This is a genomic window from Shimia thalassica, assembly GCF_001458215.1.
Classification (GTDB): Bacteria; Pseudomonadota; Alphaproteobacteria; order Rhodobacterales; family Rhodobacteraceae; genus Shimia; species Shimia thalassica.
This window is the reverse complement of the sequence record NZ_CYTW01000004.1, coordinates 288,357-344,137: the sequence shown is the minus strand read 5'-3', so window position 1 is coordinate 344,137 and position 55,781 is coordinate 288,357. Positions and strand designations below refer to the sequence as shown.

Sequence of the window (55,781 nt, the reverse complement as noted above, 5' to 3'; positions counted from 1 at the left end):
AAGTTGACCCCTCTAAACGTCCAACTCACCAGCCTTCTGGGTGGACAAAGCATTGAGACCGCAAACCCTAACTGTTAAGCAATAGCGGATTAGGAATTTCAGGAGATACAAATGTCCGAAAACGGCAGTGATACCGCCCAGGCCGCACCACAGGTTCGTATGAACGTTTTGGCTCAATTTATTCGCGACATGTCGTTCGAGAATATTCTGGCTCAAAAGCGTGCAACTGGCGAAGTACAGCCCGACGTTCAGGTTCAAGTGAACCTTGATGCTCAAAAACGCGAGCAAGAGCACCAGTATGAAGTCGTGACGAAACTCAAGATTACCTCGCAGGCAAAAGAATCCGGTGACAAAATGTTCATCCTCGAGATGGACTATGCTGGCATTTTCCACATCGAAGGTGTTCCAGATGACCAGCTGCATCCGTTCTTGCTGATCGAATGCCCACGTCTTCTTTTCCCGTTCATCCGTCGCATCGTATCTGACGTGACACGTGATGGTGGCTTCCCACCACTGAACCTGGAAAACATCGATTTCATGCAGCTGTACCGTCAGGAAATCATGCGCCGTCAGGCCGAAGCCCAAGCCGAGGCCCCAAAAGCCGACGCCTAAGCGATATCTTTATTCTGAAAAAGGCGCTCTCATTAAGGGCGCCTTTTTTGTTGGGTTAACCCAATTTTTTCCAAAGCGCGTCTTCGCCCATATCGTCGACAAATGCCGAATGCGCCTGTTTTTCTTCCGCTGTAAGCCGTGAGGGCAGGGGGGATGGTCTCGGTTGTGGGCGCCAGCTGTCTTCTGCGACGCTGCCTTTTCCGCCCTTATCGACCGCCGACAGGGCGAAATCAGGTTGCCGCCCTCCGATCAGCTCCAGATACACATCGGCCAGGATTTCAGAGTCGAGCAGCGCCCCGTGCAGGGTCCGGTTGGCATTATCAATGTTGAACCGGCGGCACAGCGCATCAAGGGACGCGGGCGATCCCGGGAACTTTTTCCGGGCGATGGCCAGCGTATCGATGGCCTGTTCCCACGGAATTTGGGGCAAACCCATCCACTTCAATTCGGCGTTTAGAAATTTGATATCGAATGACGCATTGTGGATCACCAGCTTTGCATCACCTGCAAAGTCCAAGAACGATTGACCGATCTCTTTGAACACCGGTTTATCACGCAACGAAACGGCGCCCGCGGCGGGTTCTTGAGGAGGCTCAAGCAAATCTGGGCCGATCCCATGCACCTGAAAGGCTTCGATCGGCATCGAGCGTTCAGGGTTGATGTACTGATGATAGGTTCGACCCGTCGGCATGTGATTGAACAACTCAACACATCCAATCTCAACGATGCGGTCACCGGTAAAGGGGTCCAGACCCGTTGTCTCGGTATCCATTACGATTTCACGCATTTTGAATTTGCTTTCTCAGGGTCACCACAACCGCTTCGACCTGTTCACGCGCATGGTCAAGCGTATCAGTTATTATCACAAAATCCGATTGCGCGCATTTTTCTTCATTTGGCATCTGTTTGGCGCGGATCTGCTCAAACTGGGCTTCGGTCATTGTACCGCGGGCCAGAACGCGGTTTTTTTGAATTTCCGCAGGAACAGAGACACAAACAACCGCATCCATTGTCTTGTTTCCACCCGTTTCAAACAACAGGGGAATGTCGAAAACCAAAATATCAGCCTCCGATTTACTGACAAATTCGGCGCGGTCTTCTGCGACCAGCGGATGGACAATCTTCTCGAGGGTTTTCAACACCGACGGGTCTTGTCCGATCAATTCCTTTAAACGATCGCGCGACACGGCACCGTTCTCCACCGCAGTCGGTAAAGCCGACTGGATCGGCGCGACGGCCCGCCCACTAACATCATACATCCGATGCACGGCCGCATCCGCATCCCACACATCACAACCAGCAGCCCGAAACAGGTCGGCGGTTGTTGATTTTCCCATGCCGATGGACCCGGTCAGCCCCAGACGGAAACTCATGCCAAAGCCGCCTGTCGTGCCTCGTCGTCAACAATCGGGCGACGACCAAACCACCTCTCGAAACCGGGAACCGCCTGATGAAGCAGCATCCCAAGGCCATCAACCGTAACGCATCCCGCCTCTTCTGCGGCTTCAAGAAGTTGCGTTTTCAAGGGGTTATAAACCAAGTCCGTTACAACCGCAGATTTTTGCAACCCGTCCAGAGGCACCCGCAGGTCCGGTTTTCCGGCCATACCAAGGGATGTTGTGTTCACAACTGTCGCGCCTTCCTCGAGAATATTGCCAGCCTTGATCCACTCGACAACGCGCAACTTGGTTCCGAAATCATCGCGCAATGTGTCTGCCCGCGCACGCGTCCGGTTGGTGAGCAAGATTTCCGGCACACCTGCATCAAGCAATGACGCAATAACCGCGCGCGCGGCCCCGCCAGCACCCAAAACCACAGCCGGCCCTGCATCGGGTTGCCAATCCGGCGCACCCTGACGCAGGTTTTCAATAAACCCGTAACCATCGGTGTTGTCCGCATGGATACGCCCGTCTTCTCGGAAGATCAGCGTGTTGGCCGCCCCGATCAGCGTTGCTCGATCCGTCACCATATCAGCCAGTTCCATCACATGCTCTTTGTGCGGAATGGTTACGTTTGCCCCCACAAAACCCATCTTGGGCAGGGTTTTAAGCACCTTTTTCAGATTCTTGGGTGTAACTTCCAAAGGCACATAATGCCCGGCAAGACCATATTTCCTGAGCCAGTGCCCATGAAGTTGAGGTGACCGCGAATGGGCGATTGGTGATCCGATGACACCGGCCAAAGGAATTGAAGGAATTGTCATGAACTCAGATCTCCACGCGCCATCAGATAATTCAAGATTTCGAGTAATGGTAATCCAAGCACATTGAAATAGTCACCGTCGACGCGGTGAAAAAGACGAATACCCTCTTCTTCCAACTTGTAACCACCAACGGACCAGCGAATGCTGTCCCAGTTTCGCTGTAAATAGTCATCAAGATAATCGTCCGAAAAGTCCCGCATCATAAGACGAACCGTTCCAACGTGGCGCCAAATTGGCTTTCCTTCGAAAAAGATCACAGCGGCTGACAGCAGCATGTGACGTTCATTGCGAAGCGCGAGAAGCTGTTCACGGGCTTCTTCGATGGTCTTTGGCTTGGAAAAAATGCGCCCTTTGAAATCCAAAACCTGATCACACCCGATCACCATTTTGTCTGGATGTTTGGCAGCGACCTTGCCCGCTTTGGTTTCGGCCAGGAAATCCGCAATATCCCGGGGTGGGGCCTCCTCTGCTTCCAGAGAGAGTTTAATCATTTCTTCATCAACTTTGGCCGTAATAACATCAAAGTCCACGCCAGCGTCGCGCAACAGTTTTGCGCGGATGTCAGAACCGGAAGCTAGAATAATCTGAGGGGGCATGTGGATAAATCCGTGGAGTTTCGGTGCAACAAGCTTGGGGATTATCTTTGGAAAATTCGAACCGACTTTGCAAGCTGTGGAAACACACCCCGTTTCACGGTGTTCCACGTGTTTTCTCCACGGTGGATGGGGATAACTTTAAACCTGTGTGTAATTATGTCGTACAATTTTGCTCACAAAGTTTTCCACAAGCTGACCTTAGGTAGGTTTCATAGCTAAATATTTGAACACGTTTAATTTTTCAAAATGTGTCCCTCTTCATCTTTCCAAAAAAATTCAAATAATCCAAATGTGGAAAACCCTTTTGAAAAGTAAATAATCCCAAGAAAAAGACGACACATCAAAAACATCATCCTTTTTCTTTCTTCTTATTATTATTAGTAAAGAGCTCACCTCGGTTCGGAAAATTCACATGACTGACTTCCTCTCGGATATTTACGAATACGTTCTCGCATTTCACATCATGGCTGTGATTTCGTGGATGGCAGGTATTTTCTATCTGCCTCGTCTCTTCGTGTATCATGCGGAGAGGGCCCAGAACGGGGATCAGCTTGATGAAACGCTCCGCATTATGGAATACAAGCTTCAGCGCTACATTATGGCCCCAGCAAGCATCGCAACGTGGCTCGCAGGGCTCGCACTGGTGTTCACCCCGGGTATTGTCGACTGGACGTCTGTATGGCCCTATACGAAAGCATTCGGCGTCATCGCAATGACGGCCTTTGATCATTGGCTAATGATCAAAAGAAAACAATTCGGTCGTGGTGAAAACACTCTGACAGGCCGGCAATATCGAATGATGAACGAAGTCCCGACAATCTTGATGGTCATCATCGTTGTCTCGGTCGTCGTGAAATTCTGAATTGGCTCAAATTTGCTAAGAAAAATTGACTCTGCGGCTCTCTGTCCTTATGTAACCCGCAACTGGCCCGTCCGGGTCGAGTGTCTTCCGACATAAAATTGATGATAGAGATGCAGCATACAGCCGTTTTTATGGCTTGCTGTTTGGGATGTTTCCAATGACCACAGAAAAACTTGCTCTTGCCGAACTCAAGGCAAAAAGCCCAAAAGACCTTTTGTCTATGGCCGAAGAGCTCGAAATCGAAAACGCCTCGACGATGCGAAAAGGCGAAATGATGTTCCAGATTCTGCGCGAACGCGCGGATGATGGATGGGAAATTTCCGGCGACGGTGTACTCGAAGTGCTTCAGGATGGATTCGGGTTTTTGCGATCCCCCGAGGCAAACTATCTTCCGGGTCCGGACGATATCTATGTCAGCCCGGAAATGATCCGGAAATACAGCCTGCGGACGGGTGATACCGTAAATGGTGTGATCAAGGCGCCAGAAGAGAATGAGCGCTATTTTGCTTTCACGGCTGTTCACCTGATCAACTTTGAAACACCCGAAAAAGCGAAACACAAAGTTGCGTTTGACAACCTGACGCCACTGTATCCTGACGAGCGCCTGAAGATGGAGATCGAAGATCCCACCATCAAGGACCGTTCTGCTCGTATCATTGATCTTGTCGCGCCAATCGGTAAAGGACAGCGGTCTTTGATCGTTGCGCCGCCGCGGACTGGTAAAACCGTACTGTTGCAAAACATCGCACACAGCATCGAAGCCAACCACCCAGAGTGTTATTTGATCGTCTTGCTGATTGATGAACGTCCTGAAGAAGTCACAGACATGCAAAGGTCTGTAAAAGGCGAAGTCATCTCGTCTACGTTTGATGAACCTGCGTCGCGTCACGTTGCTGTTTCGGAAATGGTGATCGAAAAAGCCAAGCGTCTGGTCGAGCATAAACGAGATGTTGTTATTCTTCTCGATTCGATCACAAGACTTGGTAGAGCGTTTAACACAGTCGTGCCTTCGTCAGGTAAAGTTCTGACAGGTGGTGTTGATGCAAATGCCCTGCAACGTCCCAAGCGTTTCTTTGGTGCGGCCCGGAACATCGAAGAGGGTGGCTCGCTGACAATCATCTCGACTGCATTGATCGATACAGGAAGCCGTATGGACGAAGTGATCTTCGAAGAGTTCAAAGGTACGGGTAACTCTGAGATCGTTCTGGATCGTAAAGTTGCTGACAAACGCGTCTTCCCAGCGATCGATATCCTTAAATCCGGTACGCGGAAAGAAGAGCTGCTTGTCGATAAGGTTGATCTTGCGAAGACCTTCGTTCTGCGCCGCATCCTTAATCCGATGGGTACCACAGACGGTATCGAATTCTTGATCTCCAAGTTGAAGCAAACCAAATCGAATACAGAATTTTTCGACTCGATGAACACCTAAGAGGTTTTCAATGGCATACGTGCCTGACACGATTTTTGCACTCGCAACGGCCCCCGGTAAAGCGGGGGTCGCTGTCGTTCGTGTGTCTGGATCTCTGGCTCAAAACGCTGGAAAAACGCTGTTTGGTGATCTTCCGGAACCGCGAATGGCCTCTTTACGGTTGTTGAAAGACCGCGAAGGGCGCCGTTTGGATCAAGCGCTGGTCCTTTTCTTCAAAGAGAAAAGCAGTTTTACAGGCGAAGACGTTCTTGAACTTCATTTGCATGGCTCGGTTGCCGTGGTGAACGCCGTATTGCGCGAGCTTTCCGATATGGATGGTTTACGTTTGGCAGAAGCAGGAGAGTTTACGCGTCGCGCTCTTGAAAACGGATGTCTGGATTTGTCTCAAGTCGAGGGCCTTGCTGACCTGATTGATGCCGAAACCGAGGCACAGCGTCGTCAGGCGCTTCGGGTTTTGTCGGGTGATCTGGGAAATCTTGCCGGCCAATGGCGAGAGAACCTTATTCGGGCCGCCGCTCTGATTGAGGTCACCATTGATTTCGCGGACGAAGAGGTTCCCGTCGACGTTTCACCCGAGGTTAACGATCTTTTGACCGGGGTTCAGGCCCAACTTTCAAAGGAAATTGAAGGCGTTGAAACTGCCGAACGCATCCGAACAGGGTTTGAGGTTGCCATTCTCGGGGCGCCAAATGTTGGGAAGTCCACCCTTTTGAATGCTCTTGCAGGGCGCGAGGCGGCAATTACGTCTGAATTCGCCGGCACAACGCGAGATGTCATCGAAGTTCGCATGGAATTGAATGGCCTTCCTGTCACTCTCTTGGATACTGCTGGTCTCAGAGAGACAGAAGATCACGTTGAAGGTATCGGTATCGAGCGCGCGAAAGAACGCGCAGCTAACGCCGATCTGCGCGTCTTTTTGATCGAATCCGGTGAAAAGCCGGACTTTGAACCGTTTTCTGGCGATATCGTACGCGCGGCAAAGGCCGATACCCTTGAAGATGTGCCAGACGCTGTGTCTGGAAAGACGGGGCAGGGTGTGAATGAACTTGTCCGCGACATCACTGAAGTACTTTCCTCCAAGGCGGCACGGTCTGGAATCGCTACCAGAGAACGCCATCGCAGGGCGATGTTAGGTGCCCAAGACAGTTTGACTTCGGCCAGGGCCGTTGTTGCGTTGGGGCCGGATAGCTATGAAATTGCTGCCGAAGAGATACGAACTGCGATTCGGGCTTTGGATTCAATCGTTGGTCGCGTAGATGTCGAGAACCTGTTGGACGAAATCTTTTCAAGCTTTTGTATCGGTAAGTAAGGAGTGTTTCACGTGAAACATTTTGATGTCATCGTTGTTGGAGGCGGACATGCCGGTGCAGACGCTGCAGCCGGATCAGCAAGAATGGGCGCCAAAACCGCGCTGATCACACTGAAAACCTCTGGAATCGGCGTAATGTCGTGCAATCCTGCAATTGGTGGGCTTGGAAAGGGGCACTTGGTTCGCGAAATTGACGCCTTGGACGGCCTCATGGGACGCGTGGCCGATCAAGCTGGTATTCAATTTCGGCTTCTTAATCGCAGAAAAGGGCCAGCAGTGCAGGGCCCGCGCGCCCAAGCGGATAGAAAGATCTATCGCGAGAGCATGTTGGCTGAAATCCTTGCTATTGAAAACCTCACTATTGTTGAGGGTGAAGCCACCGACTTCCTGATGGATGGCGATGCTGTTCGCGGGATTATCCTCGCCGATGGGTCCGAAGTGTCCGCGCATGCGGTTGTTTTAACGACCGGTACGTTTCTGCGAGGTGTCATTCACATCGGGGATGTGTCCCGTTCGGGTGGCCGTATGGGGGATAACGCGTCCGTCAAACTTGCCGAGAGGATTGACGGTTTCGACCTTCCCTTGGGGCGCTTGAAGACCGGAACGCCACCCCGTTTGAATGGAAAGACGATCAATTGGGATATCCTTGAGAGCCAACCCGGAGATGATGAGCCGGTTGTTTTCTCATTCCTGAATAAAGCTCCATTCGCCAAACAGGTGTCTTGTGGGATCACCCACACGAATGAGCAAACCCATGATATCATTCGGGAAAATCTTGATAGATCCGCTATGTACGGTGGTCACATTGAAGGCGTAGGTCCCAGGTATTGCCCTTCGATCGAAGACAAGATTGTTAGATTTGCCGACAAAACCTCCCATCAGGTTTTCCTTGAACCCGAGGGACTTGATGACGATACCGTGTATCCCAATGGAATATCCACCTCTTTACCCGTGGATGTGCAGGATAATTATGTCCATTCGATGCGCGGCTTGGAGAACTGCGAAATTCTTCAACCTGGATATGCGATTGAATATGACTATGTCGATCCGCGGTCTCTTGACGGTACATTGCAAGTAAAGAATGTGCCTGGCCTATACCTCGCGGGACAGATCAACGGGACGACCGGCTATGAAGAAGCGGCGGCTCAGGGTTTGGTGGCTGGTTTGAATGCAGCATTGTCAGCTCAAGGGAAAGATCCAAAAACGTTTAGCCGATCTGACAGCTATATTGGGGTAATGGTCGATGACCTTGTGACACGAGGGGTCACTGAACCTTATCGTATGTTTACATCTCGCGCTGAGTTTCGTCTCTCTTTGAGGGCGGACAACGCAGATCAACGCCTCACGCCAGTTGGTATTGATCTTGGTCTTGTGAGTGAGCAGAGGAAAGAAGTCTTTGAAAACAAAAAGGAACGTCTTGCTTCTGCAAAGTCTCTACTTGAAGAGACACCCTTTACGCCAAAGCAATTGAGCGAAGCAGGAATTTCCGTCAACCGGGATGGCAGCAAACGAACGGCCTATCAGGTTCTCGCGTTTCCTGAGGTATCTTATTCAGATATCACTCCGTTGGACGACAGGTTTTCGTCTGTTGATGAAGAGGTTCGTCAACAGTTGGAAAGAGATTCCCTTTACGCCAACTACATCCAACGTCAACAGCGCGACGTTGAGGCAATGAAGCGCGATGAGAATCAGTCTATTCCATCCGATTTTGATTTTGGCGGTGTTGACGGTCTTTCCAACGAACTCAAATCCAAACTTGAGCATGTTCGTCCGGGAAACCTGGGGCAGGCGGGACGCATTGACGGGATGACACCAGCAGCATTAACTTTGATCCTTGCTAAGTTAAAGCAGATCAGAAGGAGTAAATCTGCGTGATGAATGGCGCTAAAGAGGTTTTGGCACAACTGAATGTTTCACGTGAAACATCCGAAAAGCTTTTGTTGTTGTCGAGCCTGCTTGAAAAGTGGAATCCAAAAATCAATCTGGTTTCAAAGTCATCCCTCAAAGATCTTTGGATGAGGCACATTCTGGATTCCGCTCAAATCTATGAGTTGCCACCAGAAAATGCGCAAAATTGGGTAGATATCGGCAGTGGCGGTGGATTTCCCGGGCTTGTGATCGCCATACTGTCGGCCGAAAACGCAAATTCTAGGAAAATCACCCTGATCGAAAGCGATCAGAGAAAATGCGCGTTTCTTAGGACCGTCTTGCGCGAAACCGAGGTTCCGGCCACCGTTTTGTCCGAACGTATTGAGAAGGCAGACCCCCAAAGAGCAGATGTTTTGTCAGCAAGAGCACTTGCGGATCTATCGCTTCTTTTTGAATTCTCCGAACGGCATTTAGGCGAACGCGGCATTGCATTGTTCCCAAAAGGTGCCACTTGGCAAAAAGAAGTGAAGCTGGCGCAGGAATCGTGGTCTTTCAAATACGACGCAATTAAAAGTAAGACTGAACCCGAAGCCGTTATTCTTAAGGTTGGAGAAATTAGACGTGTCTGATCCCACCCGCCCACAAGGCCCAAAGATCATTGCGGTTGCAAACCAAAAGGGGGGCGTTGGCAAAACAACGACCACCATCAATCTTGCCGCCGCGCTTCAGGAAACTGGAAATCGTGTTCTGGTCGTCGATCTTGACCCCCAGGGGAACGCCTCGACCGGCCTCGGGATCGAAAGTCAGGATCGGGAATTTACGACATACGATCTCTTGGTGGAAGATGCTGAACTGGCGGACGTCATTCAGCCTACAGAACTGGACGGAATGTCGATCATTCCGGCGACCGTTGATCTGAGTTCTGCCGATATTGAGCTTATTTCCAACGAAAAACGAAGCTTTCTTCTGCACGATGCGCTGCGACAGCCCGCGATGGACACATATGACTGGGATTATGTCCTGATTGATTGTCCGCCATCGCTTAACCTTTTGACGGTAAACGCGATGATTGCCGCTCATTCTGTGCTGATTCCGCTGCAAAGTGAATTTTTTGCACTTGAGGGCCTGTCCCAGCTGATGTTGACGGTGCGGGAAGTTCGGCAAACCGCGAATACCAAGCTGCGTATCGAAGGCATTGTTCTGACGATGTTTGATGCCCGGAACAATCTTTCTCAACAAGTAGAGCAGGACGCGCGTGATAATCTTGGGGAACTGGTTTTCGAAACGAAAATTCCGCGCAACGTGCGTGTTTCCGAAGCCCCATCTTTTGCGCAACCGGTTCTACAGTATGATCCAAGTTCAAAAGGTGCTGAGGCGTATCGCGCCCTTGCAAAAGAGCTTTTGAACAAACAGCTGACACTTGCCGCATAAAGGGGAGGCGAAAATGGCTTCGAAAAAGACTAAAACACGCGGTTTGGGCCGTGGCCTTTCCGCGCTGATGGCAGATGTTACAGAAGACCAGACGCCACCTGATGCAGAGACCTCGCGCCGGGCGGATATGTTTGTTCCGATCGAAAAGGTTGTTCCGAACCCCGATCAGCCAAGACGGGATTTTACGGAAGACCAGCTTGAAGAACTCGCCGCATCAATTCGCGAAAAGGGTGTGATTCAGCCTCTTATCGTGCGCGAGCAAGAGGGCGGGACGTTTGAAATCGTTGCAGGTGAACGCCGTTGGCGTGCGTCACAGATGGCTCAGCTTCATCAACTTCCTGTTGTTGTGCGCGAATACGACGACACAGAAGTTCTCGAGATTGCCATTATTGAAAACATTCAGCGCGCTGACCTTAACCCGGTTGAGGAAGCGGCTGGGTATCGTGCGTTGATGGACCGATTTGGGCACACTCAGGAAAAACTTTCCGAGGCATTGGGTAAAAGCCGAAGCCACATCGCGAATTTGATGCGTCTTTTGCAGCTTCCTGACGATGTTCTTGTTCTTTTGAAAGCCGGCGATCTGTCCACAGGTCATGCGCGGGCGCTAATTACGTCCGAAGATCCCTCTCTTTTGGCCAAAAAGGTTGTCAAAGGCGGCCTTTCCGTGCGTCAAACCGAGGCTTTGGCCAAGTCAGCGGCAAACAAGACGGCTGGTGATAAGCCGCAAAGACCCGTCGAAAAGGCCAAGAAAGACGCAGATACAATTGCGCTCGAAGGAGATTTGTCCGCAAATCTTGGTATGAAGGTATTGGTTGATCACAAGCTTGGCGGCGAAACTGGCCATGTAACAATCAAATACGCCTCTTTGGATCAACTGGATGAAATTTGTCGGATCCTGACGTCTACGAATTAGGTCGCGTCCATATAAACAGTAAAACACAGCTGAGCGTTGCGGCCTGAATAAGCAAAAGGGTTGTGCGCAACCCAATTGCGATTGAAATTCCAAAGACGACAACAATCGAAATGGTGGCAAGCCGTTTCGCGGCAAGGCTGATTGCGCCTCTCTCATTCCAATCGGCGATCGGGGGTCCAAAAGTTGGGTGCGAGAGCAGCCAATTGTGCAACCGTTCAGAAGATTTAGAAAAGCAAAACGCGGCCAAAAGTAAAAAGGGAACGGTCGGCAAGAGCGGGGCAACGATTCCAATTGTTCCCAGTGCAAGAGCAAGAAGACCGAACAGTGCCCACAGATACCGCATGACTTAATCTACCAATAATTCTGACAATACAGCATTAAGGACCATTCGACCTTTAGGTTTCACCTTAAGCCTTTGATTTTCTGTGTAAACCATCCCCATTTCACGCAGTGCATCAACTTTGGCCTCATTGAGTTTATGTCCGGCAAGGCCTTCATAACGTGAAAGATCAATACCTTCGTTTAAACGTAGCCCCATTAACAAGAATTCAATGGACTGGCCTTCGGGATCAACGATATCCCGCACATTTTCTCCTGTGCCGTCCTGTACGGCTGACAACCAGCGTTCAGGGTTGCGCCAGTTTTCAACGGCGTATTTGACCCCGTTTATCGTCATCCGGGCATGGGCACCGGGCCCAATTCCCGCATAATCTCCATAACGCCAATAGATCTGGTTATGTCGCGATTCATACCCGGGTTTGGCATAGTTAGAGACTTCATAGGCTTCAAACCCGTGCTCTTTGCAGATGGCTTCGGTCATCTCATACATGTCCGCTGCGAGATCATCAGCAGGTAGCCCGCGAAGTTTGCCGCGCTCGTAGCGATCTCCAAACGCCGTGCCTTCTTCAACAGTCAGCTGGTACAAAGACAGGTGATCAATTGCCATCGACAGGGCCTGTTGAAGTTCTGCTTCCCATTGCTTCAGGGTTTGATCCTGACGGGCATAGATCAGATCAAAGCTGACACGATCAAATGTATCCCTCGCGATATCAAAGGCTGCTATCGCTTCTTCAACGCTGTGAATTCGGCCCAGTTTTTTCAAATCATGGTTATTCAGAGCCTGAATTCCCATGGAAATGCGATTTACGCCGCCTTGACGGTATCCCCGAAACCGAGTGGCCTCGACCGATCCCGGGTTCGCTTCAAGGGTGATTTCCATATCGTTCGACGTGGGCCACAAACGCCGAATCCGTTCGAGAATGGTGGCAACCACATCTGGTTCCATCAAACTCGGGGTGCCGCCACCAAAGAAAACGGTGTTCAAAACGCGATCTGGGGTATCCTCGGCAACCCGGTCAAGCTCTTGAAGATAGGCTCTAAGCCACCTTGATTGATCGATTTCTCTGGAAACATGACTGTTAAAGTCACAGTAGGGGCACTTGGCCTCGCAAAAAGGCCAGTGGATATAGAGGCCGAAGCCTCCATTTTTCCAATCTTCAGTCAAAACAACCTTCGACAAACTTTGCTACGGCAAATCCGCGGTGGCTAATCTTGTTCTTTTCCCAACGATCCATCTCGGCAAAAGTGACATCATACCCATCAGGAATGAACATTGGATCATATCCAAACCCGTCTTTCCCGCGAATGGGCCAGACGAGATGACCGGGCGCTACGCCTTTAAACACTTCATCGTGTCCATCTGGCCAGGCCAACACAAGCGTGCACCGGAATTGGGCGAGCCTTGGATGGGCCGCGTTTTTCGCTTCCAAAGCATCATTGGCGCGCGTCATGGCCAGCATAAAGTCGCGGCCGTTCTCGGTTTCTGCCCAATCGGCGGTGTAAACGCCAGGGGCGCCATCAAGGGCATCAATGGTAATACCGGAATCATCAGACAGCGCAGGTAGGCCAGTTGCGCTGGCTGCCGCGTGGGCCTTGATCCGCGCGTTACCAACAAATGTATCTTCTGTTTCTTCGGGCTCGGGCAGGTTCATTTCGCCTGCGCCCACAACTTTCACGCCAAAGGGCTCAAGAAGATGTGCCATCTCCTCGAGCTTGCCTTTGTTGTGCGTCGCGACAAGCAAAGTGTCCCCTTCGAACTTGCGGGTCATGCTGTTGCTGCCAACTGTGCCGCGACCAGCTCGTCCACACCCTTTTCGGCCAGATCAAGAAGCTGGTTCATCTGATCGCGCGAATAGGTGGACCCTTCGGCGCTCATCTGGGTTTCGATCATCTGTTTGTTGCCAAGCATGATAAAGTTGCCATCAACACCGGCTTCGGAATCTTCAGGGTAATCCAGATCAAGAACCGGCTGGCCGGCATAGATACCGCAAGAGACCGCCGCGACAGGAGAAACAAGCGGATCGGTGATGATGTCACCCGCCTTCATGAGCTTGTTCACCGCCAGACGAAGGGCAACCCAACCACCCGTGACTGACGCACAGCGTGTTCCGCCGTCTGCTTGAATAACGTCACAATCGACTGTGATCTGACGTTCACCCATGGCCACGCGATCAACACCCGCGCGCAAGCTTCGGCCAATCAAGCGTTGAATTTCAACTGTACGACCGCCTTGTTTGCCGGCTGCGGCTTCGCGACGCATTCGCGACGACGTCGAGCGGGGAAGCATACCGTATTCCGCGGTCACCCAACCAAGACCCGATCCCTTCATAAAAGGAGGCACGCGCGTCTCGAGCGATGCCGTACACAAAACATGCGTATCGCCGATCTTGATCATGCAAGAGCCTTCGGCGTGTTTCGTCACATTGGTTTCAATCGAAACCTGGCGCATTTCATTCAGTTCTCTTCCCGAAGGACGCATGGTGAATTTCCTTTATAGCTTGGCCAGTGGGATACAGGGCGGAGAGGTTCGAACGCAACCCCGATTGACCTTTCCCGCAAGGCGCATTTAATGGTTTACGATACAAGGATGACCCATGAGTGACAGTACCCGTATTCTGGAAGAGATGAATGATCGTTCTCGCGAAGTGTTTCGCAGGGTGGTTGAGGGGTATCTGGACACCGGCGATCCTGTCGGATCGCGCACGCTCACGCGGGCCATGTCAGAAAAAGTTTCGGCCGCCACAATCCGTAACGTCATGCAGGATCTGGAACTTCTTGGTCTTTTAGACAGTCCGCATATCAGTGCAGGGCGCATCCCAACGCAAAATGGTTTGCGTATGTTCGTGGACGGCTTGTTAGAAGTCAGCGACCCCGACATCACGGATCGCCAGAAGATCGACGCCACTTTGGGCGACAACTCGGCCGATGTGGGCGGCATGCTGGATCGGATTGGGTCTGCGCTGTCTGGTGTGACGCATGGCGCTTCGCTTGTTTTGGCGCCAAAACACGAAGCCCCGATCAAACATATCGAGTTTGTGAGCCTCGCCCAGAATCGCGCGCTTGTTGTTCTGGTGTTCGCTGACGGACATGTTGAAAATCGCCTGTTCACGCCTCCGCCCGGTCAAACGCCAAGCTCTATGAGAGAGGCCGCGAATTTCCTGAACGCGGTGATCGAGGGGCGGACCCTTTCGGAGTTTCAATCGGTCATCAAGAAAGAGATTGCCGCCCGCCGACAGGAAATTGATACTTTGGCGCGTGACCTAGTCGAGAACGGGCTGGCGCTTTGGGCTGGGGAAGACGACTCACACGATCGGTTGATTGTGCGGGGCCGTGCCAATTTGCTGGGAACTGACGAAGAAGAGGCCGATCTGGAACGTATCCGGACCCTGTTTGATGACCTGGAACGCAAGCGAGACATCGCAGAATTCCTTGAACTGGCCGAAGATGGCGACGGTGTGCGCATTTTTATTGGCTCTGAGAACAAACTTTTTTCACTTTCGGGTTCCTCTTTGGTGGTGTCTCCTTATATGAACGCTGATCGAAAGATTGTGGGCGCAGTCGGTGTCATCGGACCCAAGCGCCTGAATTATGGACGGATCGTGCCGATTGTTGATTACACGGCACAACTGGTTGGGAAACTGATTTCTGATCGGGGGTAAAGGTAGAGAGATGGCTGAGCCGAAAGAAAACGATTTTCTGGATGACCTCGCAGAAGCCGAGGCAGAAGAATTTGCGCAATCGCTTGATGAATTGAACGATGAAGCGATTGAACTGGACGAACTGCGCGCCGAACGCGACGAATACCGCGACAAGTTCATGCGCGCGCTGGCGGACGCTGAAAACGTGCGTAAACGCGGCGAGAAAGCACGCCGTGACGCCGAACAATACGGCGGATCAAAGCTGGCCCGCGATATGCTGCCCGTCTATGACAACATGAAACGTGCCGTTGAATCGATCACCGACGAACAAAAGGAAGCTTCGGCTGCTTTGATCGAAGGTATCCAGCTCACCATGCGCGAGCTGCTCAACGTCTTCAAGAAACACGGCATCGAGGTGTTGTCTCCTGAAGTGGGTGACAAGTTCGATCCAAAGATCCACGAAGCGATGTTCGAGGCGCCGCTGCCCGGCACGAAATCCGGCGATATCATTCAGGTATCAGCAGAAGGGTTCATGCTTCATGACCGGTTGCTGCGCCCCGCGCAGGTGGGTGTGTCGTCAAACCCCGGTTAATCTGATAAAAGCCTCCCCAACGGGAGGCTTTTTTCTTGGTCGGATTTCTCAAAACAATTTTTGCTGCTGTTCTGGCAACCCTACTTGTCGTCGGACACGCCAGAGCACAGACCTATCCAGATTATAGCGAAGTCTACGTGAATGACTTTGCCAACCTGTTCAGCACGGAACAGGCACAGGAAATTCGCAATAAACTGGAAGACCTGCGCACGCAGCACGATATCGAATTTACCGTCGTAACCATTCACAGCATGACGGATTACGGTCACGCTGGGGCCATCGAGCCCTTTGCCACAGGCCTGTTCAACACATGGGGCGTAGGAAACGCAGAGCGCAATGACGGCATTTTGATGCTTGTCGCGGTGAACGACCGTCTCATGCGAATTGAGGTGGGGTCGGGATACGGCACAACCAAGAACGACGCGATGAAGGACATCATCGACCACACGATCGTACCGAAGTTTCGAAGTGACGCCTATTTCGAGGGCATCAACAGGGGGGTGGATCAGGTCATACGTGATCTGACCGGCGCCTATCCCGGTGAATCAGAGATGTCGGGGTCCGAAAAAGCACTCGCTGGTGCAAAGCGGGTTCTTGAAAACCTTGGGGCCTGGATATGGCTCATCCTTGCGCCCTTTGCCGCCATCCCCGTCAAGCTGTTCCGCAGCTGGCAGCGCAACCACACACGGAAATGTCCTTATGACAAAACCGACATGGTTCGTCTGGATGAACATTGGGATGACAACCATCTGCAGCCCGGACAGATCACCGAAGAGCAGTTGGACAGCATCGATTACGATGTCTGGCAGTGCCAAATTTGCCAGCATGTCACGATAGAAGCCTATAAATCATGGTTTTCACGGTTCGGTGCCTGCCGAAGCTGTGGATATCAAACGCTGGAAGGTGACGAAACCATTCTCGAAAGCGCGACCACCTCGTCTACCGGTCGAAAACGCATCGACTATACCTGTCACCACTGCCACGACAATTATTCAGTAACCCGTACCATCCCGAAAAAGACGTCGTCCTCGTCGTCTTCATCTTCTTTCGGGGGTGGCTCGTCCAGCGGTGGCGGGGCAAGCGGCAGCTGGTAATCAGCCGCGCTTATCTTTTAGTTCATAAAGAATCTGGAGGGCTTCGCGTGGGCTAAGCTCATCCGGCAGGATGGTGTCCAATAACTCTTCCACTTCCGACGGACCACTAGGTGCCACGGGTTGCGGTGCGGGGCTGGCTGCAAACAGGGGCAGGTCGTCGATCAATGCCTTTTGTGCCGGTCCCTCGCGTTCGTTCTTTTCCAACTGGTCGAGGACTTCTCGTGCGCGGTTCACAACTGCGGGCGGCAGTCCGGCAAGCTGTGCAACCTGCACACCATAAGACCGGTCAGCGGCGCCTTTGCGAACCTCGTGCAGAAAGATAACTTCCCCATCCCACTCCTTGACCGCAACGGTGGCGTTGTCCACATGATCCAGCTTTTCGGAAAGAGCGGTCATCTCATGATAATGGGTGGCGAACAGGGCGCGAGATTGGTTCACCTCGTGCAGATGTTCCAGCGTGGCCCATGCGATAGACAGGCCGTCATAGGTTGCCGTGCCGCGACCAATCTCATCAAGGATAACAAGGGCGCGATCGTCTGCCTGATTGAGGATCGCAGCAGTTTCCACCATCTCGACCATAAACGTCGACCGTCCGCGCGCGAGATCGTCTGACGCGCCAACACGGCTGAACAATTGCGACACAAGACCAATACGGGCCTGCGTTGCCGGAACATAGCTTCCCATCTGCGCAAGCAGCGCAATCAATGCGTTTTGCCGCAAGAAAGTCGACTTACCCGCCATGTTAGGACCTGTTAACAGCCAAATGCTGCTTTCGGTTCCACCTGACAAATCGCAATCATTGGCAACAAACGGCTGTCCGCCTTGCTGGCGCAACGCAGCCTCAACAACAGGGTGGCGCCCGCCTTGGATATGAAAATCCCGGCTGTTGTTGACCTCGGCACGTGTCCAGTTCTCGCCAATGGCAAGATCTGCCAACGCGGTGCTCAGGTCAAATTCTGCCAATGCCCGCGCCGTGGCCGCAATAGGCCCTGCATTTTTCAGAACAGCCTGACGCAGTGTTTCAAAGAACCCCTTTTCAATCTCGAGCGACCGGTTGCCCGCGTTCAGGATTTTGGTTTCCATCTCGCTCAGCTCAACCGTGGTAAAACGCACCTGATTGGCGGTGGTTTGTCGGTGAATAAAGGTTTCCGACAGGGGCGCTGACATCATGGTCTCGGCATGTTTGGCCGTGGTTTCGATGAAATACCCCAGAACATTGTTGTGCTTGATCTTGAGCGCCTGAATGCCGGTTTGTTCACTGTATTGCGCCTGCATCGCTGCAATCACGCCGCGCCCCTCATCACGAAGACGCCTGCTTTCATCAAGGTCTTCATCAAAACCGGGGGCAATGAAACCGCCATCACGCGCAAGAAGGGGGGGCTCGGACACCAGCGCCTGATCCAGAAGATCATTGAGGTCGGCGTGCCCTTCAAGATTTTTCAATGCATCCCGAAGCAACGCAGGAAGCGCGTCAAACTGCGCGGTCTCCGTGATTTGTTCTGCTTGAGACAGGCCATTTCGAACCGCGGCGAGGTCTCGAGGACCGCCGCGATCCAAAGATAGGCGTGACAGGGCGCGGTCCAGATCCGGCACACGCTTCAGGCTCTCGCGCAGCTCTGTTGCGGCGCTGCGGTTTTCGTAAAAGTAAGTCACCGCATCCAGCCGGCCCAGCACGGTATCAAGCGACATGGATGGCGAAGACACCCGACGTTCAAGAAGACGCGCGCCGCCTGCGGTCACGGTGCGATCAATCGTGCTAAGCAACGATCCCGCTTTGCCACCAGAAAGCGCGTGTGTCAGTTCGAGGTTCCGACGCGTTGCGGCATCAATTTGCATTGTGCCTCCAACCGCTTCTCGTTGCGGCGGCCGCAAGATCGGAATTTTACCTTTCTGCGTCAGCTCCAGATAATCGACAATCGCCCCAAGCGCGCCAATTTCAGCGCGCTCAAACGCTCCGAACGCCGCCAAAGAGTTGGTTTTGAAGAGGCCCGAAACCCTTTTTTCGGCCGAGGTGGAATCAAGTGATCCACGTGAAACAGGGGTCAGTGGAACGCCCATATCAGAGACTGTTTCAGCCAAATCAGACTCTGAACCCTCTGCGATCAACATCTCGGATGGGGCAAGGCGCGCCAGTTCTGCCCCAAGACGGACCGGGGTGATCGGCATAACGTGCAAGCTGCCCGTCGAAATATCGACCCAGGCCAGCGCGGCTTCGTCGCGGACCTGCACATAGGCCGCCAAAAAGTTGTGCCGCCGCGCATCAAGCAGGGAATCTTCGGTGAGCGTGCCAGGTGTCACCAAACGCACCACTTCCCGTTTGACCACGGCCTTATAGCCACGCTTCTTGGCCTCGGCAGGGCTTTCCATCTGTTCACAGACCGCGACTCGAAACCCCTTGCGGATCAGGGTCAGGAAATATCCCTCGGCCGCATGATGGGGTACACCGCACATCGGAATTTCCGATCCTTCGTGCTTGCCACGCTTGGTTAACGCAATGTCCAAAGCTTCGGCCGCGGCGACGGCATCATCAAAGAACATCTCGTAAAAATCACCCATGCGGTAAAACAACAAAGCATCGGGGTGGTCCGCTTTGATCTCGAGATATTGTGCCATCATCGGTGTAACGGCTGGCTTTGCTGCGCTCACGGTCGAATTTCCCCCTGATTTGGCCTCATGACTTAACAAAATCAGGCCCTGCGGCGAAAGGCGAAAGTGCTTTTGGTTGTGACATTAAACCGCCTGCGCTATGAGGCGGCTAGCTATCCGGAGGAAACCCTGAAAATGGCAAAGACCAAAGTCACCGCAGAAGAGGCACTTGCCTTCCACCTCGAGCCGACTCCCGGCAAGTTCGAGATCAAGGCAACGGTCCCGATGACCACACAGCGCGACCTGTCGCTGGCTTATTCTCCGGGTGTCGCCGTGCCATGTGAGGCGATCGCCGAGAACCCTGCGCTTGCGTATGATTATACCAACAAAGGCAACCTCGTTGCCGTGATCTCGAACGGTACGGCTGTTCTGGGTCTTGGTAACCTTGGCGCGCTGGGCTCGAAACCGGTGATGGAGGGCAAGTCGGTCCTTTTCAAACGGTTTGCGGATGTGAACTCGATTGATATCGAACTCGACACTGAAGATCCGGACGCCTTCTGTAATGCCGTGCGTTTGATGGGCCCCACCTTTGGTGGCATCAACCTCGAAGATATCAAAGCCCCCGAGTGCTTCATCATCGAGCAGCGCCTCAAGGAAGAAATGGACATTCCCGTCTTCCACGATGATCAACACGGCACTGCCGTGATCTGTGCTGCGGGTCTTTTGAACGCGCTGACGATCTCGGGCAAAAAGATCGAAGACTGCAAAATCGTGCTGAACGGGGCAGGGGCCGCAGGGATCGCCTGTATCGAACTGCTGAAATCCATGGGTGCGCGCCATGAAAACTGTATCGTCTGCGATACCAAAGGTGTGATCTATCAGGGCCGCACCGCCGGTATGAACCAGTGGAAATCGGCACACGCCGTTGCCACCGATCTGCGCACCCTCGAAGAAGCCATGAAAGACGCCGATGTGTTTCTTGGCGTTTCGGTTAAGGGTGCGGTGACGGCTGATATGGTTGCCTCGATGGCTGATGATCCCGTGATTTTTGCCATGGCGAACCCAGATCCGGAAATCACCCCCGAAGAGGCGCATGCCATTCGCGCAGACGCCATCGTCGCAACAGGTCGTTCGGACTATCCAAACCAGGTCAACAACGTGCTGGGTTTCCCATACCTGTTCCGCGGTGCGCTGGACATCCACGCACGGGCCATCAACGACGAAATGAAGATCGCCTGCGCAGAGGCGCTTGCCGAACTCGCACGCGAAGATGTGCCGGATGAAGTTGCCATGGCCTATGGTCGCAAACTCTCGTTTGGCCGCGATTACATCATTCCAACACCGTTTGATCCGCGTCTGATCCACCGTATTCCGCCAGCCGTTGCCAAGGCTGGCATGGACACCGGTGTTGCACGGCGCCCGATCATCGACATGGATGGTTATCAGGAAAACCTAAAATCCCGCATGGACCCAACCGCGTCTATCCTGCGTGGGCTGAATGCACGCGCACGAAATGCACAGGCGCGCATGATCTTTGCCGAAGGCGACGATCCACGCGTTTTGCGGGCTGCGGTCACCTATCAACGGTCAGGCCTTGGCAAAGCTCTGGTTGTCGGTCGTGAAGAAGATGTCAAACGCAAGCTTGAAGAAGCCGGTCTTGGGGACGCCGTCCGCGAGATCGAAGTGGTGAACGCCAAGAACACACGCCATCTCGAGACTTACGTTGATTTCTTGTACAGCCGCCTTCAGCGTAAGGGTTTTGACCGTCACGACGTGTTCAAACTTGCCGCGCGTGACCGCCATGTGTTTGCATCCTTGATGCTGCAACACGGCCACGGCGATGCGCTTGTGACTGGCGCAACCCGGAAATCCGCGCATGTTTTGCAATTGGTAAATCACGTGTTTGATGCCGATGCGGAACACGGTGCCGTTGGTGTCACCGCTCTCTTGCACAATGGCCGTATCGTTCTTGTCGCGGATACGCTGGTCCATGAATGGCCAAACGAAGAAGACTTGGGCAACATTGCGGAGCGCGCCGCTGGCGTGGCCCGTCACATCGGTCTCGAACCGCGCGTGGCCTTTGTCAGCTTCTCGACCTTTGGCTATCCCGTGTCCGAGCGCGCCGAAAAGATGCATCTTGCGCCCAAAGTTCTGGATCGACGCGGTGTCGATTTCGAGTACGAAGGTGAAATGACTGTGGATGTGGCGCTGAACCCAAAGGCGCAGGAAAGCTATCCTTTCCAGCGTCTGACAGGTCCGGCAAACATTCTGGTTGTCCCGGCACGCCACTCGGCATCGATTTCGACCAAGTTGATGCAGGAAATGGCGGGCGCGACGGTCATCGGTCCAATTTTGGCGGGTGTGGATCAATCGATCCAGATCTGTTCAACAGGGTCGACAGCAAACGACATTCTGAACATGGCAATCCTCGCTGCGTGCAAGGTGGGCTAAACCACGCATCAGCCTTGATGTTTTACGCGGGTCGGGCAATCTTGTCCGGCCCGCTTTCTTTTGGACGCTTCTCATGACGATCTACAATCTCGGCTCGATCAACGCTGATTATTTCTATGCGGTGCCGCATTTGCCTGCTGCGGGTGAAACCCTTGCCGCAACATCTCTGGGCAAAGGGCTGGGTGGCAAAGGCGCTAACATGTCTGTCGCTGCCGCACGTGCGGGGGCCCATGTGCGCCATATCGGGGCGGTTGGCCCTGACGGTGGATGGATGGTGGATCGCTTGATGGAGTATGGCGTCGACACCCGTGCAATTGCACGTCTTGATACCCCAACCGGTCATGCCATCATCAACGTGGATGCCGCAGGAGAAAACGCAATTGTGCTCTATCCCGGCACAAATCGATGCATCACAGATCAACAGATTGGTCTGGTCCTGTCCGAAGCCGCCGCCGGTGGAACCCTAATGTTTCAGAATGAAACCAACGGACAACGCTATGCCGCCGAGACCGCCAAAAGCCTTGGAATGCGCGTGATTTGCTGTCCCGCCCCGTATGAGACATCGGCTCTGGAAGAGGTCATTTCCTTTGCCGACCTTGTTATTCTGAACGAGGTCGAAGCCAGACAGCACCGCGACGCCACTGGCCGCCCCATTGGTGAGGGTACGAACCTCAAAGTCATCACAACCTTGGGTGCCAAGGGCTGTGTTCTCATGGATAACATGACTGGACAGGTTCAGGAGTTTGGCGCGCCGCAGGTCACTCCGGTGGATACAACGGGCGCTGGCGACACCTTTGCCGGCTATATCGCGGCGGGTCTGGATCGGGGCCACTCGCTTGAGCAATCCATTTCTCTGGCTGTTCGCGCTGCCGCTCTTATGGTGACACGGCACGGCACCGCGGATGTTATTCCAGACCTGAAAGACGTGCAGGACGCCCGTTTCTAGGTCCGCACCCCTTTAGTGTGTAAAGGGTGCCTCGTTGCCCCAAAGCTGTTTCACACGGGCATCCCGACCACAGGCTTTGCGATAGCGTTTATAAGCCTCGGACTGGCGTTTGGGGCCAAAGCGCGTGATGACGATGTTTGTGCCCTTATAGTAGTCCTGATGGTAATCTTCTGCCTTATAGAACTTTGCTTTGGGCAGGATCGGGGTGACAACTGTCTTGCCCAATGCGGCCTGCGCGTCTTGTTTTGCCGCTTCTGCTGCTGCCTTTTCCGCCTTGTTAGAGACGAAAATCGCGGTGCGATAGCTGTCTCCGCGATCACAAAACTGACCGCCGGCATCTGTCGGGTCTACGGATCTGAAAAACAGGCTCAACAGATGGTCGACTGTCACTACGTTTGGGTCATAAGAGATTTTGACGGCCTCATAGTGGCCTGATCCACCGCGCGTGACGTCTTTGTATGTCGGGTTTTTTGTTGACCCGCCCGTATATCCGGACACGGCAGATTTGACGCCCTTTACACCTTCAAAGTCACTTTCCACACACCAGAAACATCCCCCTGCCACAACAAGAGTATCCGTCGCTGCCTGCGCCCGTGACCCATGGGCCATCACACCCAATGTAATCAGGACTGCCAGAAAAATAGGGTTCACTTTCAGAATACGGTGCATGTTTTGCCCTCCAAACCTGAACCATGATTGATCCGCTTCTTTGACCGGCACAACCACATGAAAGGAAATGTCACAGCTTGGTGAGGAGATTTTACCTCTTGGAAAGTCGCACACCCGCATCTAGCGTGCCCGAAAAAGCGAGGGACCCCATGACAGATCATGTCACTACACATCAGGCTCAGGAAGATGCCCGAAACGAAGACATCCTTATCTATCTGAATGGCAAGGTTGTACCAAAAGCCGAAGCCGTGGTGAGTGTATATGACTCGGGATTCATGCTGGGGGATGGTGTCTGGGAAGGGCTGCGCCTTTATGAAGGTCACTGGGCATTTCTCGACGAACATATGGATCGCCTGTTCGAGGCCGCCAAAGCCATCGACCTTGATATCGGCATAACCCCCGACGCCATGAAGCAAGCGATTGAAGATACCCGCGCGGCAAATGGTATGACCACGAATGCGCATGCCCGTCTTATGGTGACCCGTGGTGTAAAAACGCGCCCGTTCCAACATCCCGGCCTGTCACAACAGGGGCCGACGATCACCATCATCATGGAACACTCGAAACCCTCGATTCCCCGCCCAATCCGCCTTGCGACCGTGCCTCATATCCGCGGCCTGCCGATGACGCAGGACCCAAAGCTGAACTCGCATTCCAAACTGAACTGCATTCTGGCCTGTATCGCTGCGGAAAAGGCCGGGGCGGATGAGGGGTTGATGCTCGACGTGAACGGCTTTGTGAACACCACAAACGCCTGCAACTTCTTTATCGTGCGCAAAGGTGCGGTTTGGACCTCGACAGGGGATTACTGCATGAACGGCATCACCCGCCAAAAGGTGATCGACGTTTGCCGCGCAGATGGCATCCCCGTGTTCGAGCGGAACTATTCTCTTGTTGACACTTACGGCGCAGACGAGGCCTTTCTGACCGGAACATTCGGGGCACAGACACCCGTGGGCGAGGTCGATGGCCGCCAGATCGGAACAGGCGACATGGGCCCGATGACCCTGCGCATCCGTGACCTCTATAAAAAGCTGGTCGAACAGGACGCACAACAATGAAGATTGCGATGTGGAGCGGCCCGCGCAACCTGTCGACGGCGATGATGTACAGCTTTGGCAACCGGTCTGATTGCGCCGTGGTGGACGAACCCTTCTATGCCGCCTATCTGGCGATGACGGGGCTCGACCATCCGATGCGTGACGAAATCCTCGCTTCGCAGCCTCAGGATCCTGCCACGGTTGCCGAGCAACTTTCAGGCTCTAATCCGGCGCAAAAGCCCCATTTCTACCAGAAACACATGACCCAACACATGATCGACGGTGTGCCGCGTGACTGGATGCGTGGTGTGGTCAATGTCTTTCTGATCCGTCATCCGGCCCGCGTGATTGCCTCTTACGCGGCCAAACGTGAAAACCCCGTGCTGGACGATATCGGGTTTCGTCAGCAGGCCGAACTGTTTGAATTGGTCGAAAGCTGGGGACAGACCCCAGTCGTGATCGACAGCCACGATATCCGTGATAACCCGGAGGGGATGTTGCGCAAACTCTGCGATGTGATCGGCCTCGAATTCGCGCCGGATATGTTGTCCTGGCCCACCGGCGGTCACGCCAATGATGGCGTCTGGGCGTCGCATTGGTACGGTGCGGTCTGGAATTCAACCGGCTTCGCCGGAGCGGAAGGCCCCTTGCCCGAAGTGCCGCACGAGTTGCAACCGGTTCTGGATCAGGCGTTGCCATATTACGAAAAGATGAAGGCCGCAACAATCGAACCGGTTTGAGCGATATTTCCAAACCCGCCTATTCACACTGCGCTGGCAAGAAAACACGGACCAATTTCACGGGAACCGACATAATGGGGTGGTCACGGCGCTCTTGGTTCCAAATAGTCCAGAAACATAAGACCATTTTTTAAATTCAGCCAAAGAACGAAATCATGATTATTGCCAATATGGCCACTTACCCAAAGCGGTCAGATATTTTGAAGGAAACCCTTCCGAAAATCGCAGATCAGGTTGATCGGCTTAACCTTGTGCTGAACGAGTATGAGGAAATTCCTGATTGGTTGGCGGACGTGCCATCGGTTGTTCCCGTCATTCCGGAGACTGACCTCAAGGATGTTGGTAAGTTTCTCCCTTCCATCCCCGCGTCTGCACAGGCTGTTTTCCTCGTCGATGACGATCTCGTTTATCCGGAAGACTATGTTGCAAAAAGTTTGAAGCGATTGGATCAACTCGGCCAAATTCGCGCGGTTATGGGCTATCACTATTCAATTTACAGGGCGCCACGCCCAATCGACCAAGGGCGGGCTTATAAACGAGATGTCATTCACTTTGGCAAACCCCGTGGAAAGTTCCGGTATGTGGATCAGCTCGGAAGCGGGACAGTTGTATTGCGACCGTCAGACCTGCCGCCGCTTGACTATATGCAGGGTTCGCAAAAATTTGTGGATGTCCGGCTTGCCCGATGGTGCTTTGAACAGGGCATAGCGCAGATTGCGGCGCCTCGTTCCGAGCAGTGGATTGTGAATGCACCTGTGGAAGAAACAATTTTCGAGACGTTCACGCTCACATTTCCCGAAAACGTCGATGACGAGATTCTGAGCTTTGCGTTCAAGCGCGATACCATCAACCAAGAGGTGTTTGGCGACGGCTCGCATGCGTCCTGAGGGCCTAGTTCAACAATTTGAGAAATTCGCTTTCGCCAATAATCCTAAGAGCTTGGCCCGCTCCGCGTAATTCTTCCGCTTTTCTGTGTTTGCTACTTTTCGCTTGGCCGTTTGTAAGGCCGAGATCCTGATCGCCCACAATGAGAAGAGTCGTTTTTGTTGATACGCTGGAGCGCACAGAAATACCTGCCTGGGCCGCGATTTTTGCCGCTTCCGTGCGAGAAATCGAAAGGGATCCGGTGAAACAGGCAATGTGACCCAAAAGAGGACCCACGCTGTTTCCTTCGAGAGAAACGGCTTTGGGATACCTTCTTTTGCTTCTGGATTTCGAAGCAGCTAAATCCTGAAAGGAGTGTCCGGTTCTTTTCTCTGCCAAGAGAACTACCTGCGCCGCCGCTCTGGCATCTTCCTCCGCATCGTGATGTTGAAACTCTAGGCCAAGCTCGGCCTTCAGGTTTGCAAGACCGTGACCGCCATTCCCCTTGAATTCGGGCCAAGCACGACGGGCCATCGTAACACTGTCATGCCAGGATAGTTGGGGGACCGCGAGTCCGTATCGTTGACAGGCCCCCTCGATGGCACGTTTATCAAAGGAACTGTGCTGAACCATCGGGTGTCGCTCAAAAAGTTCCTGAAACTTCGGAAACACCAAATCAAAACTGGGCTGGCCCTGCACTGTATCTGGTCCAATACCGTGCAGCTTAATGTTAAAAGCACTAAAGTGCATTTCTGGATCAACGAGCATACTGAGGGTCATGATCGGCCCATCGTCCGGAACACAGGCCAAACCAATCTGGCATATGCTCGAACTGTCACCGTTGGCCGTTTCCACATCAAGCGCGATGAAGCGGAACGACATATCAAGCAATCCGCTTGCTGAAACGGTCAGCTTTCGGTTCGTCACGCCCTTGTCTTCGTCAAAAACAGAACTGATCCATCCCATGGCTTATCCTTCCACAACCGGATAGAACGGCGTGCTCCAATCTTCGTCTGAGTGGTCCATCATAAGGTCGATGAACACGGGGACAAGGGCAACACGCCTAATGATGTTTCGCTTTTGTTCTGAATTTCAAGTTTTTTCTGAGGACAGGGGGTGCACCTCGCGACAACTTTTGTCACCCTCATGCCACAAGTTGAGTCGTGTTGGCGTCAAAGGGCGCGCGTCTCACGAATTGAAGGGGTTTTCATGACCGGGTTTACATTTGTCCACACGTCCGACCTGCATTTGGGAAAAGGGTTCGGTCAAATGCCTCTGGAATTGCGTGGTCGGTTGGTCGAGGCACGGCATGAGGTTCTGGAACGGCTTGTGCAGGTGGCGCGTGACAACAACGCGGGCCATATCCTTGTTGCCGGGGATACGTTCGACACGACAGGACCATCCGGTCAGGTGCGCCGACAGGCAGCAACCGTGATGAGCGGCGCAGCAGAAATCCAGTGGTGGATCATTCCGGGGAATCATGACTCGTTACAGGCCGAAGAACTGTGGAATGCTTTCGAGAGTGAGATCGGTGACAATGTGCATTTGCTGCGCGAGGCCGCACCTGTCGAGATCGAAGCCGGTGTCTTTCTTTTGCCTGCGCCCCTGCCGCGACAGTTCCCCGGCGTTGATCTGACCAAATGGATGGTTGATGCGGTGACACCGGATGACGCGTTGCGCATCGGCTTGGCCCATGGCGGTGTCGTATCTTTTGGTGAAGAAACCGATACATCGGCCCTAATCCCGCCGGATCGGGCAAAAACGGCCCGGCTAGATTATCTCGCCTTGGGGGACTGGCACGGGTATTTGCCGGTTGGGGGTCAGACCTTCTATTGTGGAACGCCGGAAAGCGACCGGTTCAAACATGACGGGCGCGGGGCGTGTCTTGTTGTAACGCTGCCCGAGTCGGGCGCGCTTCCCGAGGTGATGCAAGTCGATACAGGACGGTTCGAGTGGACATCCATTGATATGCCCCTGAGCCCCGGCGGTGATGCGCCGGCAGAGCTGGAACGCCTGTTGCCCCAAGATCGTGCGACAAGGCGAGATGTGCTGTTACAGCTTCATGCTCGCGGGTTCCTGCGGATGGCCGAACGGGGAAGCTTTGATGAGGCTCTCGAGCAGGCCGAGCCGGATTTTGCCCGCCTTATCTTGCTGGATGAGGCGTTGGCCACGGAATACGAAGTGGATGATCTCAACCAGATTGCCACCGGTGGCGCCTTGCGGGCGGCAGCGGACGAACTCTACGCTGAAACCCAAAACGATGGTTTGTCAGCTATGGATGCCAGAGTTGCGCAGACGGCCTTGAACCGCCTTTGGGCGCTGGTACGGGAGGGCTGACCCATGAAAATTTTGGCAATCTCTCTTCAGAATGTTCGCCGCTTTGTCGATCCGGTTCAGATTGGTGGTTTCGGATCGGGCCTTAATGTGTTGGCTGCACCAAACGAACACGGGAAATCGACCTTTTTCGATGCCCTGCATGCGGTGTTCTTTGTGTCTCACCGGTCATTTGACAAGGTTATCAAAACGCTGACCCCTAATGTCGGTGGCGACCCGCAGGTAACTGTCGAGTTCGAAGCAGATGGGGCCAGATGGAAGCTTGAAAAATGCTGGAGCAGCGCGGCCAGCCGGAAAGACGCGAAACTCTGGCGTGACGGCAATCTTGTGGCGCAAAAATCCGAGGCCGAGGATGTCTTGTCGGGGTTGTTAAAGCCACCTTCAGACGGCGGCCCCGCAGGCCTGTTGTGGGTACGACAGGGTGTGGTTGATCTGGAAAGCGGCGGCGACGAACAAAAGGCGCGGCGCGATATCATGACCTCGGTCGCCGGAGAGGTCGAAGCTATGACAGGGGGCCGACGCATGGAAACGGCCTTGGCCAAATGCTCCGAGTTTCTGGGGCAGCATCTGACGGCAACCGGCAAATCGGCCCAGAATGGCGGTCTGAAAAAGTGCGAGGTCGAGGTTCAGGGGCTGCATCTGCGCCGTGACGAGCTGGCCGAGGATGTACGCAAATTGCAAGGGGATCTGGATCGACGGCGTCAAGTGCGCCGCGAATTAGAGATGCTGGAAGCCCCGGAAGCGCATGAAGAACGGCATCAGGCTCTGGAAAGGGCGGTTTCGGGGCTAAGGGACGCTGAAGAACATGACCGGAAGGTGCAATCCGGTCAGGACAAGCTTGGACGTCTGGAAGCGCAGGCCGAGAAGGCCGATGCCAAGATGGCTGGATTGCGCAACGCTTTGAGGGAAGCGGAGCAGGCAGAGGAAAAGGCGTCCGATACTGGCAAAACTGTTGCACAGGCGAGGGGGCAGCGCGACGAGGCGCAGAGCCTTCTGGACGCCGCGCAAACCGGTTTTGACGAGGCGGTGCACCTTGAGGAAGCTTCGGCTGCAAATCTGCGGCTGGCCCATCGGGTTGATCGTGAACGCTCTGCGTCCAAACAGCGAAAGACACTTGGGAACCGCATCGAGACGGCTGAAGGGCTGATCAAAACGCTTGAAAAGCAGCAAAAAGCATTGGTCGCCGAGGTTTCGACAGCGGTTTTGCAGACGCTTGAAACACTGGCTTCGGATCTGTCCGTGGCGACACGCAGCCGAGACAGTGCCGCCGCCAGTTTCGCGATCACCTATGACGAAAAAAGCGGCGGCAAGGTTTGGCGTGACGGTCAGGTTGTTCAAGACGGGCAACGCCACGTTGTGACTGGTCAGGTCCATCTCGATCTGGATGGCATTGGCCGATTAGAGATGTCCCCGCCATCGGACGTTGATGACCGTCTGGTTCGCGAGGCCGAAACGGCATTGGCAAAAGCGCTTGCCGCTGCAGGGGTGGAAACTCTTGCCGCTGCTCGGGGATCACATGAACGGTTTCTGAAAGCAGAGGCTGATTTGCGCGTGACGCAGGCCGATCTAAGAGCCGTTGCCCCCGGTGGAATTGGGGCGCTGCGGGACGAATTTTCCGAACTGCCGCCTCCGGTCGAGGTGTCGGGCGATGTGCCTGACCTGCAAGAGGCCGAGCAAGCCGAAACCGAGGCCCGCAAGAAACGCGAGGCTGGTTCGGTTGTGCTGGAAGCCGCCCGTACAAAGGCACAAGCTCTGAGAGAGGTGCTGACGCGGGCAGAAGCTCTGGCTGAAACCGCGCAAGAGCGCCTGACACGGGCAAAGGCCGCACTTGCGGGATATGATAACCCCGCGGCCCTTTTGCAGACGATGGAAACCGATGCAGAGGGTCTGGTTCAGGAAATCGCCGAGGCACGTGCCGTTTTTGAAGCCTTGAAAGGCAATGCGCCGGATCTGGCCGCCGCGCGTGCGGCAGAAAAACGCGCGAGATCTGTGGTTGTTTCGGTCGAGGAGAAAGCCAACGCCTTGCGCGAAGAACGGGCCGGGCTGGATTCCCGAATTGCCGTGGTGTCTTCTGCCGCAGTCGAAGAGGAACTGGCGCTTGTCGAGGAACAGTTGACCGATGCACAAGAGCGGCTGGATCGCATCCGGTTCGATATTGCGGTGTATCAGAGACTGGATCGTGCACTTCGGGCCGCCCGCGACAGCGCCCGAGAGAACTATGTGGCGGCTGTTCACAAAGAGCTTGTTCCGCTGCTTCGGATGATCTGGCCCGATGCCGAACCGGTGATCGATGCGGAGACAGGGTTGATTACGGCCATAACCCGTCGGGGAAAACAGGAAGATTTCGGTGTTCTCTCTGGTGGCACGCAAGAACAGATTTCGCTTCTGGTACGGCTGGCCTTTGCCCGCATTCTTGCCACCGATGGACGGCCGGCGCCGGTCATACTGGATGATGCCATCGTCTATACGGATGATGACCGCATCGAGCAGATGTTCAACGCGCTGACGCGTCAGGCCGAAGACTTGCAGATCATCGTCTTCTCGTGCCGTCAGAGGGCATTTCTTGGGCTGGGTGGCACAACCCTCTCCATCTCTCGCAACGAGGACGCGGCATGAAGCAAAAGAAGGAAAGGGAAGGGGCCTGATCCGGTCTAAAGCGGAATAAGGTCGAAATAAAAAACACGTGAACGCTGGCCAGATTTGTCTTGGTCTACATTCAGGAAGTGGTGACACCCCAGTCGCGCAGTTCAGAGCGGGTGAGCCAGTACATGTCGCTGGCTCCAGTGCTGGCCCCTGCGACAAAGAACTCTTCGCTAACTCCGGCCTCTTTGAAGAGAGCGACAAGCATGCCCGACAAAAGCTGCGCTTCGCTTTCGTGGGTGGGATGGCTGACGGAACTCCATTGGTGGACACCAAGGCGGGCCATGGGTTGGATGTCGCGTTCAGTTCCGCCAAGGAACAGGATCGAACAGGCGCTGGCGCATTCGCCGGACACGACGGTTGTTACACCTGCATTTCGCAGCTTTGCATACCCGCGCATCGCTTCGTTTATCAATCCGCCGGGAGAGTCGAAGGCGACCGTGCGTGCCCCGTTTTTCAGCGCTGCAATCAATTTGTCGACACTTGCGGCAGTCACGTCACCGGTGAAATGATAGCTGTTGGAAACCGCCGGTGCTGGCAAGGCAGACGCTGCGAGGTCCGGATTGCCATCCAGCCAGGGACAGGCGTTGAAAAGCTCAAGGTGGTCGTTCAGTGAAAGTCCGGTCTTATCCAGTTCCTGTGATGTCGGAAGCCGTCTCTCCGGGAACTGGTTTGGCTTTTTGTGGCCAAGAACAACGTTGATGATGACGCCATTTTCGCGAATGTCGGTATAGCACCAAGCATGTTTGAACTGGGTGTCAGTGCCCTTGTCGAAATGATGGCCTGCTTCGACCTCAAGCTCTCTTTTGCCCAATTGCATTTCCTTGGTCCGGAAAAGGCTGAAATTGGTGGTAACAATGCTGCCGTCCTCATCCCGAGCGGCAGGCGGAGGCATGTTCGGCCAGATCGCGGCGGGGGCCGGTGCGGGCGCAGGGGTCTCAAGCGCCGGCGCTGGAAGCTGTGTCTGCCGTTCGGTTTCTGCCCCCATAACCAGCCAAATGGCAAACCCGATTGCGATTGCCAGAACCGACATTGCCAGCAACACCATGACGGCGCGATAGGCCTGTGCCCGGATCAGGGCCGTGCTGGCGCTTGAATCCGCTGCCGCCACATCGCTGTGCGCCTGTGCCGAGACTTCCTGATTACGGCGATCAGAGGCCGCGCGGAGTTCTTTGGCGGGCGCCTCGAGCCGCTGGGCATTGGCTCTTATGACCTGCTCGAGAAGTTGGGTATCATGCTGCTCTCGCATAGCTTACTCCTTTCGGCAATTCGTCATTGGTGTCGTCGTCAGAGGCAAAGCCGGCGGCGAGTTGTCTTTTCAGGTCCTCTGCCGCATCCGGTGGCAGCGCGTCTAGAATGGCCTGAAGTTCGTCTTCGACATCGCCGCCCATGGGGATCGGTACATAGACGTGTTTCAGAACCGGCACCTCGACCTCGACGGGGACTTCGACCTCTTTCTCGATGACTTTCTCGACCTCGACCTGTTCGGTGCGGATGATGGGTTGTACGCCCCGCATCCGGAACCATTGGGAATACATCGCGACGGTCGAACCGGTCAGGGCCGCAACGATACCAAGAATGGCCCCGAAGATTGCACCGACGCGTTTCGCCTGATTGTCCTGCACCTCGCTGGCTTCCACTCCGAACACGAACGAGGCCCAGCGATGCATCTGTGACAGTTCCGCCGCGTGGGCGATGTGGTTTTCGGCATCAATGGCTTGGGCCTCAAGCTCTTCGATCCGGCGCGACCGGTCGGCCTTGCGGTCCTGGATCTCGATCAGATCGTCCATGCGCTCGGATGCACGTGCCGAGCTTTCACGCTCGAAGACAGCGAGAGCGGCGGCTGCCTCGTCACGTTCCGCTTTCTTGTTTTCAACATCGACCAACGCTTCGGGAGAGGGCTCACTGATCGAGGCTTCGACCGCTTGGTTGAGCTTCATGATCTCTTCGTCAAACACGATGCGGGCTTCGGTGATGACCGACTGTTTCGCGGGCATCAAACGCATGCGATTGTTCAACTGGCCACGAGTTGCATTATCGATGCCGCTACCGTTCAGGCGCGTCATGATCCATTCCTGCTCTTGTTGCCAGGCTTGCGCGGCGGCTTCGCCCGCCTCATCCTGCTGCTCCAACAGGTTGGTAAGCTGCGCCTTGAGTTCACGTGTTTCCGGGCTTTCAAGATTTTCACGAGCGGTTTGCAGGGCGCTTTCGCGCATTGCCAGAGACTGTTCCAGCTGGGCCAAGCGGTCTGCATCAACTCCGGCGATGTCGTCACCTTTCAACTCATCCTCGAGGGCCACGCTTTTCAGGCTTTCGATTTCACCGAGCAGTTCGGCATGTTCGGCACGGGCTTCGCTAACAGGAGCTGTGGTCATATGAACAAAGCGTTCAATCCCATTGAACACGGTTTCGAAAGAGATCACCGAGGCAACAAGCAACCCGCACAAAGCAAGACTGCGCGCCAGACCACGGGCATGAAACACAACGGTTGCCGCCGGGATTTTGGCCAGTTCGACAGCGGCCAGCACAATGAACACGCCGAGCACCGGAATGGCTTTGGCAGGGTTCGTGCCGCCGGGCACGTTGAAGGCCTGCGCAAAAGCCACGGCAATACCGACGGCCACCAAAATAATTTCGATGGTCCAAGCCAGCCGGTAGAGCCGTTTGTGTTCTTTCCTGTTTTCGTCCGCGAACATCTGTTCGGTTTCGCCGGTTGCCATAACCTGCGCGGGCGTGTCTCGCATTTCTGTCGAATGGATTTCTTCGGTCATGAGCAGCCTCACTTTTGGATGCGCACCTCTCCAGTCCCCTTGAAGCGGCGCGGTCGTTTACCTTTGATTAAGTAATTCTTGGGGTGACAAAAAGAGTCGTGCCAACCGCAAGATATTGATTAATATCTGTTTTGTTCCTCGACTTCGGAGGTGAATGTTGAAGAATCATCTAAATTTCCGGTGTTCTATTCTGCCTACAAACTAGGGTGTTTCTGATGTCCGGATTTGCGTTTTGCCGCCAAACCATTGCTTTTGACGGACAACGTGCATTCCCGGTTTCCATCAGACTGGCCATGTCGATGTTGAACGACAGCAGTGGATCGCTAGAGTTATCGGAGAAAAGGACAGAACATGCAGGTTGACCGGTCCCGTGTAGATTATCTTGCCGATCAGATCAGCAGGGATTTGGACAAGTCGACTGCTGACGAGCTGTTGAAGCACGCTGGTTTGATTGACCGGCGGGAAGAGATCGACGCCATACAAGAAGCACAATTGCTAGAAGCAGCTTGCGAAAGGCTTGATGATCTTTTGTTCGGGGTCCGAACGGGTCTTGGCTTTCGCCAATCGACCACCCTGACAGGCTATGTGGTGCGCCATTCGAAAACACTGGCCAGTGCGATACGCAATTCCCGCAAGGTCAATCGCGCAGTGTTTCCCGCGTATGATTTTTCTTTGAACGTTTCCAGTAACGCTGCGACCTTCCGATTTCAGGCCATTGACGAAAGACTGCTCAAATTCCATCGCCATCGGGAACTTCTCGGATTTGGTGTTTTGTCCTTTCTTCGCGAGATTTCGGGCAGCAGCTTTTTTCCGTATGAAGTGCGCTTTTCACACCTCGTCGATGCCCGTGCGGACCAGATCCAAAAGCTGGCGGGATTTCCCGTCGTGTTCGGTGCCGAAGAGATGGAACTGGTCTTGCCACTATCGGTGCTGGAACTTCCCATTCCGACCTATGAACCCAAGCTGCGTGATTACCTTGTTGCGTACGGAGAAAGGCTTTTGGCGGACATGCCGGACCCGAACCCGTCTCTTCGGGCCCGCATCGAAGGCATCCTGACCGGAGCACTACCGGACAGGTTGGTAGCAGCCGACGAAGTCGCCTCGAGTCTTGGTATGAGCTCACGAACGATGGCCCGCCGCCTGAAAGAAGACGGTTTGACCTTTCGGGAGATCGTCGACGATTTACGCCTGTCCCTCGCCAAAAGCTATCTCGAGAGCGGCATGAGTGTAACCGAGATTGGCTTCCTGCTGGACTATTCGGATACGGCGAGCTTTTCGACGGCCTTCAAACGCTGGACAGGCCAATCGCCAAGAGCCTACTCCAACGTCCATAGCTAAAGGTCGACAAAGAGTTGCATCAGGCAAAGACAGGAATTCCGCCGGCTTTGCCATGTTATTGACGATATTTCCCGTCGGGCGTAGCGCTTCCGCATGAACAGCCAGGTATCAAACTCCCGCCTAAAGGGATACCGCTTCCCCCGATCTGTGATTTCCTACACTGTTTGGGCCTATCACCGCTTCGCACTGAGCCTACGCAACGTTGAAGATCTGCTGGCTGAGCGGGGTATCATCGTCAGCTACGAAACGATCAGGTCGTGGTGTCGGCGTTTCGGTCCTCAGGTGACTGCCCAGATCCGAAGTGACCGACCAGCCCCGGCCGACAAATGGCATCTCTACGAGGTTGTGACCCAAGCGCGGGGAAAGAAGCATTGGCTCTGGAGAGCCATCGACGCCAATGGTGATGTTCGCGATATTCTGGCGCGTTCAGCCTTTGGAATACCTATGCTGGGCAAATGGCCGGATAATCCAACAAGGCCGTATCGTTCTGACCAAACCTAAACAACGTGGCAAAGCCATGCTTTCCAATGTTCGGACCTGAGGGCGAGAGGGATTAACCCAACAGTTTTCCCAGCTTCATCGCCACGCCCATGTCGCCCGATACCTTGAGTTTGCCCATCATAACGCCGGTCATCGGGTTCAGCTTGCCGGTCAAAAGCTTCACGAGATTGTCTTGCGAAATGCGGATGGTACAGTCGGTTTCCTGATCTGTGGTTGTGGCCTGATTGTCGGCCAGCACGACGACGCCATCATCGCCACAATCGAACTTTAGCGATCCGTCGAACGACTTGCTGCTGAGTTCTTTTTGAATACCCTCGGCGATGTCCTGAAGCATCGTATCCCCTCCAAATGAAACGACCTGCCTAACGGGTTAGGCAGGTCGCAGGATGGGTTCAATACTGACGTAGCAGGAGCTTTCGAGGTTTGTACAAACCGGCCAAACGGCGCAAAACTTTTGTACAAACCGAACGATTAGCCCCCGACGCGCTTGTTGCGCATGGCGATCAGTTTCAGACGCAGCGCTTGAAGCTGGATAAATCCGGCGGCGTCTTTTTGATCATAAGCGCCCGCATCTTCTTCAAATGTCACATGCTCTTCCGAGTACAGCGAGTGCTCGGACCAGCGGCCAACAGTCGACGCCAGACCTTTGTAAAGCTTGACGCGAACGGTACCGGTGACGTGCTCTTGGCTCAGATCGATAGCAGCCTGCAGCATTTCGCGCTCTGGCGAATACCAGAAGCCGTTATAGATCAGCTCGGCATACTTTGGCATCAACTCGTCTTTAAGATGCATCGCGCCACGGTCCATGGTAATCGATTCGATGCCGCGGTGAGCTTCGATCAGGATCGTGCCACCCGGTGTTTCGTAGATACCGCGCGACTTCATTCCGACGAAACGGCCTTCGACCAGATCAAGACGGCCAATGCCGTGCTTGCGACCGTATTCGTTCAACGCGGTCAGCATCGTTGCGGGGGACATCGCCTCGCCATTGATGGCGACGGGATCACCTTTTTCAAAATCGATTTCAATGTATTCGGGGGTATCGGGCGCATCTTCCGGATGCACGGTACGCTGGAAAACATAGTCAGGCGCCATGACGGCCGGATCTTCCAGAACCTTACCTTCGGACGACGTGTGCAACAGGTTCGCATCGACCGAGAACGGGGCTTCGCCGCGTTTGTCTTTTGCGATCGGAATCTGGTTTTGCTCGGCAAAATCAATCAACCGGGTCCGCGAGGTCAGATCCCATTCACGCCAGGGTGCGATCACCTTGATGTCGGGGTTCAACGCATAAGCGGCCAGCTCGAAACGAACCTGATCGTTGCCTTTGCCTGTCGCACCGTGGGCAACAGCATCAGCACCTGTTTCTTCGGCAATCTCGATCAGACGCTTTGAAATCAGCGGACGCGCGATCGACGTGCCCAGCAGGTACAGGCCTTCGTATTGGGCGTTGGCGCGGAACATCGGGAACACGAAATCGCGGACGAATTCTTCGCGAACATCTTCGATATAGATGTTTTCGGGTTTGATCCCCAAAAGCTCGGCCTTCTTCCGGGCGGGCTCAAGCTCTTCGCCCTGACCCAGGTCGGCAGTAAAGGTTACAACTTCGCAGCCATATTCGGTCTGCAGCCATTTCAAAATGATCGAGGTATCAAGGCCACCGGAATAGGCCAGCACAACTTTCTTGGGCGCGGACATGTCATCTTTCCTTTAATCGGATATCGCAGGCGCGATAGCGGGTTTTGCGGGCTAGAGCAAGGCATGGGGAAAACCGGACTTGCAAAGCGGCCCAAAAACACGCCTTTTGGAGATAAAAATACGTTTCAGGAGCAAATCATGAGTGGTGTTCAGATATTTCAACATGCCCTTCGGATGCTGACGGGCAATCTTGGCGAAGCGATAAAGGTCTCAATTCCGTTAATTGCGACGCTCCTAATAGTCTGGATTGTCGGCGGAGAGGAATTCTTTGCCGCGGACGCAACTGGAACCGATGTCACCTCTGTAAACCCAACTGAGCTGTTGCTGAGCTTGGTCTGGGCCATGGCGGGGCTTTGGACAATCGTGGCATGGCATCGTTTCGTTTTGCTTGAAGAATACCCCAACCCTCTTCCTGCATTCCACGGTGGGCGTATTGTCTCGTACTTTCTGAACTCTTTGATGATCACGATCCTGATTGCCGTGCCCTTTGGAATAGCTCTGGCGATTGTCGGGATGCTGGTCCCCGTGTTGATTGTTTTCGTGATGATCTTTGCATTGCCTGTCGCGGTTTGGGCATTCTACCGCCTGTCACCGCTTCTGGTTGCTGCCGCCTTGGGAGAGAAAATGACGCTTTCCGAGGCGTGGGAGTCTACGAAAGAGGTTTCTAATTCTGCCGTTGTTGCAGCCATTCTTACGTTTCTTGTCGGCGCGGCATTACAGCTTGCTGGCGTACTGGTCTTTGCGGTTGTGCCTTTTGTGGGGATCTTCGGGGTTCTCGCTGCGAACTGGGCAACATCCATGGTTTTTGCCAGCCTTGTCACGACGATCTACGGCGTTGCGGTTGAAAAGCGAAACGTGTGACGCAAGCGGGCTAGGACACCAGCCCGTCTTGAAACACCTTTTTTGACTTATTGTAGCTCTGAATGATGGCTGACAGATCAACACTGTCAGCCTGTCCTTGCGACGCCTCTGTTTCGCCGGCCTGGCAAAGGATGGCCAAATTTGAAAATCCGAGGTTGAGCGCACTTCCTTTGAGGAAATGAAGATCATTCCGCAGATTGGAACGATCCGCGTCGTCGCCAAGTTTTTTGATAAGTTGCTCCACCTCTTCGAGAAAAATCTCAACGATTTCATCAAAGTCGCTTTTGCCGAATTCGTTCTGAAGCTCGGTCACGCGGGTCCAGTCGATCATCTTTGTCTCCTCACAGGGATTAACTATTCCTGCCTTTCGTTAAGAAATTGATTGCGCGCATGTGAATTGATGAAAAATTTTAGATTTCAGAGGTTGTTAAGGTGCGGCGCTCTATAGCGGAAAGATGCAACGTTTCTTTGTGAGTTTTTGGGTTTTTTGTGAACGACGCCGCACCATCTTCTGAGGAAGACATACCGATGAGAGGAGCGATCCAACGGATCTTGCTTGTTGACGACAGCCGTCTGCAACGGCGCATTTTGTCTGCGTCTTTGAAGTCAGACGGGTACGAGGTCATTGAAGCCGCTTCCGGGGAAGAGGCGCTTGAACTGTGCGAAGAAACGCCACCTGATCTTGTCTTGAGCGATTGGATCATGCCGGGGATGGACGGCATCGAGTTTTGTCAGGCCTTCCGCGCGTTGGAGCAGGAAAAATACGGCTATTTCATTCTCTTGACCTCAAAAAGTGAAAAGGCAGAGGTGGCCAAGGGCCTTGAAGGGGGCGCCGACGATTTTCTGATCAAACCCGTGAATGCCCACGAGTTGCGCGCCCGGATCGGCGCAGGAGAGCGGATCGTCCGCATGCAGCGCGAGCTGACCCAGAAAAACAGCATGATTTCAGACACGCTTGATGAATTGCAACGTGTGTACGATTCCCTTGATCACGATCTGAAAGAGGCAAAGAAGTTACAACAATCCCTGGTTCGTGACCGGTTCAAGGATTTTGGCACCGGCGCCGCCGCGCTGATCCTGCAGTCAAGCGGGCATGTCGGGGGCGATCTGGTTGGGCATTTCGGAATTTCAGATAGCCGCGTTGGACTGTATTCGATTGATGTTTCCGGTCACGGGATCAGTTCGGCCCTGATGACGGCCAGACTGGCGGGTTTTTTGTCGTCGAACTCTCCCGAACAGAACGTTGCCCTCAAAACGCTGCCTGACGGACGTCAGGGATATCATCCACCCGCCGAGGTGATCCGCAGGCTGAACCAGATTATTTTGGATGAAATGGAGACGGAACACTATTTCACGATGCTACTGGCGGTCGTGAACTTACAGACCGGCCATGTTGAGATGGCACAGGCAGGGCACCCTCATCCCCTGATTTTGCGTGCCAATGGTCAGGTGGAACAAAATGGCCCCGGTGGTTTACCGGTTGGCTTGATTGACGGGGCCACGTTCACACCGTTTTCAATCGAGATGTCGCCGGGGGACCGGCTGCTGATCCTGTCCGATGGCGTTACGGAATGCCCAAATCAGGACGGTGACATGCTTGGCGAAGAAGGCCTAGAGGATCTTGTGGGTCAAATGGTCAATCGCGATGTCACCGGCGCATTGAACGTTCTCATTGAAGAGTTGGAAAGATTTGCCGGTGGCATTGGTTTCCCGGACGATGTGTCGGGAATTCTGTTCGAATTTCGGGGGCCTTGGCTCTAGCGCACAAACAAAGACGTGAAATGGCGATCGCCTGAACTTGCCAACAATGGCGCGGCATCACGGGCGTCCATCCAGACCGCCGTGTGAAGAGGTTCTGTCGGAGGGCCCAAACGGCGCGCTGGGCGGGCCGTATAGATGTGACACAGCTTTTCGGCCCAAAGATCGTATTCCGGCATATAGGTAAACCGTCGATAGGCCCCGAGTTTGCGCAGCCCGCCAATGGCCCAACCGGTTTCTTCGAACACCTCGCGATGAAGCGCGGCGACCGGTGATTCGCCGGGATCGATGCCGCCGCCTGGCAGCTGCAATTCAGGTTCAGGTTCGGCTTGATGAGTGAGCAACATATCTGTTCCACGCAGCAAAATGGCATAGGCCCCGGGCCGTATTGTGTATTTGGCACCGGCCTCTGGAGGCTTTCCAAATCGTCGGATCATGCGCGCACCCCCTTTTTGTTTGGCTTGCTGCTCTTATATAGTCGCGATATGGCAAGGGAAGGCCTTTAGGAAAACCCCATGACTCTTGGAAACAAAATCGCCTGGGACGACACTGTGTTGCCGTTCCAACTGGACAAATCTGATATCCGCGGACGCGTTGCGCGTCTGGACGGTGTGCTGGATGGTGTGTTGAAGCAACACAACTATCCGCCGGCAATCGAAGCGCTCGTTGCCGAGATGACCTTGTTGACTGCCTTGATCGGCCAATCGATCAAGCTGCGCTGGAAGCTGTCTCTTCAGGTGCAGTCCAAAGGTCCTGTACGGATGATCGCTACCGACTATTACGGGCCGACCGAAGATGGAGAGCCCGCGCGCATTCGCGCCTATGCGAGCTATGACGAAGACCGCGTGACTGATGGTGCCCCGTTCGAGCAAATCGGCGCCGGGTATTTTGCCATCCTGATGGATCAGGGCGACGGCATGAAACCTTATCAGGGGATTGCGCCGTTGGCTGGCAATTCGCTCAAAGAGGCGGCCGAAACCTATTTCGCGCAGTCAGAACAACTTGCCACCCGCTTTGCGCTGCGGTTTGGAAAATCAATCGAACCGGGTGTTCCAGAGCATTGGCGCGCCGGTGGTATCATGTTGCAGCACATGCCCAAAGCATCGCCTCATGTCACGGGTGAAGGCGGCAGCGGCGATGATGGTCTGCTGAGTGCAGAAGATGTGTTGAACGATGATGAAGGTGAAAACTGGAACCGCGCCAACATTCTTTTGGATTCGGTTGAGGATTTGGAAATGATCGGTCCAAGCGTTTCGCCAACCGATCTTTTGGTGCGCTTGTTCCACGAGGAACAGCCGCGTGTCTATGATGCGCAACCCGTTCTGTTTGGCTGCACATGTTCGGAAGACCGCGTGCGTCAAAGTCTTTCGATCTATTCGGCCAAAGACATCCGGACGATGACAACACCAGAAGGTCGCGTCACTGCCGATTGCCAGTTCTGCGGCGCGCATTACGATCTTGACCCGGCCACGGTCGGGTTTGAGGCAAAAAGTGACTGATCCGCTTGCGCCCCTGATCCGTGCACTGTCGCATGATGGCGGGGCGTCTTCGGATTTTGATCTTAATCCTGATGTGATTTTACCTGCAGGCCGCACGTTGCGGCCTGCGGGTGTTCTTGTTCCTATCGAAATGCGAAACGACATACCGCATGTGATCCTGACCAAACGGGCCTCTCACCTTAAACACCATCCAGGTCAAATTGCGTTTCCGGGTGGAAAGCAGGATGACAGCGACGCAGATGTCATCGCGGCCGCGTTGCGTGAAGCAGATGAAGAGATCGGCCTGCCCAGAGAAAACGTCGAGGTTCTCGGGACATTGCCAACCCATGAAACGGTGACAAGTTTTACGATGACGCCCGTTTTGGGGCGCATCAAACGCCCCTTCTCCGTGAAACCCGAACCGGGTGAAGTTGACGAAGTGTTTCACGTTCCGCTGGCCCATGTCACAGACCCAGACCTGTTTTCGGTCCAGTCGCGAAGATGGCGTGGACACCGCAGAAGCTATTTCACGGTTCCGTTTGGCCCCTACTATATTTGGGGTGCAACAGCCCGCATTCTGCGGGGATTGGCCGACCGAGTAAGCCAATGACCCAGATTGCCGGCGATTGGTTGGATAACCCTCATACCCAAGCCGTATGTGCCATGCTGACCAATGCCGGATATCGCGCGCTGTTTGTGGGGGGATGCGTGCGCAACGCGCTAATGGGTGTTGGGGTGAACGACCTTGATATTGCGACCGACGCCCGACCTGAAAAGGTGATGTCTCTTGCCAAAGTTGCGGGTCTGAACGCGATTCCGACAGGTATTGAACACGGTACAGTTACGGTGGTTTCTGGCGGGATTGCGCACGAGATCACGACCTTTCGCAAAGATATCGATACGGATGGTCGCCGCGCGGTCGTGGCGTTTTCGGATCGGGTCGAGGATGACGCGCGGCGTCGGGACTTTACCATGAATGCCCTCTACGCGCTGCCAGATGGAACGGTTGTTGATCCGCTAGAGGGGATGGTCGACCTGCAAAACCGGCGGGTTCGCTTCATTGATGATGCTGACATGCGCATCCGCGAAGATTATCTGCGTATCCTGCGATATTTCCGTTTCCATGCTTGGTACGGTGATCCGCAAGCGGGAATGGACCCCGACGCGCTTGCTGCGATTGCGGCAAATTCCGCTGAAATAGAGACGCTTTCCAAAGAGCGGCTTGGTTCCGAGATGCTCAAGCTGCTGGGCGCGCCTTACCCCGCCCCTGCCGTGGCAGCAATGCGGTCAACAGGTGCGCTGGGCATGGTCATCACGGGTGCGGATGACCGCGCCTTGGGGCCGTTGGTGCATCTGGAGGGCTTATTGCAAGTTGCACCTGATGCAATTCGGCGTCTTGCCGCTTTGGGTGGACAGGACGTTGCAAAGGCACTGAGACTTTCCAAGAAGCAAGCAAAACGGTGCGCGCTTTTGGTTGAAGAGGTTGGAACCCCACGACCCGCGCACGAGCTGGCCTATCGCTATGATGCGGATTCTGCCGTATCGGTGTTGCTGCTTCGGTCCGCTTTGTTGGAAATGCCCTTTCCTGAGGACGCTTTGGCGGACATTGAATTGGCAAAAGGCGCCGTTTTCCCTGTGAAACCAGCGGATCTGCTGCCAGCGATCCAAGGCCCCGCGTTGGGCCAGACGCTTAAAAAACTTGAGACGGCCTGGATAAAGTCGCGGTTCTCGCTGACGTGTGAAGATTTATTGAAACTATGACCTCGCGGGATTGACTCGTTCGCTTTTTCTGACAAAGCTGGCCGAGCTCATAAGAAGGAGGGTGCAAAATGTATCGTGGGATCTGGCTAGTTTAAGCCAATAGACCTCTCGTACGGTTTCGTTGAAAACAACGTCACCGCTCCATTTTGCATGTCCTGAGTTGGAACTTTCTTATGTTCAAGTTTTTCGAAAACCTTGTTGATCCCTATGCCGACTATCCTGAAAAGGATACGCCTCCCCAAACGCTGTTTGCCTTTTTGTCTGACTATGCTCGCCCTTTTCGCAAGCTGTTTGTCTGGGCCACCATTTTCTCTGTTTTGGTCGCGATGATCGAAATCGCGCTGATCGGATACATGGGGCGAATCGTTGATTTGCTTGCGGGTGAACCGGCAGAGGTCTGGGTCGCGCACGGTGTTGAGTTGGTCATCGTGGCGTTACTGATCCTGTTTGTGCGTCCTGCCATTCAGGCGCTGGATGTTTTGCTCTTGAACAACGCCATTTTGCCAAATTTTGGCACTTTGATCCGCTTTCGCGCGCACAATCATGTGCTTCGTCAGTCTGTCGGATGGTTCGAAAACGATTTCGCCGGTCGCATTGCCAACCGCATCATGCAAACGCCGCCAGCCGCGGGAGAGGCCATTTTTCAGATTTTTGACGCGATGGCGTTTTCGGTGGCCTATTTCATCGGTGCCGCAATCCTGTTGTCCGACAGTGATCCGCGGCTTGTGCTGCCGCTGTTGGGGTGGGTGGTGCTGTATGGCCTGTTGGTTCGATGGACGATTGCGCGCGTTGGCCCGGCTTCGCAACGGGCATCCGATGCGCGGTCACAGGTGACCGGTCGGGTTGTTGATGCCTATTCCAACATACATTCCGTAAAGCTTTTTGCGAATGACAAACGCGAAGTGGAGTACGCCAAAGAAGCGGTGGAATACGCGCGCGAAACGTTTCAGGCGGAAATGCGGATTTTCACCGTTATGGATGTGGTGCTTGTCGCCCTGAACGGTTTGCTGATTGTTGCTGTTGTCGGCTGGGCCGTGTGGCTGTGGATGATCGGCGAGGCGAGCGTCGGGGTGGTTGCAGCGGCAACCGCGTTGACCTTGCGTCTGAATGCTATGACGGGATGGATCATGTGGGCGCTGACGTCCTTTTTCCGCCAGTTGGGTGTTGTGGCCGAGGGCATGGAAACGATTGCCCAACCAATCGATCTTGTTGATGCGTCTGGGTCCAAACAGCTTGTCATGCAGGACGGAAAGATCGAGATTCAGTCTCTATCCCACCACTATGGGCGTGGATCAGGAGGTTTGGATGCGATTTCCCTGACGATCAAACCGGGTGAGAAAATCGGTCTGATCGGGCGCTCTGGTGCGGGCAAGTCCACATTGGTGAAACTGCTTTTGCGGTTCTACGATGCCGAGGCGGGATGCATCCTGATTGACGGGCAGGATATCTCAAAAGTGACGCAGAATTCTCTGCGTGACCAGATCGGTATGGTGCAGCAGGACAGTTCGTTGATGCACCGGTCCGTGCGTGAAAACATTCTCTATGGACGTCCCGAAGCCTCTGAAGAAGATGTCATCGCCGCCGCCCGCAAGGCCGAGGCGCATGAGTTCATTCTTGGGCTCGAAGATGCCAAAGGTAACAAAGGCTATGATGCGCAGGTTGGTGAACGTGGTGTGAAGCTCTCTGGCGGGCAACGCCAGCGGATTACGTTGGCGCGTGTGATGCTGAAAGATGCGCCGATCTTGCTTTTGGACGAAGCGACAAGCGCGCTTGATTCCGAAGTCGAAGCCGCCATTCAGGAAACGCTTTATGGCATGATGGAAGGCAAGACCGTGATCGCGATTGCGCACCGTTTGTCGACGATTTCACGGATGGACCGCATTCTTGTTCTGGATGACGGGCACATTGTGGAAGAAGGCAGCCATAGTTCCCTGCTGGAGCAGGGGGGCGTGTACGCCGGATTTTGGGAAAGACAGTCGGGCGGGTTCTTGAATGCGGACGAAGTCGAAGAATAAGGGCTTTTCCCACGAGATAGACCAAGGTATGCGCAGTCCATGACGCAAATTCAAATCGAACGCTTGGGCCATCAAGGCGATGGTATCGCTGCTGGACCTATCTTTGTGCCGCTTACACTGCCTGGTGAAACGGTCAGTGGAACTCTGGATGGAACGAAGCTCACGGATGTGCGCATCGATACGCCGTCCGAAGATCGTGTGCGCCCGCCGTGCCGCCATTACAAAAGTTGTGGCGGTTGCCAGCTTCAGCATGCGAGTGATGCGTTTGTTGCGGATTGGAAGGTCGGCATTGTGCGCTACGCACTTGCCGCCCAGGGGTTAGAGGCCGATTTCAAACCGATTGCTACGTCGCCTGAAAAATCACGGCGTCGTGCGGTTCTGTCTGCGCGGCGCACCAAAAAGGGTGCGTTGGTGGGGTTCCACAAACGTGCCAGCGATATCGTGATCGAGGTTCCTGATTGTACGTTGCTGCATCCTGATTTGATGCCGGCAATAGAGGCCGCAAAGGCGCTTGCCGAAGTTGGCGCAAGCCGGAAAGGCGAGATTTCGATCACCGCTACGCTTTGCAACAATGGTCTCGACCTTGCCGTTACGGGCGGCAAACCTCTTGATGGCCCGTTTCTGAGTGTTCTGGCACAGCTGGTCGAGCATTGGGGATTGGCGCGCCTTGCATGGAATGGCGAGATTGTCGCCGCGCGGCTGCCCGCCACCCAGACCTTTGGCAAGGCACAGGTGATTCCACCGCCGGGCGCGTTCCTGCAGGCGACCCACGCCGGAGAACAAGCCCTTTTGACAGCCGTCAAAGACGCAATCGGTGGGCAGGGAAAGCTGGGTTTGGATCTGTTTGCGGGGTGTGGAACCTTCACTTTGCCGCTCGCGGAACACGCCCAGATGCATGCCGTCGAAAGTGAGGCGGCGATGCTCGAGGCATTGAATGGTGGGTGGCGTCACGCTCAGGGTCTTAAAGGGGTCACAACCGAAGCTCGTGATCTGTTCCGCAATCCGATCATTCCAGAAGACCTCAAGTACGATTTTGCTGTCATTGATCCCCCGCGCGCTGGCGCCGAGGCGCAGGTTGCAGAGCTTGCTAAATCCGACATTCCTGTTCTGGCCTTTGTATCCTGTAATCCGGTGACGTTTGCACGGGATGCAGCCCACCTCGTGAAATCGGGATATAAACTTGATTGGGTGCAGGTTGTGGACCAGTTCCGCTGGTCATCCCATGTCGAGTTGGCTGCGCGGTTTTCCGCAGTTTAGGCTGTGTGAACGCGTTCACGATTGCGCGAAACGCCTCGCAACGCTATCCGGCTGGCAACATTACGGGTAAGATGCCCGGAAACAAACGGGGTTACATCGATGCGGTTGATCAAAGTGGCACTGGCCTTGTTGCTGGTTTTTGGGCTTACGGCGTGTGCGTCAAAGTTCAAAACCTACAACGGCCCCGAAGTGACGCGTGTGCTGATCTATAAAGAGAAGCGCAGCATGTATCTGATGCATCACAACGAGATTCTAAAGAAATACGATGTCGGGCTTGGGTTTGCACCGCTTGGGGACAAAAAGATCGAAGGCGACGGCAGAACACCCGAAGGGGATTATCGTATTGATCGACGCAATCCCAACAGCCAGTTCCATCTTTCGATTGGCATTTCCTATCCAAATGCCGCGGATCGGGCTTATGCGCATTCCATCGGGCAAAGTCCCGGCGGTGACATCTTTATTCACGGACGTCCGAAAAAGTACCAAAACGGCAAACGGGATTGGACCGCGGGTTGTATCGCCGTCACAAATCGCGAGATGGAAGATGTCTATGCGATGGTCAAAAACGGAACAGTGGTGTCCATCTACCCCTAGGGCCTAGCCCTCTGCTGGCGGCGGAGGTGCGACACCCGCACTCACAGCAGCTGGTGCCGTGCTTTGGACCTGGGGCGCCGAGCCTTGGGTTCCGGTGATAAAGGTCCACCAAATCTTGCCACTTTTTTCCTGGAACCAGGCAAAGCCCACATCCTGAGCTTCGGCATTCATCAAGACAGCTTTGGTGTCTTCTTGCTGAAGCCAGGCTTCGAGTGTTTGCATTTCGGTTTCATAGGTTTCTGAAATGGCTTCCCCAAGGAACCGGCCGGTGTATCCGACACGCTGAACGCGCTGGATCGGGGATGATCCATCAGATCCAAAGTGCCAGGGACGGTTCTGGATTGCCATGTCGCGGGAATGGGTTGCGGCGGCGGCATTCAACTGTGCGTTAAACTGAAGCGCCGATGCGCCTGACGCTCCGCGAAGGGCATTGACCGAGTCGAGAACGCGAAATTGAACTTTCGAGGTGTTACTCGAAGAAATCCGATATTGCTTTGCACCCGAAGAACCACCTGCCCCGGTTGTGTCACAGCCAGCCAATGCGAGCGTTGCCGCCAGCGCCAAAGCAATAAATCGCGTCATTTTCGTTCCGTACGTCTTTGATTTCGGGTTTGGTCTAACCCGCGATACGTTGCTTTGAAAACCCACATCAGCGTGAGATTGCCAATTGACAAGTGTTTGATTTGCGACTGAGGCATTCCGGCAATATTATTGGCCGAATTCTGAAAATTTTCCTGTTCCGAGGGCACGCATGACCAAAATCTACAAACCCGCATTGGGCCGCCGGGCCTTTTTGGCGACTGGCGCGTCTTTCCTCGCTGCGCCCGCTTTGGCCCAGACCGAGGCAAGCACAACCGAAATCGAGCGTGATCTGGACGAGATCGTGCCTCGCAACATTTCAAGTTTCCGCGCGCTCGACTGGCGCCCGTATTTTGACAACACCAAGAATGGCGCGATCCTTGTTGATGTGACCTCGCGTGCATTGCACTTCTGGTCGGATGATCAATCCGTTTACAAGCTGTACCCATCGTCGGTTCCGCTGACCGAAGACCTGACGCGGCGTGGTAGAACACGTGTTGTTCAAAAGGTCGAAGGTCCGAGCTGGCGGCCAACTCCGTCGATGAAAGAGCGTAACCCCGAGTGGCCTGACCATGTTGGACCGGGCCCTGATAACCCGCTGGGAACTCATGCGCTTTATCTGAGCTGGACATATTATCGAATCCACGGAACCCACGATACGCGCAAAATCGGGCGTCGATCTTCGAATGGATGCATCGGTTTGTACAACGAACATATCTCTGAATTGTTCAGTTTGACCAAAGTGGGCACGCAAGTGTTGCTAATTTGACGACATCTTGTCTTTCCCAAGGGGCAAACCTGAAACTTGGGTTTGCAATCTACACCCATAGCTGGTTACACAGAGTTACGAGGTAAGTATTGCGTGCTTGTCGTCGTCCTCAATTATGGCGGCAGGCGATTATCTGGAGGTTACTATGAAGAAACTCGTTCTCGCTGCTGCTCTGACCGCTGCTGCTTCGACCGCATTCGCTGGATCGATGGCTGAACCGGTTGTTGAACCCGTTGTCATCGAAGAAGACGCTGGTTCGTCGGCTCCTGGTGTTTGGGTTCCGCTTCTGCTGCTGGTCATTGTTGCCGCTGCTGCATCTGCGTAATTCTACGACAGTTTAAAATCGAGAAAGGCGGAACCTCTGGTTCCGCCTTTTTCCTTTTGTGGTGCTGAGTTGACCCAAAACCAGATGGTCAGCAGATCAACTCCAGGTTTTTCAGAATCGAAACTTAGTCGATCCATCCCTTCAGGTTTTCTTCGATGATTGTCGACAGCGCCGAGATATGCGCCGGTTGATCGTTGAGGCACGGAATGTACGTAAATTCGTCTCCGCCAGCCTCTTCAAAGCTTTCTTTGATTTCTTCGTTGATCTCTTCCAGTGTTTCGATGCAATCCGCCGAGAACGCCGGCGCAATCACCGCAATACGCTTTTTACCATCTTCTTTTGCAAGACGTGCAACTTCGTCGACCGTGTAGGGTTGAAGCCATTCTTCGGGGCCAAACTGAGATTGGAACGTGGTCGTGATTTCGGTTTTGTCCCAGCCCAGACGCTCTCGCAGGAGGCGTGTATTCTTTTGACACTGACAGTGGTACGGATCGCCCTCCATCAGATAGCGGGTGGGCATCCCGTGATAAGACACTACCAGAATGTCCGGACGGTTTTCCAAATCGGCATATGCGGTCTCGATAGATTGCGCCAAAGCCTCGATATAGTCGGGATGATCGGCATAGGCGGGCACGGTGCGTGCCGCAGGTTGCCACTTTTCCTTCATCAGCGCGCGAAAAAATTCGTCATTCGCGGTCGCGGTGGTCGCCCCTGCATATTGGGGATAAAGCGGGAAAAACAGAATTTTCTCACATCCGGCAGCGACCATCTTGCGCACTTTGGATTCGGTTGACGGGTTGCCATAGCGCATGCAGAAATCGACCATCACACGATCGCCGAAACGCTCATCCATACTGTCCGAGATTGCAGCATTCTGCGCTTTGGTTATCGTCATCAGTGGACTTTCGTCCAGATCGTGATTCCAGATTGATTTATAGGCCTCGCCCGACGAAAACGGCCGCTTGGTCAGAATAATGGCCTGCAGGATGGGTTGCCATTTCCACGCAGGATAGTCGATCACGCGCTTATCGGACAAAAATTGCCCTAAATAGCGTCGCATGGGCCAGTAGGTGTAAGAATCCGGTGTACCCAGGTTGGCCAACAGCACCCCGATTTTTCCGCGAGGAACGGCAGGGTGATCTTTGGGGCCGTGTTCCGGCTTTGAGGCGGTGATGTCGGTCATTATTTGATCCTGATTTTATCTGATCGTCACGTAGTACAGGCACATGTCCTGTCAATCTTTCAAAGGTGTTTCTTGGGTTCCAAGCGCCGCAGCAAGACGTGTTGTCGCAGATCCCGGGCGCAATGGTTGAGGTTGAGAGTCATCCGGTGCCCACCCAGTCAAGAAAATCAATTCAAAGGTCGCGGGAATACGTCCGTCTTCCATGAAGGAGTGAACATAAGTTTCAACAGCGGCAAGCATGACGGAACGCGATGTTGCACGACGCAAACGGCCCGCGAGGGCATTGGCCTCGCCCATCGACCGCAAATCGCGCATCAGGTGCCACGGCGTTTCATAGGTCACTTTCAGTGGCAGAGCGTCCGCCACAGGAAGGGACAGCCCGCCGCGTTGCAACAATGCGCCGAGGTCTCGAATTTCCCCCATGGGGGCAACGCGCGGAGACAAGCCGCCGGAAACATCTGCTTCGGCCTGGGCAAGCGCGCTGCGCAGTTCATGCAGGGTTTGGCCGCCAAAGCTCACGCACATAAACAGACCATCGTTTTTAAGAGCGCGCCGACACTGGATGATCTGGCCGACCGGATCATTGGCCCAATGCAGGCACATGGCATGCAAAACCAGATCATAGTGTGCGGCTTTGAGGTCAAGCACCTCTGAATCTTCGATGATATCGGCTTGGGGGGCGACGCCGCGCCAGGCTTCTGGGAAGGGGGTGACAATCGCGACTTTGGTAAACGCCCTGTTAACCAAAGTCAGGCGATCCTTAACTTCTTCGGCAGCAGCGTGATGCAGAAACAAACCCCCGTCGCGGTCAGCGCGCGATCGGTTTCGTTTCAGGGCAGCTCGGTCTGTCATTTGGGGGGCGTTTTGCATGTGCCAGACGATAGAGTGATGAGAGAAAAGATTCAAACCGCGATCCATCTGATTTATCCGCCACGGTGCATCGAATGCGGCGGGTTGGTTGAAAGTGATTTTGGCCTCTGCGGTCCTTGTTGGGGAAAGACACCGTTTATTGGCGGGCTGGTCTGCGATCTGTGTGGCACGCCTTTGCCCGGTCAGGATGGTGAAGGGCACGCATTTTGCGATGATTGCATGCGGATTGAACGACCTTGGAGCAAAGGGCGTTCGGCGTTGCTCTATAAAGACAACGCAAGGACGCTTGTTCTGGCGCTTAAACATGGTGACCGGCATGATATTGTCCAGCCCGCCGCAAAGTGGATGGCCCAAGCCGCAAAACCTCTTGTTCAACCCGGCATGCTTGTTGCGCCCGTGCCCTTGCACTGGATGCGTTTGCTAAAGCGCAGATATAACCAATCGGCGCTTTTGGCACAGGCGGTCGCGCGCGAACTGTCACTTTCATGGTGTCCCGATCTGTTGCAACGCCCAAACACAGGAGGCAGCATGGACGGTCTTTCGTTTGATGAAAGGTTTCGCAAACTGAGTGGAAGCATAACGCCACACCCCAAGCGCAGGCATAAAATGGCCGCCAGACCTGTGTTGCTGATTGATGATGTTATGACCTCTGGCGCCACTTTGGGCGCCGCAACCGAGGCATGCCTGCAAGCAAAAGCGCGTGAAGTGCACGTTCTGACCCTAGCGCGCGTTGCAAAGGACACCTAAATCCCCCAGAACAGTTCCAATCTTTTTGGGGAAGCCAATGAAACCTGTTGAAATCTATACCAGCCCTCTTTGTGGCTTTTGTCATGCGGCCAAGCGGTTGCTGACACAAAAAGGCGTCGAATTTACCGAGATCGATGTTTTAGCAAATCCGGATCGCAAGCCCGAGATGATCCAGCGCGCCAGCGGTGGCCGGACGGTGCCCCAGATTTTTGTGGGTGAAACCCATGTGGGCGGATGCGACGACCTCTATGGGCTGGATCGTGCGGGCAAGCTTGATTCATTGCTGGCGGCCTGATCCATGAAAGCTGCGCTGTTGCAAATGACATCGTCGGATGATCCAGAGGCAAACCTTGCCGTAATGCTGGGCCAAATGCGCGAAGCTGCCGCAAATGGCGCGGAATTCATTTTGACGCCAGAAGTTTGCAACTGTGTTTCCTCCAGCCGAAGCCATCAGAATGCGGTTTTGCGTTTGGAACACGAGGACGCAACATTGGCTGCTTTGCAGGACGGCGCGCGCGATCTGGGTGTGTGGCTTTTGATTGGTTCGCTTGCTCTTAAGACACAAGATCCTGACGGACGGTTTGCGAACCGGTCCTTCTTGATCAACCCTGACGGCGATATTGTGGCCCGCTACGACAAGATCCATATGTTCGACGTGCAGGTCACGCCCGAGGAAACATACCGCGAATCAGATGGCTATCGACCGGGTGACAAGGCGGTATTGGCAGAAACGCCCTTTGGCGTGGTTGGAATGACGATTTGTTATGATGTGCGTTTCCCTTATTTGCACCGGCAATTGGCCAAAGCAGGTGCGACAATTCTAACGGTGCCCGCGGCGTTCTCTCATGTCACTGGCGCTGCGCACTGGGATACCTTGCTGCGTGCACGTGCCATTGAAACTGGATGTTTTGTTTTGGCACCGGCCCAAACGGGAACCCACCCCGCAACACGGGGACAGGGGCGCCGCACTTATGGGCATTCCTTGGTGATTTCGCCTTGGGGAGAGATTTTGAGTGACGCTGGAGAAGAAACCGGCATCTCCTATGTTGATCTGGACCCTAATGCGGTGGCACAAGCACGGCGTAAAGTGCCTTCTTTGACCCATGATCGAGAGTTCGACAGCCCCTGAATGAGCGATAACAACGCCTTGGCCATTGCTTTGTTCGGCGAAATCCTTACGGCCGATCAGCTCGCGCGTGCGAGACTGAGCAAGGTATTGCCCAAAGGGATGGAGCTTTCTCACTTTTCAGTGTTGAACCATTTGGCACCTGCAGGGGCAGAACGCAGCCCCGCCCAATTGGCAAAAGCGTTTCACGTCACGCGTGGGGCGATGACGAACACATTGAATAAGCTGGAGCTGGCGGGTTATATCCATATCCGACCCGATTGGGATGATGCCCGCAGAAAGATTGTTGGCATAAGCCCCGCCGGACGGCAGGCACGCGACGAAGCGCTTGCCAGTATCGCCCCGATGATTTCCGAGATCGTGAGTGAATTGGGAGAGGCCCGTGTCAGGGCCGCTCTGCCGATCTTACGAGAATTGCGCGTTAAACTGGATCAGGCCTAGGGCCCTTTTGGTTTATGCGGGTTTGGTGCTTGCAGTGACATAGTTCACGGATAGATCACGGTCCGAGATCGACCATTGCCAAGTCACAGGATTGAAAACAAAACCCTTTTTATCCACCGGTGTGACACCCGATTTGGTCAAAAGATCAAAAAGCTCGTCTGGTGTGATGAACTTGTGCCATTCGTGCGTGCCTTTTGGCAGCCAACGCATCACATATTCGGCACCCAGAATTGCAACTGCAAAGCTTTTGGGGTTCCGGTTGATTGTGGAACAAAGGTGAAGCCCACCGGGTTTCAGCAATTGTTGGCAGGCCGTCAGGTATGACAGCGGATCTGCAACGTGTTCGACAACTTCCATATTGAGAACAATATCAAACTGTTCGCCGGCATCGGCCAGCGCTTCGGCCGTCGTGTGACGATAGTCGATGGATAGGCCGGACTGTTGGGCATGCACTTGCGCAACCGGAATATTGCCCGCAGCAGCATCCGCGCCCACAACAGTTGCGCCGAGTCGTGCAATAGGTTCGCTCAGCAGGCCGCCGCCACACCCGATATCGAGCATCCGCAGACCCTTGAACGGTGTTTCCGCTGTCAGATCCCTATTAAATTCAGCCGCAATTTGACGCGTGATATAGTCAAGCCGACACGGGTTAAGCATATGCAAAGGCTTGAATTTTCCCTTTGGATCCCACCATTCGGCAGCCATCGCCTCAAATTTGGCAACTTCGGAAGGGTCAACTGTGGTGTGAGACTCTTGCATTCTGATCTCCATATGCTCAACTGGGCCGCCTGAACTATATAGGTCGGTCATGGACAAAAACTTGGGCCAAAAACGCGCAGTGCATTATCTTTACCCTCCGGTCGAACCATTTGACCAGAGAATGATCGACATGGGCGACGGGCACCGTATCTATGTCGAGCAATCCGGACGCAAGGACGGATTGCCGGTTGTTGTGGTGCATGGCGGGCCTGGCGGGGGCAGCAGCCCGGCGATGCGGCGCTATTTTGATCCGGCGGTTTATCGTGTCATTCTTTTTGACCAGCGCGGCTGTGGACGATCGAAACCGCATGCGACTGTCGAAAACAATACGTCTTGGCACCTTGTTGCAGATATGGAGCGTATCCGCTCGGATCTGGATATCGATGACTGGATTGTTTTTGGGGGCAGCTGGGGCGCGACTCTGTCACTGCTTTATGCGCAGAGCCATCCGAACCGGACGGCCTTTCTGGTTTTGCGCGGTGTGTTCTTGATGACGCAATCCGAACTGGACTGGTTTTATGGAGGAGGGGCAGGCAAATTTTGGCCCGAACCATGGGAGCGGTTTGTCAGTCTCATCCCGGAAGACGAACGGGATGACCTGATTGCGGCGTATCACCGGCGTCTGTTTTCAGGCGTCCATCAGACCGAAGTAAAATATGCGCGGGCTTGGGCCTCTTGGGAAAATGCGTTGGCTTCCATTCATTCGACCGGTGTCGGAGGGGAGCCTCCGGCAGAGTATGCACGCGCATTTTCGCGATTGGAGAACCACTATTTTATCAACGGTGGTTTTCTTGAACGCGACGGCCAGATTTTGAGCGAAATGGAAAAAATCGCAGATATCCCCGGCGTCATTGTTCAAGGACGATATGACATGATTTGTCCGCCAACCTCTGCGTTTGAACTGTCAAAAAGGTGGCCACGTGCGCAACTTCGCATGGTGAGAAACGCGGGGCACGCGCTTTCTGAGCCGGGAATTAGCGCGGAACTTGTGAAAGTGATGGATCAATTGGCAAAATCGTAAGTCCAATTGATCTTTCTCCATAGCGCCAAAAACTTCAGAAATTTCTGAATATCAAACCAAAATGGTCAAAAAGCGAATTCTCGATGTCGGTTTCAGATTTTCAGGGTTTACAGGTTCCAGATCGCCGTTAACCTGATTTCAAACAACAAAATCAACAGGTGAGGGCAATTGGCCTCTATTCTGAGAATCATAGCTCAACGTTTAGCATTGGGCATCGTGACGCTTTTCGTCGTATCGATTGTAATCTTCGCAGCGGTGAATTTGCTGCCTGGAGATTTCGCACAGCTCATCCTGGGTCAGGGGGCGACGCCGGAAGCCGTCGAAGCCATCCGACAGGATCTGGGTCTCGATCAACCTCCGATCACGCGCTATTTTCAATGGCTCGCAGGGGCGGTTCAGGGGGATCTTGGGAACAGTTTTGCCCAAGCTAACTTTGCCAGCTTTGCGGGGACGGATGTTGGAACCGGCCAGGGTTCGGTGGCGGCGCAGATTGCACCGCGATTTGAAAACACCATGTTCCTTGCCGGTGTGACGGCTGTGATCGCGGTGCCGATCTCGATCACGCTGGGTGTTCTCGCGGCGCTTTACCGAAATTCCGCGTTTGATCGCACGGCGAACATTTTGACGCTCTCGTCAATTTCGTCTCCAGAATTCTTTCTGGCGTACATTCTGATTTTGTTTCTTGCCGTTTTGAACCCGATCTTGCCGTCACTGTCGAATATCTATGACGGTATGGAGCTGAGTGATCGCTTTATCAAAACGCTTCTTCCCG

The 55,781-nt window shown here is 54.1% G+C and carries 57 protein-coding genes and 1 pseudogene (2 of these 58 cut by a window edge); 37 read left to right on the top strand and 21 right to left on the bottom strand.

Features of this window, described 5'->3' with window-relative positions; translation table 11 throughout:
• Positions 1 to 56, top strand: partial view of an FxsA family protein gene (locus PH7735_RS16680; protein WP_058312550.1) — the 3' portion only. The gene continues 430 nt to the left of window position 1, outside the view; 56 of the gene's 486 nt are visible here — the last part of the coding sequence; the start codon falls outside the window, past its left edge; its stop codon occupies positions 54 to 56.
• A gap of 55 nt (positions 57 to 111) precedes the next feature.
• Positions 112 to 612: a protein-export chaperone SecB gene (gene secB, locus PH7735_RS16675; RefSeq protein ID WP_058312549.1), complete on the top strand. Its 501-nt coding sequence runs from the start codon at positions 112 to 114 to the stop codon at positions 610 to 612.
• Between the two features lie 55 nt (positions 613 to 667).
• Here secB and dnaQ read toward each other — a convergent pair whose 3' ends face one another.
• Genes dnaQ through PH7735_RS16655 form a run of 4 tightly spaced genes read right to left on the bottom strand, consistent with a single transcriptional unit; the run spans position 668 to position 3,411 of the window.
• Positions 668 to 1,399 (bottom strand): DNA polymerase III subunit epsilon, encoded by a 732-nt coding sequence (gene dnaQ, locus PH7735_RS16670; protein ID WP_058312548.1) that lies wholly within the window; start codon positions 1,397 to 1,399, stop codon positions 668 to 670.
• Positions 1,392 to 1,985 carry a dephospho-CoA kinase gene (gene coaE / locus PH7735_RS16665; RefSeq protein WP_058312547.1) on the bottom strand — a complete coding sequence of 198 codons (594 nt, stop codon included), beginning with the start codon at positions 1,983 to 1,985 and terminating at the stop codon, positions 1,392 to 1,394. Before coaE ends, dnaQ begins: the two co-directional genes overlap by 8 nt.
• The gene (locus PH7735_RS16660; RefSeq protein WP_058312546.1) at positions 1,982 to 2,815 is read right to left on the bottom strand and encodes a shikimate dehydrogenase; all 834 of its coding nucleotides are present in this window, start codon (positions 2,813 to 2,815) and stop codon (positions 1,982 to 1,984) included. Before PH7735_RS16660 ends, coaE begins: the two co-directional genes overlap by 4 nt.
• Entirely contained in the window at positions 2,812 to 3,411 is a 600-nt protein-coding gene (locus PH7735_RS16655; protein ID WP_058312601.1) for a Maf family protein, read from the bottom strand. The genes PH7735_RS16660 and PH7735_RS16655 overlap by 4 nt, the downstream gene beginning before the upstream one ends.
• A 412-nt stretch (positions 3,412 to 3,823) precedes the next feature.
• Here PH7735_RS16655 and PH7735_RS16650 point away from each other — a divergent pair, with 412 nt between their 5' ends.
• The 7 genes from PH7735_RS16650 (at position 3,824) to PH7735_RS16620 (ending at position 11,224) form a co-directional block, all read left to right on the top strand.
• Positions 3,824 to 4,273 carry a CopD family protein gene (locus PH7735_RS16650; RefSeq protein WP_058312545.1) on the top strand — a complete coding sequence of 150 codons (450 nt, stop codon included), beginning with the start codon at positions 3,824 to 3,826 and terminating at the stop codon, positions 4,271 to 4,273.
• A gap of 157 nt (positions 4,274 to 4,430) precedes the next feature.
• The gene (gene rho / locus PH7735_RS16645; RefSeq protein WP_058312600.1) at positions 4,431 to 5,702 is read left to right on the top strand and encodes a transcription termination factor Rho; all 1,272 of its coding nucleotides are present in this window, start codon (positions 4,431 to 4,433) and stop codon (positions 5,700 to 5,702) included.
• Positions 5,703 to 5,712: 10 nt separating this feature from the next.
• Positions 5,713 to 7,011 (top strand): tRNA uridine-5-carboxymethylaminomethyl(34) synthesis GTPase MnmE, encoded by a 1,299-nt coding sequence (gene mnmE / locus PH7735_RS16640; protein WP_058312544.1) that lies wholly within the window; start codon positions 5,713 to 5,715, stop codon positions 7,009 to 7,011.
• A 12-nt stretch (positions 7,012 to 7,023) separates the two neighbouring features.
• Positions 7,024 to 8,886, top strand: a complete 1,863-nt coding sequence (gene mnmG / locus PH7735_RS16635) for a tRNA uridine-5-carboxymethylaminomethyl(34) synthesis enzyme MnmG (RefSeq protein WP_058312599.1) — start codon at positions 7,024 to 7,026, stop codon at positions 8,884 to 8,886.
• Positions 8,886 to 9,509 (top strand): 16S rRNA (guanine(527)-N(7))-methyltransferase RsmG, encoded by a 624-nt coding sequence (rsmG, locus tag PH7735_RS16630; protein WP_058312543.1) that lies wholly within the window; start codon positions 8,886 to 8,888, stop codon positions 9,507 to 9,509. Before mnmG ends, rsmG begins: the two co-directional genes overlap by 1 nt.
• Complete coding sequence (locus PH7735_RS16625; protein WP_058312542.1) at positions 9,502 to 10,311, top strand: ParA family protein; 810 nt, start codon at positions 9,502 to 9,504, stop codon at positions 10,309 to 10,311. Before rsmG ends, PH7735_RS16625 begins: the two co-directional genes overlap by 8 nt.
• Before the next feature lie 13 nt (positions 10,312 to 10,324).
• Positions 10,325 to 11,224 carry a ParB/RepB/Spo0J family partition protein gene (locus PH7735_RS16620; protein WP_058312541.1) on the top strand — a complete coding sequence of 300 codons (900 nt, stop codon included), beginning with the start codon at positions 10,325 to 10,327 and terminating at the stop codon, positions 11,222 to 11,224.
• Here the strand turns inward: PH7735_RS16620 and PH7735_RS16615 are convergent.
• From PH7735_RS16615 to rph, 4 genes are read right to left on the bottom strand one after another with little or no spacing between them, the layout of a single operon-like run.
• Positions 11,214 to 11,567, bottom strand: a complete 354-nt coding sequence (locus tag PH7735_RS16615) for a YbaN family protein (RefSeq protein ID WP_058312540.1) — start codon at positions 11,565 to 11,567, stop codon at positions 11,214 to 11,216. The two genes, PH7735_RS16620 and PH7735_RS16615, sit on opposite strands and share 11 nt — an antisense overlap.
• 3 nt (positions 11,568 to 11,570) lie before the next feature.
• Positions 11,571 to 12,728, bottom strand: a complete 1,158-nt coding sequence (gene hemW, locus PH7735_RS16610) for a radical SAM family heme chaperone HemW (RefSeq protein ID WP_058312598.1) — start codon at positions 12,726 to 12,728, stop codon at positions 11,571 to 11,573.
• On the bottom strand, positions 12,721 to 13,332 hold the full coding sequence (gene rdgB / locus PH7735_RS16605; protein ID WP_058312539.1) for an RdgB/HAM1 family non-canonical purine NTP pyrophosphatase: 612 nt from the start codon (positions 13,330 to 13,332) through the stop codon (positions 12,721 to 12,723). Before rdgB ends, hemW begins: the two co-directional genes overlap by 8 nt.
• Positions 13,329 to 14,042: a ribonuclease PH gene (gene rph, locus PH7735_RS16600; protein WP_058312538.1), complete on the bottom strand. Its 714-nt coding sequence runs from the start codon at positions 14,040 to 14,042 to the stop codon at positions 13,329 to 13,331. The genes rdgB and rph overlap by 4 nt, the downstream gene beginning before the upstream one ends.
• Positions 14,043 to 14,157: 115 nt before the next feature.
• Between rph and hrcA the strand changes: the two genes are divergently transcribed.
• The 3 genes from hrcA to PH7735_RS16585 are packed head-to-tail and all read left to right on the top strand — an operon-like array spanning position 14,158 to position 16,887.
• Positions 14,158 to 15,222: a heat-inducible transcriptional repressor HrcA gene (gene hrcA, locus PH7735_RS16595; protein WP_058312537.1), complete on the top strand. Its 1,065-nt coding sequence runs from the start codon at positions 14,158 to 14,160 to the stop codon at positions 15,220 to 15,222.
• Between the two features lie 10 nt (positions 15,223 to 15,232).
• The gene (locus PH7735_RS16590) at positions 15,233 to 15,793 is read left to right on the top strand and encodes a nucleotide exchange factor GrpE (protein ID WP_058312536.1); all 561 of its coding nucleotides are present in this window, start codon (positions 15,233 to 15,235) and stop codon (positions 15,791 to 15,793) included.
• 35 nt (positions 15,794 to 15,828) lie between these two features.
• Complete coding sequence (locus PH7735_RS16585) at positions 15,829 to 16,887, top strand: TPM domain-containing protein (RefSeq protein WP_058312535.1); 1,059 nt, start codon at positions 15,829 to 15,831, stop codon at positions 16,885 to 16,887.
• Here the strand turns inward: PH7735_RS16585 and mutS are convergent, their stop codons facing one another.
• On the bottom strand, positions 16,888 to 19,503 hold the full coding sequence (mutS, locus tag PH7735_RS16580; protein ID WP_058312534.1) for a DNA mismatch repair protein MutS: 2,616 nt from the start codon (positions 19,501 to 19,503) through the stop codon (positions 16,888 to 16,890). It lies immediately after the preceding gene.
• Positions 19,504 to 19,668: 165 nt separating this feature from the next.
• Between mutS and PH7735_RS16575 the strand changes: the two genes are divergently transcribed.
• Both PH7735_RS16575 and PH7735_RS16570 read left to right on the top strand, forming a co-directional pair.
• The gene (locus PH7735_RS16575; RefSeq protein WP_058312597.1) at positions 19,669 to 21,924 is read left to right on the top strand and encodes an NADP-dependent malic enzyme; all 2,256 of its coding nucleotides are present in this window, start codon (positions 19,669 to 19,671) and stop codon (positions 21,922 to 21,924) included.
• 73 nt (positions 21,925 to 21,997) lie between these two features.
• Entirely contained in the window at positions 21,998 to 22,870 is an 873-nt protein-coding gene (locus tag PH7735_RS16570; RefSeq protein ID WP_058312533.1) for a ribokinase, read from the top strand.
• Between the two features lie 12 nt (positions 22,871 to 22,882).
• Here the strand turns inward: PH7735_RS16570 and msrA are convergent, their stop codons facing one another.
• A complete protein-coding gene (gene msrA, locus PH7735_RS16565; protein WP_058312532.1) occupies positions 22,883 to 23,539 on the bottom strand; it encodes a peptide-methionine (S)-S-oxide reductase MsrA in 657 nt (218 codons plus the stop codon).
• 149 nt (positions 23,540 to 23,688) lie between these two features.
• On the opposite strand from msrA, the gene PH7735_RS16560 reads away from it, so the two are divergent.
• The 3 genes from PH7735_RS16560 (at position 23,689) to PH7735_RS16550 (ending at position 26,206) form a co-directional block, all read left to right on the top strand.
• Positions 23,689 to 24,600 (top strand): D-amino acid aminotransferase, encoded by a 912-nt coding sequence (locus PH7735_RS16560; protein ID WP_058312531.1) that lies wholly within the window; start codon positions 23,689 to 23,691, stop codon positions 24,598 to 24,600.
• Positions 24,597 to 25,319, top strand: a complete 723-nt coding sequence (locus PH7735_RS16555; RefSeq protein WP_058312530.1) for a sulfotransferase-like domain-containing protein — start codon at positions 24,597 to 24,599, stop codon at positions 25,317 to 25,319. The genes PH7735_RS16560 and PH7735_RS16555 overlap by 4 nt, the downstream gene beginning before the upstream one ends.
• Positions 25,320 to 25,474: 155 nt before the next feature.
• Positions 25,475 to 26,206: a hypothetical protein gene (locus PH7735_RS16550; protein WP_058312529.1), complete on the top strand. Its 732-nt coding sequence runs from the start codon at positions 25,475 to 25,477 to the stop codon at positions 26,204 to 26,206.
• Positions 26,207 to 26,210: 4 nt separating this feature from the next.
• On the opposite strand, the gene PH7735_RS16545 is transcribed toward PH7735_RS16550, so the two are convergent.
• On the bottom strand, positions 26,211 to 27,149 hold the full coding sequence (locus PH7735_RS16545; protein WP_233488338.1) for an exonuclease domain-containing protein: 939 nt from the start codon (positions 27,147 to 27,149) through the stop codon (positions 26,211 to 26,213).
• A gap of 243 nt (positions 27,150 to 27,392) precedes the next feature.
• Between PH7735_RS16545 and PH7735_RS16540 the strand changes: the two genes are divergently transcribed.
• Together PH7735_RS16540 and PH7735_RS16535 are read left to right on the top strand one after the other, a co-directional pair.
• Entirely contained in the window at positions 27,393 to 28,520 is a 1,128-nt protein-coding gene (locus tag PH7735_RS16540) for a metallophosphoesterase family protein (RefSeq protein WP_058312528.1), read from the top strand.
• Positions 28,521 to 28,523: 3 nt separating this feature from the next.
• A complete protein-coding gene (locus PH7735_RS16535; protein WP_058312527.1) occupies positions 28,524 to 31,133 on the top strand; it encodes an AAA family ATPase in 2,610 nt (869 codons plus the stop codon).
• A gap of 100 nt (positions 31,134 to 31,233) precedes the next feature.
• On the opposite strand, the gene PH7735_RS16530 is transcribed toward PH7735_RS16535, so the two are convergent.
• A complete protein-coding gene (locus PH7735_RS16530; protein ID WP_058312526.1) occupies positions 31,234 to 32,406 on the bottom strand; it encodes a COG3904 family protein in 1,173 nt (390 codons plus the stop codon).
• Entirely contained in the window at positions 32,390 to 33,928 is a 1,539-nt protein-coding gene (locus PH7735_RS16525) for a PGG domain-containing protein (protein WP_058312525.1), read from the bottom strand. Before PH7735_RS16525 ends, PH7735_RS16530 begins: the two co-directional genes overlap by 17 nt.
• 351 nt (positions 33,929 to 34,279) lie before the next feature.
• On the opposite strand from PH7735_RS16525, the gene PH7735_RS16520 reads away from it, so the two are divergent.
• Positions 34,280 to 35,266: a helix-turn-helix domain-containing protein gene (locus tag PH7735_RS16520; protein ID WP_058312524.1), complete on the top strand. Its 987-nt coding sequence runs from the start codon at positions 34,280 to 34,282 to the stop codon at positions 35,264 to 35,266.
• A gap of 93 nt (positions 35,267 to 35,359) precedes the next feature.
• A pseudogene (locus PH7735_RS20625) lies at positions 35,360 to 35,695 on the top strand (IS6 family transposase); the annotation flags it as partial.
• A gap of 124 nt (positions 35,696 to 35,819) precedes the next feature.
• Here the strand turns inward: PH7735_RS20625 and PH7735_RS16515 are convergent.
• Positions 35,820 to 36,101, bottom strand: a complete 282-nt coding sequence (locus PH7735_RS16515) for an SCP2 sterol-binding domain-containing protein (protein ID WP_058312523.1) — start codon at positions 36,099 to 36,101, stop codon at positions 35,820 to 35,822.
• 137 nt (positions 36,102 to 36,238) lie between these two features.
• The gene (locus tag PH7735_RS16510) at positions 36,239 to 37,465 is read right to left on the bottom strand and encodes an argininosuccinate synthase (RefSeq protein WP_058312522.1); all 1,227 of its coding nucleotides are present in this window, start codon (positions 37,463 to 37,465) and stop codon (positions 36,239 to 36,241) included.
• 138 nt (positions 37,466 to 37,603) lie between these two features.
• On the opposite strand from PH7735_RS16510, the gene PH7735_RS16505 reads away from it, so the two are divergent.
• Entirely contained in the window at positions 37,604 to 38,326 is a 723-nt protein-coding gene (locus tag PH7735_RS16505; protein WP_145865357.1) for a hypothetical protein, read from the top strand.
• 10 nt (positions 38,327 to 38,336) lie between these two features.
• On the opposite strand, the gene PH7735_RS16500 is transcribed toward PH7735_RS16505, so the two are convergent.
• Entirely contained in the window at positions 38,337 to 38,657 is a 321-nt protein-coding gene (locus PH7735_RS16500; RefSeq protein WP_058312520.1) for an Hpt domain-containing protein, read from the bottom strand.
• A gap of 197 nt (positions 38,658 to 38,854) precedes the next feature.
• On the opposite strand from PH7735_RS16500, the gene PH7735_RS16495 reads away from it, so the two are divergent.
• Positions 38,855 to 40,087: a PP2C family protein-serine/threonine phosphatase gene (locus tag PH7735_RS16495; RefSeq protein WP_058312519.1), complete on the top strand. Its 1,233-nt coding sequence runs from the start codon at positions 38,855 to 38,857 to the stop codon at positions 40,085 to 40,087.
• On the opposite strand, the gene PH7735_RS16490 is transcribed toward PH7735_RS16495, so the two are convergent.
• Entirely contained in the window at positions 40,084 to 40,521 is a 438-nt protein-coding gene (locus PH7735_RS16490; protein WP_058312518.1) for an NUDIX hydrolase, read from the bottom strand. The two genes, PH7735_RS16495 and PH7735_RS16490, sit on opposite strands and share 4 nt — an antisense overlap.
• 78 nt (positions 40,522 to 40,599) lie before the next feature.
• Between PH7735_RS16490 and hslO the strand changes: the two genes are divergently transcribed.
• The 6 genes from hslO to PH7735_RS16460 all read left to right on the top strand — a co-directional run bounded on the left by hslO (position 40,600) and on the right by PH7735_RS16460 (position 47,189).
• On the top strand, positions 40,600 to 41,583 hold the full coding sequence (gene hslO / locus PH7735_RS16485; protein WP_058312517.1) for an Hsp33 family molecular chaperone HslO: 984 nt from the start codon (positions 40,600 to 40,602) through the stop codon (positions 41,581 to 41,583).
• Positions 41,576 to 42,172, top strand: a complete 597-nt coding sequence (locus PH7735_RS16480; RefSeq protein ID WP_058312516.1) for a CoA pyrophosphatase — start codon at positions 41,576 to 41,578, stop codon at positions 42,170 to 42,172. The genes hslO and PH7735_RS16480 overlap by 8 nt, the downstream gene beginning before the upstream one ends.
• Complete coding sequence (locus tag PH7735_RS16475; protein WP_058312515.1) at positions 42,169 to 43,323, top strand: CCA tRNA nucleotidyltransferase; 1,155 nt, start codon at positions 42,169 to 42,171, stop codon at positions 43,321 to 43,323. Before PH7735_RS16480 ends, PH7735_RS16475 begins: the two co-directional genes overlap by 4 nt.
• 173 nt (positions 43,324 to 43,496) lie before the next feature.
• Positions 43,497 to 45,338: an ABC transporter ATP-binding protein gene (locus PH7735_RS16470; protein WP_058312514.1), complete on the top strand. Its 1,842-nt coding sequence runs from the start codon at positions 43,497 to 43,499 to the stop codon at positions 45,336 to 45,338.
• Between the two features lie 39 nt (positions 45,339 to 45,377).
• A complete protein-coding gene (locus tag PH7735_RS16465; RefSeq protein WP_058312513.1) occupies positions 45,378 to 46,595 on the top strand; it encodes a class I SAM-dependent RNA methyltransferase in 1,218 nt (405 codons plus the stop codon).
• A 99-nt stretch (positions 46,596 to 46,694) separates the two neighbouring features.
• On the top strand, positions 46,695 to 47,189 hold the full coding sequence (locus PH7735_RS16460; RefSeq protein WP_058312512.1) for a L,D-transpeptidase family protein: 495 nt from the start codon (positions 46,695 to 46,697) through the stop codon (positions 47,187 to 47,189).
• 3 nt (positions 47,190 to 47,192) lie between these two features.
• Here the strand turns inward: PH7735_RS16460 and dalA are convergent, their stop codons facing one another.
• Complete coding sequence (gene dalA, locus PH7735_RS16455) at positions 47,193 to 47,771, bottom strand: divisome-associated lipoprotein DalA (RefSeq protein WP_082645292.1); 579 nt, start codon at positions 47,769 to 47,771, stop codon at positions 47,193 to 47,195.
• A 169-nt stretch (positions 47,772 to 47,940) separates the two neighbouring features.
• On the opposite strand from dalA, the gene PH7735_RS16450 reads away from it, so the two are divergent.
• Entirely contained in the window at positions 47,941 to 48,537 is a 597-nt protein-coding gene (locus PH7735_RS16450) for a L,D-transpeptidase (RefSeq protein ID WP_058312511.1), read from the top strand.
• Between the two features lie 145 nt (positions 48,538 to 48,682).
• Positions 48,683 to 48,862 (top strand): hypothetical protein, encoded by a 180-nt coding sequence (locus PH7735_RS16445; protein ID WP_058312510.1) that lies wholly within the window; start codon positions 48,683 to 48,685, stop codon positions 48,860 to 48,862.
• Between the two features lie 124 nt (positions 48,863 to 48,986).
• Here PH7735_RS16445 and hemH read toward each other — a convergent pair whose 3' ends face one another.
• Positions 48,987 to 50,045, bottom strand: coding sequence for a ferrochelatase (hemH, locus tag PH7735_RS16440; protein WP_058312509.1), 1,059 nt, complete (start codon positions 50,043 to 50,045; stop codon positions 48,987 to 48,989).
• Positions 50,046 to 50,096: 51 nt separating this feature from the next.
• Positions 50,097 to 50,915, bottom strand: a complete 819-nt coding sequence (locus tag PH7735_RS16435; RefSeq protein ID WP_058312508.1) for a methyltransferase domain-containing protein — start codon at positions 50,913 to 50,915, stop codon at positions 50,097 to 50,099.
• 18 nt (positions 50,916 to 50,933) lie between these two features.
• Here PH7735_RS16435 and PH7735_RS16430 point away from each other — a divergent pair, with 18 nt between their 5' ends.
• The 4 genes from PH7735_RS16430 to PH7735_RS16415 are packed head-to-tail and all read left to right on the top strand — an operon-like array spanning position 50,934 to position 53,229.
• Positions 50,934 to 51,662 carry a ComF family protein gene (locus tag PH7735_RS16430; protein ID WP_058312507.1) on the top strand — a complete coding sequence of 243 codons (729 nt, stop codon included), beginning with the start codon at positions 50,934 to 50,936 and terminating at the stop codon, positions 51,660 to 51,662.
• A gap of 37 nt (positions 51,663 to 51,699) precedes the next feature.
• The gene (gene grxC, locus PH7735_RS16425) at positions 51,700 to 51,957 is read left to right on the top strand and encodes a glutaredoxin 3 (RefSeq protein ID WP_058312506.1); all 258 of its coding nucleotides are present in this window, start codon (positions 51,700 to 51,702) and stop codon (positions 51,955 to 51,957) included.
• Between the two features lie 3 nt (positions 51,958 to 51,960).
• On the top strand, positions 51,961 to 52,791 hold the full coding sequence (locus PH7735_RS16420) for a carbon-nitrogen hydrolase family protein (protein ID WP_058312505.1): 831 nt from the start codon (positions 51,961 to 51,963) through the stop codon (positions 52,789 to 52,791).
• Positions 52,792 to 53,229, top strand: coding sequence for a MarR family winged helix-turn-helix transcriptional regulator (locus tag PH7735_RS16415; RefSeq protein ID WP_058312504.1), 438 nt, complete (start codon positions 52,792 to 52,794; stop codon positions 53,227 to 53,229).
• Between the two features lie 12 nt (positions 53,230 to 53,241).
• Here PH7735_RS16415 and ubiG read toward each other — a convergent pair whose 3' ends face one another.
• Complete coding sequence (ubiG, locus tag PH7735_RS16410; protein ID WP_058312503.1) at positions 53,242 to 53,988, bottom strand: bifunctional 2-polyprenyl-6-hydroxyphenol methylase/3-demethylubiquinol 3-O-methyltransferase UbiG; 747 nt, start codon at positions 53,986 to 53,988, stop codon at positions 53,242 to 53,244.
• A gap of 49 nt (positions 53,989 to 54,037) precedes the next feature.
• Here ubiG and pip point away from each other — a divergent pair, with 49 nt between their 5' ends.
• Positions 54,038 to 55,009, top strand: coding sequence for a prolyl aminopeptidase (gene pip / locus PH7735_RS16405; protein ID WP_058312502.1), 972 nt, complete (start codon positions 54,038 to 54,040; stop codon positions 55,007 to 55,009).
• 168 nt (positions 55,010 to 55,177) lie between these two features.
• Positions 55,178 to 55,781, top strand: the 5' portion of a protein-coding gene (locus tag PH7735_RS16400) for an ABC transporter permease (protein WP_058312501.1). The gene runs 395 nt beyond the window's last position; 604 of the gene's 999 nt are visible here — the first part of the coding sequence; the start codon lies at positions 55,178 to 55,180; the stop codon falls past the right edge of the window.

What these genes read in the sequence shown, in the direction of transcription:
- PH7735_RS16420 (WP_058312505.1), top strand. Translation starts at nt 51,961, where the DNA reads ATGAAAGCTGCGCTGTTGCAAATGACATCGTCGGATGATCCAGAGGCA.
- PH7735_RS16430 (WP_058312507.1), top strand. Translation starts at nt 50,934, where the DNA reads ATGAGAGAAAAGATTCAAACCGCGATCCATCTGATTTATCCGCCACGG.
- rdgB (WP_058312539.1), bottom strand. Translation starts at nt 13,332, where the DNA reads ATGACCCGCAAGTTCGAAGGGGACACTTTGCTTGTCGCGACGCACAAC.
- PH7735_RS16415 (WP_058312504.1), top strand. Translation starts at nt 52,792, where the DNA reads ATGAGCGATAACAACGCCTTGGCCATTGCTTTGTTCGGCGAAATCCTT.
- PH7735_RS16465 (WP_058312513.1), top strand. Translation starts at nt 45,378, where the DNA reads ATGACGCAAATTCAAATCGAACGCTTGGGCCATCAAGGCGATGGTATC.
- hslO (WP_058312517.1), top strand. Translation starts at nt 40,600, where the DNA reads ATGACTCTTGGAAACAAAATCGCCTGGGACGACACTGTGTTGCCGTTC.
- PH7735_RS16590 (WP_058312536.1), top strand. Translation starts at nt 15,233, where the DNA reads ATGGCTGAGCCGAAAGAAAACGATTTTCTGGATGACCTCGCAGAAGCC.
- PH7735_RS16620 (WP_058312541.1), top strand. Translation starts at nt 10,325, where the DNA reads ATGGCTTCGAAAAAGACTAAAACACGCGGTTTGGGCCGTGGCCTTTCC.
- ubiG (WP_058312503.1), bottom strand. Translation starts at nt 53,988, where the DNA reads ATGCAAGAGTCTCACACCACAGTTGACCCTTCCGAAGTTGCCAAATTT.
- PH7735_RS16505 (WP_145865357.1), top strand. Translation starts at nt 37,604, where the DNA reads ATGAGTGGTGTTCAGATATTTCAACATGCCCTTCGGATGCTGACGGGC.
- PH7735_RS16650 (WP_058312545.1), top strand. Translation starts at nt 3,824, where the DNA reads ATGACTGACTTCCTCTCGGATATTTACGAATACGTTCTCGCATTTCAC.
- dnaQ (WP_058312548.1), bottom strand. Translation starts at nt 1,399, where the DNA reads ATGCGTGAAATCGTAATGGATACCGAGACAACGGGTCTGGACCCCTTT.
- coaE (WP_058312547.1), bottom strand. Translation starts at nt 1,985, where the DNA reads ATGAGTTTCCGTCTGGGGCTGACCGGGTCCATCGGCATGGGAAAATCA.
- hemH (WP_058312509.1), bottom strand. Translation starts at nt 50,045, where the DNA reads ATGACCGACATCACCGCCTCAAAGCCGGAACACGGCCCCAAAGATCAC.
- PH7735_RS16545 (WP_233488338.1), bottom strand. Translation starts at nt 27,149, where the DNA reads ATGGGATGGATCAGTTCTGTTTTTGACGAAGACAAGGGCGTGACGAAC.
- grxC (WP_058312506.1), top strand. Translation starts at nt 51,700, where the DNA reads ATGAAACCTGTTGAAATCTATACCAGCCCTCTTTGTGGCTTTTGTCAT.
- PH7735_RS16460 (WP_058312512.1), top strand. Translation starts at nt 46,695, where the DNA reads ATGCGGTTGATCAAAGTGGCACTGGCCTTGTTGCTGGTTTTTGGGCTT.
- rsmG (WP_058312543.1), top strand. Translation starts at nt 8,886, where the DNA reads ATGAATGGCGCTAAAGAGGTTTTGGCACAACTGAATGTTTCACGTGAA.
- pip (WP_058312502.1), top strand. Translation starts at nt 54,038, where the DNA reads ATGGACAAAAACTTGGGCCAAAAACGCGCAGTGCATTATCTTTACCCT.
- PH7735_RS16555 (WP_058312530.1), top strand. Translation starts at nt 24,597, where the DNA reads ATGAAGATTGCGATGTGGAGCGGCCCGCGCAACCTGTCGACGGCGATG.
- PH7735_RS16510 (WP_058312522.1), bottom strand. Translation starts at nt 37,465, where the DNA reads ATGTCCGCGCCCAAGAAAGTTGTGCTGGCCTATTCCGGTGGCCTTGAT.
- PH7735_RS16655 (WP_058312601.1), bottom strand. Translation starts at nt 3,411, where the DNA reads ATGCCCCCTCAGATTATTCTAGCTTCCGGTTCTGACATCCGCGCAAAA.
- PH7735_RS16495 (WP_058312519.1), top strand. Translation starts at nt 38,855, where the DNA reads ATGAGAGGAGCGATCCAACGGATCTTGCTTGTTGACGACAGCCGTCTG.
- rph (WP_058312538.1), bottom strand. Translation starts at nt 14,042, where the DNA reads ATGCGTCCTTCGGGAAGAGAACTGAATGAAATGCGCCAGGTTTCGATT.
- PH7735_RS16535 (WP_058312527.1), top strand. Translation starts at nt 28,524, where the DNA reads ATGAAAATTTTGGCAATCTCTCTTCAGAATGTTCGCCGCTTTGTCGAT.
- dalA (WP_082645292.1), bottom strand. Translation starts at nt 47,771, where the DNA reads ATGACGCGATTTATTGCTTTGGCGCTGGCGGCAACGCTCGCATTGGCT.
- rho (WP_058312600.1), top strand. Translation starts at nt 4,431, where the DNA reads ATGACCACAGAAAAACTTGCTCTTGCCGAACTCAAGGCAAAAAGCCCA.
- PH7735_RS16450 (WP_058312511.1), top strand. Translation starts at nt 47,941, where the DNA reads ATGACCAAAATCTACAAACCCGCATTGGGCCGCCGGGCCTTTTTGGCG.
- PH7735_RS16660 (WP_058312546.1), bottom strand. Translation starts at nt 2,815, where the DNA reads ATGACAATTCCTTCAATTCCTTTGGCCGGTGTCATCGGATCACCAATC.
- PH7735_RS16470 (WP_058312514.1), top strand. Translation starts at nt 43,497, where the DNA reads ATGTTCAAGTTTTTCGAAAACCTTGTTGATCCCTATGCCGACTATCCT.
- PH7735_RS16530 (WP_058312526.1), bottom strand. Translation starts at nt 32,406, where the DNA reads ATGCGAGAGCAGCATGATACCCAACTTCTCGAGCAGGTCATAAGAGCC.
- PH7735_RS16575 (WP_058312597.1), top strand. Translation starts at nt 19,669, where the DNA reads ATGGCAAAGACCAAAGTCACCGCAGAAGAGGCACTTGCCTTCCACCTC.
- PH7735_RS16490 (WP_058312518.1), bottom strand. Translation starts at nt 40,521, where the DNA reads ATGATCCGACGATTTGGAAAGCCTCCAGAGGCCGGTGCCAAATACACA.
- secB (WP_058312549.1), top strand. Translation starts at nt 112, where the DNA reads ATGTCCGAAAACGGCAGTGATACCGCCCAGGCCGCACCACAGGTTCGT.
- PH7735_RS16525 (WP_058312525.1), bottom strand. Translation starts at nt 33,928, where the DNA reads ATGACCGAAGAAATCCATTCGACAGAAATGCGAGACACGCCCGCGCAG.
- PH7735_RS16435 (WP_058312508.1), bottom strand. Translation starts at nt 50,915, where the DNA reads ATGCAAAACGCCCCCCAAATGACAGACCGAGCTGCCCTGAAACGAAAC.
- PH7735_RS16570 (WP_058312533.1), top strand. Translation starts at nt 21,998, where the DNA reads ATGACGATCTACAATCTCGGCTCGATCAACGCTGATTATTTCTATGCG.
- PH7735_RS16445 (WP_058312510.1), top strand. Translation starts at nt 48,683, where the DNA reads ATGAAGAAACTCGTTCTCGCTGCTGCTCTGACCGCTGCTGCTTCGACC.
- msrA (WP_058312532.1), bottom strand. Translation starts at nt 23,539, where the DNA reads ATGCACCGTATTCTGAAAGTGAACCCTATTTTTCTGGCAGTCCTGATT.
- PH7735_RS16515 (WP_058312523.1), bottom strand. Translation starts at nt 36,101, where the DNA reads ATGCTTCAGGACATCGCCGAGGGTATTCAAAAAGAACTCAGCAGCAAG.
- PH7735_RS16540 (WP_058312528.1), top strand. Translation starts at nt 27,393, where the DNA reads ATGACCGGGTTTACATTTGTCCACACGTCCGACCTGCATTTGGGAAAA.
- hrcA (WP_058312537.1), top strand. Translation starts at nt 14,158, where the DNA reads ATGAGTGACAGTACCCGTATTCTGGAAGAGATGAATGATCGTTCTCGC.
- mutS (WP_058312534.1), bottom strand. Translation starts at nt 19,503, where the DNA reads ATGATGGCACAATATCTCGAGATCAAAGCGGACCACCCCGATGCTTTG.
- PH7735_RS16520 (WP_058312524.1), top strand. Translation starts at nt 34,280, where the DNA reads ATGCAGGTTGACCGGTCCCGTGTAGATTATCTTGCCGATCAGATCAGC.
- PH7735_RS16615 (WP_058312540.1), bottom strand. Translation starts at nt 11,567, where the DNA reads ATGCGGTATCTGTGGGCACTGTTCGGTCTTCTTGCTCTTGCACTGGGA.
- mnmE (WP_058312544.1), top strand. Translation starts at nt 5,713, where the DNA reads ATGGCATACGTGCCTGACACGATTTTTGCACTCGCAACGGCCCCCGGT.
- PH7735_RS16500 (WP_058312520.1), bottom strand. Translation starts at nt 38,657, where the DNA reads ATGATCGACTGGACCCGCGTGACCGAGCTTCAGAACGAATTCGGCAAA.
- PH7735_RS16560 (WP_058312531.1), top strand. Translation starts at nt 23,689, where the DNA reads ATGACAGATCATGTCACTACACATCAGGCTCAGGAAGATGCCCGAAAC.
- PH7735_RS16475 (WP_058312515.1), top strand. Translation starts at nt 42,169, where the DNA reads ATGACCCAGATTGCCGGCGATTGGTTGGATAACCCTCATACCCAAGCC.
- PH7735_RS16550 (WP_058312529.1), top strand. Translation starts at nt 25,475, where the DNA reads ATGATTATTGCCAATATGGCCACTTACCCAAAGCGGTCAGATATTTTG.